Source organism: Micromonospora sp. TSRI0369, assembly GCF_001905625.1.
Lineage (GTDB): Bacteria > Actinomycetota > Actinomycetes > Mycobacteriales > Micromonosporaceae > Micromonospora > Micromonospora echinospora_A.
Window position 1 is genome coordinate 959,281 of sequence record NZ_LIVU01000001.1, and the last position, 57,671, is coordinate 1,016,951.

Annotated in this window: 45 protein-coding genes, 1 tRNA gene, 2 pseudogenes and 1 riboswitch (2 of these 49 only partly in view); of the genes and pseudogenes, 19 read left to right on the forward strand and 29 right to left on the reverse strand. The window is 72.5% G+C overall.

Features of this window, described 5'->3' with window-relative positions; genetic code table 11:
* Nucleotides 1-782: the 5' portion of a C40 family peptidase gene (locus AMK25_RS04735; RefSeq protein WP_073826901.1), read on the reverse strand. The gene continues 250 nt to the left of window position 1, outside the view; the window shows 782 of its 1,032 coding nt (coding positions 1-782); the start codon lies at nucleotides 780-782; its stop codon lies off the left edge, out of view.
* Between the two features lie 13 nt (nucleotides 783-795).
* Nucleotides 796-933: riboswitch (cyclic di-AMP (ydaO/yuaA leader) on the reverse strand.
* A 238-nt stretch (nucleotides 934-1,171) separates the two neighbouring features.
* Here AMK25_RS04735 and AMK25_RS04740 point away from each other — a divergent pair.
* A complete protein-coding gene (locus AMK25_RS04740; RefSeq protein WP_073826902.1) occupies nucleotides 1,172-3,205 on the forward strand; it encodes an N-acetylmuramoyl-L-alanine amidase in 2,034 nt (677 codons plus the stop codon).
* A gap of 63 nt (nucleotides 3,206-3,268) precedes the next feature.
* Here AMK25_RS04740 and AMK25_RS04745 read toward each other — a convergent pair whose 3' ends face one another.
* The 3 genes from AMK25_RS04745 to AMK25_RS04755 form a co-directional block, all read right to left on the reverse strand.
* Nucleotides 3,269-4,279 carry a C40 family peptidase gene (locus tag AMK25_RS04745; protein WP_073827086.1) on the reverse strand — a complete coding sequence of 337 codons (1,011 nt, stop codon included), beginning with the start codon at nucleotides 4,277-4,279 and terminating at the stop codon, nucleotides 3,269-3,271.
* Between the two features lie 171 nt (nucleotides 4,280-4,450).
* Nucleotides 4,451-5,455 carry a hemolysin family protein gene (locus AMK25_RS04750; protein WP_073826903.1) on the reverse strand — a complete coding sequence of 335 codons (1,005 nt, stop codon included), beginning with the start codon at nucleotides 5,453-5,455 and terminating at the stop codon, nucleotides 4,451-4,453.
* Nucleotides 5,448-6,755 (reverse strand): hemolysin family protein, encoded by a 1,308-nt coding sequence (locus AMK25_RS04755; RefSeq protein ID WP_073826904.1) that lies wholly within the window; start codon nucleotides 6,753-6,755, stop codon nucleotides 5,448-5,450. The genes AMK25_RS04750 and AMK25_RS04755 overlap by 8 nt, the downstream gene beginning before the upstream one ends.
* 82 nt (nucleotides 6,756-6,837) lie before the next feature.
* Between AMK25_RS04755 and AMK25_RS04760 the strand changes: the two genes are divergently transcribed.
* Nucleotides 6,838-7,515: a GOLPH3/VPS74 family protein gene (locus AMK25_RS04760; RefSeq protein ID WP_225980595.1), complete on the forward strand. Its 678-nt coding sequence runs from the start codon at nucleotides 6,838-6,840 to the stop codon at nucleotides 7,513-7,515.
* Between the two features lie 66 nt (nucleotides 7,516-7,581).
* On the opposite strand, the gene AMK25_RS04765 is transcribed toward AMK25_RS04760, so the two are convergent.
* The gene (locus AMK25_RS04765) at nucleotides 7,582-9,780 is read right to left on the reverse strand and encodes a (Fe-S)-binding protein (protein WP_073826906.1); all 2,199 of its coding nucleotides are present in this window, start codon (nucleotides 9,778-9,780) and stop codon (nucleotides 7,582-7,584) included.
* A gap of 179 nt (nucleotides 9,781-9,959) precedes the next feature.
* The gene (locus AMK25_RS04770) at nucleotides 9,960-10,223 is read right to left on the reverse strand and encodes a cell division protein CrgA (protein WP_073826907.1); all 264 of its coding nucleotides are present in this window, start codon (nucleotides 10,221-10,223) and stop codon (nucleotides 9,960-9,962) included.
* A 230-nt stretch (nucleotides 10,224-10,453) separates the two neighbouring features.
* On the opposite strand from AMK25_RS04770, the gene AMK25_RS04775 reads away from it, so the two are divergent.
* From AMK25_RS04775 to AMK25_RS04790, 4 genes and pseudogenes are all read left to right on the forward strand, one after another.
* Complete coding sequence (locus AMK25_RS04775) at nucleotides 10,454-11,260, forward strand: DUF881 domain-containing protein (protein WP_073826908.1); 807 nt, start codon at nucleotides 10,454-10,456, stop codon at nucleotides 11,258-11,260.
* A gap of 770 nt (nucleotides 11,261-12,030) precedes the next feature.
* Nucleotides 12,031-13,047 (forward strand): annotated as a pseudogene (locus tag AMK25_RS33170) (class E sortase); the annotation flags it as partial.
* A 3-nt stretch (nucleotides 13,048-13,050) separates the two neighbouring features.
* Nucleotides 13,051-13,323, forward strand: coding sequence for a hypothetical protein (locus AMK25_RS04785; protein WP_073826910.1), 273 nt, complete (start codon nucleotides 13,051-13,053; stop codon nucleotides 13,321-13,323).
* A 5-nt stretch (nucleotides 13,324-13,328) separates the two neighbouring features.
* The gene (locus AMK25_RS04790; protein ID WP_073827087.1) at nucleotides 13,329-13,979 is read left to right on the forward strand and encodes an aminodeoxychorismate/anthranilate synthase component II; all 651 of its coding nucleotides are present in this window, start codon (nucleotides 13,329-13,331) and stop codon (nucleotides 13,977-13,979) included.
* A gap of 200 nt (nucleotides 13,980-14,179) precedes the next feature.
* Here the strand turns inward: AMK25_RS04790 and pknB are convergent, their stop codons facing one another.
* Genes pknB through AMK25_RS04825 form a run of 7 tightly spaced genes read right to left on the reverse strand, consistent with a single transcriptional unit; the run spans nucleotide 14,180 to nucleotide 23,160 of the window.
* Nucleotides 14,180-16,018 carry a Stk1 family PASTA domain-containing Ser/Thr kinase gene (gene pknB, locus AMK25_RS04795; protein ID WP_073826911.1) on the reverse strand — a complete coding sequence of 613 codons (1,839 nt, stop codon included), beginning with the start codon at nucleotides 16,016-16,018 and terminating at the stop codon, nucleotides 14,180-14,182.
* A complete protein-coding gene (locus AMK25_RS04800; RefSeq protein ID WP_073826912.1) occupies nucleotides 16,015-17,409 on the reverse strand; it encodes a serine/threonine-protein kinase in 1,395 nt (464 codons plus the stop codon). Before AMK25_RS04800 ends, pknB begins: the two co-directional genes overlap by 4 nt.
* Nucleotide 17,410: 1 nt before the next feature.
* Complete coding sequence (locus AMK25_RS04805; RefSeq protein ID WP_073826913.1) at nucleotides 17,411-18,919, reverse strand: peptidoglycan D,D-transpeptidase FtsI family protein; 1,509 nt, start codon at nucleotides 18,917-18,919, stop codon at nucleotides 17,411-17,413.
* On the reverse strand, nucleotides 18,916-20,406 hold the full coding sequence (locus AMK25_RS04810; RefSeq protein ID WP_073826914.1) for an FtsW/RodA/SpoVE family cell cycle protein: 1,491 nt from the start codon (nucleotides 20,404-20,406) through the stop codon (nucleotides 18,916-18,918). Before AMK25_RS04810 ends, AMK25_RS04805 begins: the two co-directional genes overlap by 4 nt.
* 28 nt (nucleotides 20,407-20,434) lie before the next feature.
* Entirely contained in the window at nucleotides 20,435-21,883 is a 1,449-nt protein-coding gene (locus AMK25_RS04815; RefSeq protein WP_073826915.1) for a PP2C family protein-serine/threonine phosphatase, read from the reverse strand.
* Nucleotides 21,880-22,365 (reverse strand): FHA domain-containing protein FhaB/FipA, encoded by a 486-nt coding sequence (locus AMK25_RS04820; protein WP_073826916.1) that lies wholly within the window; start codon nucleotides 22,363-22,365, stop codon nucleotides 21,880-21,882. Before AMK25_RS04820 ends, AMK25_RS04815 begins: the two co-directional genes overlap by 4 nt.
* Before the next feature lie 6 nt (nucleotides 22,366-22,371).
* The gene (locus AMK25_RS04825) at nucleotides 22,372-23,160 is read right to left on the reverse strand and encodes an FhaA domain-containing protein (RefSeq protein WP_026267912.1); all 789 of its coding nucleotides are present in this window, start codon (nucleotides 23,158-23,160) and stop codon (nucleotides 22,372-22,374) included.
* Between the two features lie 209 nt (nucleotides 23,161-23,369).
* On the opposite strand from AMK25_RS04825, the gene AMK25_RS04830 reads away from it, so the two are divergent.
* The 4 genes from AMK25_RS04830 to AMK25_RS04845 all read left to right on the forward strand — a co-directional run bounded on the left by AMK25_RS04830 (nucleotide 23,370) and on the right by AMK25_RS04845 (nucleotide 26,135).
* A tRNA-Leu gene (locus AMK25_RS04830) sits at nucleotides 23,370-23,455 on the forward strand.
* A gap of 71 nt (nucleotides 23,456-23,526) precedes the next feature.
* Nucleotides 23,527-24,636 carry an NAD-dependent epimerase/dehydratase family protein gene (locus AMK25_RS04835; protein ID WP_073826917.1) on the forward strand — a complete coding sequence of 370 codons (1,110 nt, stop codon included), beginning with the start codon at nucleotides 23,527-23,529 and terminating at the stop codon, nucleotides 24,634-24,636.
* Nucleotides 24,633-25,439, forward strand: coding sequence for a WecB/TagA/CpsF family glycosyltransferase (locus AMK25_RS04840; protein WP_073827088.1), 807 nt, complete (start codon nucleotides 24,633-24,635; stop codon nucleotides 25,437-25,439). The genes AMK25_RS04835 and AMK25_RS04840 overlap by 4 nt, the downstream gene beginning before the upstream one ends.
* Before the next feature lie 93 nt (nucleotides 25,440-25,532).
* Nucleotides 25,533-26,135: a hypothetical protein gene (locus AMK25_RS04845; RefSeq protein WP_073826918.1), complete on the forward strand. Its 603-nt coding sequence runs from the start codon at nucleotides 25,533-25,535 to the stop codon at nucleotides 26,133-26,135.
* On the opposite strand, the gene AMK25_RS04850 is transcribed toward AMK25_RS04845, so the two are convergent.
* The 3 genes from AMK25_RS04850 to AMK25_RS04860 form a co-directional block, all read right to left on the reverse strand.
* Complete coding sequence (locus AMK25_RS04850; RefSeq protein WP_043327626.1) at nucleotides 26,103-26,501, reverse strand: hypothetical protein; 399 nt, start codon at nucleotides 26,499-26,501, stop codon at nucleotides 26,103-26,105. The two genes, AMK25_RS04845 and AMK25_RS04850, sit on opposite strands and share 33 nt — an antisense overlap.
* A 136-nt stretch (nucleotides 26,502-26,637) precedes the next feature.
* Nucleotides 26,638-26,859, reverse strand: a complete 222-nt coding sequence (locus AMK25_RS04855) for a DUF397 domain-containing protein (RefSeq protein WP_073826919.1) — start codon at nucleotides 26,857-26,859, stop codon at nucleotides 26,638-26,640.
* Nucleotides 26,829-27,710 (reverse strand): helix-turn-helix domain-containing protein, encoded by an 882-nt coding sequence (locus tag AMK25_RS04860; protein WP_073826920.1) that lies wholly within the window; start codon nucleotides 27,708-27,710, stop codon nucleotides 26,829-26,831. Before AMK25_RS04860 ends, AMK25_RS04855 begins: the two co-directional genes overlap by 31 nt.
* Nucleotides 27,711-28,318: 608 nt before the next feature.
* Here AMK25_RS04860 and AMK25_RS04865 point away from each other — a divergent pair.
* Both AMK25_RS04865 and AMK25_RS04870 read left to right on the forward strand, forming a co-directional pair.
* Nucleotides 28,319-28,606, forward strand: coding sequence for a hypothetical protein (locus AMK25_RS04865; protein WP_073826921.1), 288 nt, complete (start codon nucleotides 28,319-28,321; stop codon nucleotides 28,604-28,606).
* A gap of 98 nt (nucleotides 28,607-28,704) precedes the next feature.
* A complete protein-coding gene (locus tag AMK25_RS04870; RefSeq protein ID WP_073826922.1) occupies nucleotides 28,705-29,160 on the forward strand; it encodes a hypothetical protein in 456 nt (151 codons plus the stop codon).
* Nucleotides 29,161-29,184: 24 nt separating this feature from the next.
* Here AMK25_RS04870 and AMK25_RS04875 read toward each other — a convergent pair whose 3' ends face one another.
* Nucleotides 29,185-30,063, reverse strand: coding sequence for a PASTA domain-containing protein (locus tag AMK25_RS04875; protein WP_073826923.1), 879 nt, complete (start codon nucleotides 30,061-30,063; stop codon nucleotides 29,185-29,187).
* A 98-nt stretch (nucleotides 30,064-30,161) separates the two neighbouring features.
* Entirely contained in the window at nucleotides 30,162-30,833 is a 672-nt protein-coding gene (locus AMK25_RS04880) for a PASTA domain-containing protein (protein WP_073826924.1), read from the reverse strand.
* 104 nt (nucleotides 30,834-30,937) lie between these two features.
* Between AMK25_RS04880 and AMK25_RS04885 the strand changes: the two are divergent.
* A pseudogene (locus tag AMK25_RS04885) lies at nucleotides 30,938-32,107 on the forward strand (hypothetical protein); the annotation flags it as partial.
* A gap of 499 nt (nucleotides 32,108-32,606) precedes the next feature.
* Here AMK25_RS04885 and AMK25_RS04890 read toward each other — a convergent pair.
* Together AMK25_RS04890 and AMK25_RS04895 are read right to left on the reverse strand one after the other, a co-directional pair.
* The gene (locus AMK25_RS04890; protein ID WP_073826926.1) at nucleotides 32,607-34,085 is read right to left on the reverse strand and encodes a glutamate--cysteine ligase; all 1,479 of its coding nucleotides are present in this window, start codon (nucleotides 34,083-34,085) and stop codon (nucleotides 32,607-32,609) included.
* A gap of 252 nt (nucleotides 34,086-34,337) precedes the next feature.
* Nucleotides 34,338-34,919 carry a YceI family protein gene (locus tag AMK25_RS04895; RefSeq protein WP_073826927.1) on the reverse strand — a complete coding sequence of 194 codons (582 nt, stop codon included), beginning with the start codon at nucleotides 34,917-34,919 and terminating at the stop codon, nucleotides 34,338-34,340.
* A gap of 101 nt (nucleotides 34,920-35,020) precedes the next feature.
* Here AMK25_RS04895 and AMK25_RS04900 point away from each other — a divergent pair, with 101 nt between their 5' ends.
* Complete coding sequence (locus AMK25_RS04900) at nucleotides 35,021-35,512, forward strand: MarR family winged helix-turn-helix transcriptional regulator (protein ID WP_073826928.1); 492 nt, start codon at nucleotides 35,021-35,023, stop codon at nucleotides 35,510-35,512.
* Nucleotides 35,513-35,780: 268 nt separating this feature from the next.
* Here AMK25_RS04900 and AMK25_RS04905 read toward each other — a convergent pair whose 3' ends face one another.
* The 9 genes from AMK25_RS04905 to AMK25_RS04945 form a co-directional block, all read right to left on the reverse strand.
* Complete coding sequence (locus AMK25_RS04905) at nucleotides 35,781-38,318, reverse strand: ATP-binding protein (RefSeq protein WP_073826929.1); 2,538 nt, start codon at nucleotides 38,316-38,318, stop codon at nucleotides 35,781-35,783.
* Nucleotides 38,319-38,419: 101 nt separating this feature from the next.
* Nucleotides 38,420-39,568, reverse strand: a complete 1,149-nt coding sequence (locus AMK25_RS04910) for an acyl-CoA dehydrogenase family protein (protein WP_073826930.1) — start codon at nucleotides 39,566-39,568, stop codon at nucleotides 38,420-38,422.
* Nucleotides 39,569-39,658: 90 nt separating this feature from the next.
* Nucleotides 39,659-41,191: an acyl-CoA carboxylase subunit beta gene (locus tag AMK25_RS04915; protein ID WP_073827089.1), complete on the reverse strand. Its 1,533-nt coding sequence runs from the start codon at nucleotides 41,189-41,191 to the stop codon at nucleotides 39,659-39,661.
* Between the two features lie 133 nt (nucleotides 41,192-41,324).
* On the reverse strand, nucleotides 41,325-42,245 hold the full coding sequence (locus AMK25_RS04920; RefSeq protein WP_043330791.1) for a hydroxymethylglutaryl-CoA lyase: 921 nt from the start codon (nucleotides 42,243-42,245) through the stop codon (nucleotides 41,325-41,327).
* Nucleotides 42,246-42,270: 25 nt separating this feature from the next.
* The gene (locus AMK25_RS04925) at nucleotides 42,271-43,608 is read right to left on the reverse strand and encodes an acetyl-CoA carboxylase biotin carboxylase subunit (protein ID WP_073827090.1); all 1,338 of its coding nucleotides are present in this window, start codon (nucleotides 43,606-43,608) and stop codon (nucleotides 42,271-42,273) included.
* Nucleotides 43,609-43,685: 77 nt separating this feature from the next.
* On the reverse strand, nucleotides 43,686-44,300 hold the full coding sequence (locus AMK25_RS04930; protein WP_073826931.1) for a TetR/AcrR family transcriptional regulator: 615 nt from the start codon (nucleotides 44,298-44,300) through the stop codon (nucleotides 43,686-43,688).
* Between the two features lie 58 nt (nucleotides 44,301-44,358).
* Entirely contained in the window at nucleotides 44,359-47,202 is a 2,844-nt protein-coding gene (locus AMK25_RS04935; RefSeq protein ID WP_073826932.1) for a hypothetical protein, read from the reverse strand.
* On the reverse strand, nucleotides 47,195-48,988 hold the full coding sequence (locus AMK25_RS04940; RefSeq protein WP_073826933.1) for an HSP90 family protein: 1,794 nt from the start codon (nucleotides 48,986-48,988) through the stop codon (nucleotides 47,195-47,197). The genes AMK25_RS04935 and AMK25_RS04940 overlap by 8 nt, the downstream gene beginning before the upstream one ends.
* A gap of 163 nt (nucleotides 48,989-49,151) precedes the next feature.
* Nucleotides 49,152-50,291, reverse strand: a complete 1,140-nt coding sequence (locus AMK25_RS04945; RefSeq protein WP_073826934.1) for an FAD-dependent monooxygenase — start codon at nucleotides 50,289-50,291, stop codon at nucleotides 49,152-49,154.
* Nucleotides 50,292-50,382: 91 nt separating this feature from the next.
* On the opposite strand from AMK25_RS04945, the gene AMK25_RS04950 reads away from it, so the two are divergent.
* The 5 genes from AMK25_RS04950 to AMK25_RS04975 all read left to right on the forward strand — a co-directional run.
* Nucleotides 50,383-50,982, forward strand: a complete 600-nt coding sequence (locus AMK25_RS04950; protein WP_073826935.1) for a TetR/AcrR family transcriptional regulator — start codon at nucleotides 50,383-50,385, stop codon at nucleotides 50,980-50,982.
* Nucleotides 50,983-50,997: 15 nt separating this feature from the next.
* Nucleotides 50,998-51,438: a SigE family RNA polymerase sigma factor gene (locus tag AMK25_RS04955; RefSeq protein ID WP_073826936.1), complete on the forward strand. Its 441-nt coding sequence runs from the start codon at nucleotides 50,998-51,000 to the stop codon at nucleotides 51,436-51,438.
* 52 nt (nucleotides 51,439-51,490) lie between these two features.
* Complete coding sequence (locus tag AMK25_RS04960) at nucleotides 51,491-53,044, forward strand: recombinase family protein (RefSeq protein ID WP_073826937.1); 1,554 nt, start codon at nucleotides 51,491-51,493, stop codon at nucleotides 53,042-53,044.
* A gap of 1,061 nt (nucleotides 53,045-54,105) precedes the next feature.
* A complete protein-coding gene (locus AMK25_RS04970; protein WP_073826939.1) occupies nucleotides 54,106-55,164 on the forward strand; it encodes an Acg family FMN-binding oxidoreductase in 1,059 nt (352 codons plus the stop codon).
* Nucleotides 55,165-55,209: 45 nt separating this feature from the next.
* Nucleotides 55,210-57,671, forward strand: the 5' portion of a protein-coding gene (locus AMK25_RS04975) for a cation-translocating P-type ATPase (RefSeq protein ID WP_073826940.1). 274 nt of this gene lie beyond the right edge of the window; 2,462 of the gene's 2,736 nt are visible here — the first part of the coding sequence; the start codon lies at nucleotides 55,210-55,212; the stop codon falls past the right edge of the window.

Sequence of the window (57,671 nt, forward strand, 5' to 3'; positions counted from 1 at the left end):
CCCGAGCAGTCGAAGTGGTCCGGGCCGGCGGCGCCCCAGACGTAGATCTTGCCGATCTGGGCGCAGGCGAACTTCACCGCCGCTCCGGCCGGGCCGCCGGGGTAGCCGGCCGGGCAGGGTGCCGGGCGCAGCGGGCCGCCGCCACCCTTGCCGTACACCTTGAGCCGCAGCTTCTGCAGCTTGGCGATCTCGGCGTCGATCTGCTTCTTCTTCGCCGCGAGCTGGGCCTCGGTGCGCGCCAGCCCGGCGATCATCTCGTCCAGCGGCTTCTTCTTCGCCGCCAGCTCGTCGCGCAGCGCGGCGACGGAACGCACCTGCTCGTGCTGCCGGTGCGCGAAGCGGTCGAGTAGTTCCAGGCCGTTGACCAGGTCACCGGGCGAGCGGCTGCCGAGCAGCACGTTGACTGTGGAGAGGTTGTCGCCCTTGTAGGCGTCGGCGGCGAGGCCGCCGACCTGGCCGAGCGCGGCGTCCACCCGGGCCTGGAGGGGTGCGATCTGCCGGCCGAGCGCGTCGGCCTGCTTGCGCCGTGCGGCGAGCTGCTCGCGTACGGCGTTCACCTGTTCGATGACCGGTTCGAGCTTGTTCCAGTCGCGGTCGATCTGGGCCTCGATCTCGGCGACCGAGGGCTCGGCGTGTGCCGCAGTCGCGCCGCCGGTCAGAACGACGGCGGTGCCGACCAGCGCGGCGAGGGCTGTGGTGAAGCGGGACCAGCGGGAACGCGGCGCGACGCTGGACCGGTCGACCGACCGGTTCGACGACGGCCGCGGGGCATGGAGTGCCACCGGGCGTCCGTACTCCTTCTTCCGTACCGCCTACCGGGTTAGCTGACGGATTCGGGCGGGAAGGGAGCCGCCCTACCGCAGCAGCGCTGCGGATTCACCCCAGGTACCTGGTTCCCCGGCTCGCCCGGAGGCGACTCGGCGGTGTCGGACCGTCACCGACCGGGTTGGACGGTGAGACGTGCGGCCGACGATTCACCAGAGTAGGGACCACCGTTATCGATCCGCAACTTCCAGCGCCGTGACACTCCGTACGCGATGCGATGCCCCACCCCGCGCGGAGGTGAAATTTTCTTTCACCGCTGATTACTCACTGGAAAGGTATTGACCATCACGGGTGTGCGGAGTGAGGGTGGGAATGCAGTGACCCCCATCCCTGTCCAGGAGGTTCGATGCACCTCTCCGCCCTGCCGTCGGGCAGACGGATACTGCTCGCCGCCGCCGTGGCCACAGCCACCGCGCTGGCGACGACCGGCCCCGTGACCGCCGCGCCGGACACGTCCGCGCCCGCGAGCGACCGGCAACAACAATACGCCGCCGCCGCGGCAGAGTACGGCGTGCCCCAGAACGTGCTGCTCGGTGTCTCCTATCTGGAGTCCCGCTGGGACACGCACACCGGGCAGCCCAGCACCAGTGGCGGCTACGGCCCGATGCACCTGACCGATGCCGCGCACATCCTCGCCACACCGGGCAGCGCCCACGTCGACGAGGACGAGGACCCGCGCGGCGACGACTCCCGCCCGCTGAAACTCGACCCGGCCACGGCCGCCGCGCCGAAGCGGGAGACCCCGTTGCCGAGCGCCTCGCTCCAGACGCTCGACGCCGCCGCCACGCTCACCGGGCTCGACGCGGGCACGCTGCGCACCGACCCGGCCGCGAACATCCGCGGTGGCGCGGCGCTGCTGGCGTCGTACCAGAAGGCTCTGGGCGGGCCGGTCGGCGCCGGCACCGACCCGGCGGCCTGGTACGCCGCGGTGGCCCGCTACTCCGGCGCGGACACCGCCGACGCCGCGGCGGCCTTCGCCGACGAGGTCTACGACCAGCTCGGCCAGGGCGCCACCCGGACCACCGACGACGGCCAGCGGGTCACGCTCGCCGCCACCGCCGCGAAGCCGGACCGTTCCCGGCTGGCCCGGCTCGGCCTGCGCAACGCCGAGCGGCCGGACGGGCTGGAGTGCCCGGTCCGGCTGGCCTGCGAGTGGATTCCCGCGCCCTACGAGCAGCTCAGCGACGACCCGGGCGACTACGGCAACCACGACCTGGCCGACCGGCCGAAGCAGCAGAAGATCGAGTACATCGTCATCCACGACACCGAGGGCTACTTCGGCCCGAGCGTCGACCTGGTGAAGCGGGCCGACTACCTGGGCTGGCACTACACGCTGCGCTCGGTGGACGGCTACATCGCCCAGCACATCAAGACCAAGGACGTCGGCTGGCACGCCGGCAACTGGTACGTCAACGCCAAGTCCATCGGCCTGGAGCACGAAGGCTTCGCCGGCCAGGGCACCTGGTACACCGAGGCGATGTACCGCACCTCCGCCAAGCTGGTCCGCCATCTGGCGCTGAAGTTCGGCATCCCGATGGACCGGCAGCACATCATCGGCCACGACAACGTGCCCGGCATCACCGCCGCCAACGTGGGCGGCATGCACTGGGACCCGGGGCCCTACTGGGACTGGTCGCACTACTTCGACCTGATGAAGGCGCCGTTCCGCGGCACCGGCACGGCGAAGACCGGCCTGGTCACCATCGACCCGGACTTCGCCACCAACCGGCCCGCGTTCACCGGCTGCAACCAGCAGCCGCCCGGCGTCCCGACGCCCCGGCCGCCGGCCGAGCCGTGCCCGTCGCGCGGTTCTTCGGCGGTGGTCCTGCGGACCGCGCCGAGCCCGGACGCCCCGCTCGTCAACGACCTCGGGCTGCGCCCGGACGGCACGCCGGACACGATGTACATCTCCGACCACGGCGCCCGCGCCTCGGCCGGCCAGACGTACGCGCTCGCCGGCCGGCAGGGCGACTGGACGGCGATCTGGTACCTCGGCCAGAAGGCGTGGTTCCTCAACCCGGCCTCCGCGCCCACTGCCAAGTGGGCCACCGGCTTCGTGGTGACCCCGCGGCCCGGCAAGGCCACCATCCCGGTGTACGGCCGCGCCTACCCGGAGCAGGCCGCCTACCCGGACACCATCCCGTACCAGACCATCTCGCCGCTGCAGTACACGTTCGCCGCCGGCCAGCGGTACGCGGTGGGCGGGGTGCTGCCCGGCGAGTACTACCGGGCGGTCTCGTTCGACGGTTCCGCCCCGGGTGACCGGACCGTGGTACGCGGCGAGAACCGCTACGTGCAGGTCCAGTTCGGCCACCGGATCATGTTCGTGAACCTGGACGACGTGCTGATCCTGCCGTCCCCGGTCGGCGCGCCGCGCTGACCTCCACGAGAACACGAAGGCCCCCGGTCCCTGCGGACCGGGGGCCTTTCGGTGTGACCGAGGTCAGGTGACCCGGACGAAGCCGGCGAGCGGCTGGGTGTTGATGCTCGACACCTGGACCGGTTTGCCTGTCCGGGGCGCGTGCACCATCACCCCGTTGCCGAGATAGAGCCCGACGTGATGCAGATCGGAGCCGAAGAACACCAGGTCACCGGGGCGTGCCTCGGAGCGGGACACCTTGCGGCCCTCGTTCCACTGCGCGCCGGTGAAGTGGGTGAGCGAGATGCCCGCCGCCTTGTACGCGTACTGCGTGAGGCCGGAGCAGTCGAACGAGTTCGGGCCGGTGGCGCCCCACACGTACGGGTCGCCGACCTGGGCGCACGCCGTCGCGATAGCGGTCCGCGCGGCACTGCTCACCACGCCGTCGATCTTCGGGCAGCCCGCCGGGCGGATCGAGGTCACCGGCAGCATGGCGGTGAGCCGCTTGATCTCCGAGTCGATCTGCTTCTTCTTCGCCGCGAGATCGTTCTGCTGCTTGGTCTCCAGCTCGATCAGCGCGTCGAGCTTCTCCTTCTGCCTGTTGTACTCGTCCCGCACCTTGAGCACACCGGCGATCTGGCGGCGCTGGTCGTCGGCGATCCGGTCCAGCATGACCAGCTGCTCGGCCAGCGTGCCCGGCTTGGTGCTCACCAGCAGCGCGCCCAGCTCCTGCGACGGGCCCTGGATGTAGTAGCGGGCCGCGATGTCGCCGACCTTGTTCATGGCGAGCGTGGAGGCCAGCTCCAGCGGCACCATCTTGTCCTTCAGCGCCTTGGACTTCTTCTGGTTGGCGCGAAGCTGCGAGCGGACCTTGTTGAACTGCTCGATGGTGGGTTCGAGCTGCTCCCACTGCTTGTCGATCTGCGCGTCGATCTCGTCCACCGACGGCGCCGCGTGCGCCGGGGCCGTCAGCATCCCGGCGCCGACCGCGGCGGCCGCGACCAGGGTGACCAGACGGCGTGCCATCCGTTGGAACCCGGCCCGCCGGCCGGGTGGAGCGCTCGGGGCGTGACGTTGAGGGGGCGTGGTTGCCACCGGCACGGACTCCTTTGCAACCGACCGCCGGGCGCCTCGCGAGAGGGAAGATTCGAGGCAGACGACCCACAGCGGTCGGTGCCCCACATTAGGGAAGGCGCCCGGTGGAATCAAGGCGACCGTTTGTTCAATCACGTATCCGCAATCGGTTGCACACCAAGGGTATTCATTTCACCTCCCGACGATGGCTGTCAATACGTCGTCGAGCGTGACCACACCCATCGGCCGCCGTCCGTCGCTGACCAGCACCATGTGGCGGCGTTCGCGGCGCATCGCGAGCAGCAGGTCGGCGAGCGTACGGTCCGGCGGCACCACCGCCAGCGGCCGGTAGACGTCGGCCGGCACCGGCGCCCGGCGGCTCGCGCCGGCGTACCCGAGCACGTCCTTCACGTGCACGAAACCGAGCACCCGGCGGGTGGTCCGCTGCACCACCGGGAAGCGGGACCGGCCGGTTCGGGTCGCCAGCACCTCCAGCGACGCCGGTGAGACGTCCTCGGCCACCGTGGTGACAGTGGACCACTGTTGCAGCGCGTCCGCCGCCGTACGGCTGTGCAGGGCCAGCGCGCCGGTGATCCGGGCGTGCTCCTCGGCGTCCAGCAACCCCTCGGTACGCGCCTGCGAGACCAGCCCGGCCAGTTCCTCGGCAGTGAACACGGTCTTCACCGCGTCGGTCGCCTCCACCCGCCACCACCGCAGCACCTGCCGGGATGCCCACTTCATCGCCAGCAGCAGCGGCTTGGTGACCAGGCAGAACGCCAGCATGGCCGGGCCGAGCCAGAGCGCCGAGGGCTCCGGACCGGCCAGCGTGATGTTCTTCGGCACCATCTCGCCGACCACCGTGTGCAGGAACACCACCACCGCCAGCGCGATGACGAAGGTCACCGGGTGCACCGCCGAGGCGGGCAGCCCGAGCGCGGCGAACGGCCCCTCCAGCAGGTGGGCCAGCGCCGGCTCGGCGATCGCGCCGAGGCCGAGGGAGCAGACCGTGATGCCGAGCTGCGCCCCGGCGATCATCAGCGGGATCTGGTTCATCGCTGCGAGCGCCCACCGGGCCCGCTTCGACGTCGCCGCCAGCGGTTCGATCACCGTACGCCGGGAGGCGATCAGCGCGAACTCGCTGCCCACGAAGAAGGCGTTGCCGAGCAGCAGCACCACTGCCACGAGTAGCTCAGGCACCGTCGTCGGGCTCCTCGGGGCGCACCACCCGCACCTGCTCGATCCGGTGCCGGTCGACCTCCACCACCGTGAACTCGTACCCGGCCTCGTCGACCGTCTCGCCCGGCACCGGGATGTGGCCCAGCCGCGCCATCAGGAAGCCGCCCAGCGTCTCGTACGGCCCGTCGGGCAGCCGGAACCCGGTCTGCTCGACCAGTTCGTCGGCGCGCAGCACACCGTCGGCCAGGACGGTCCGCTCGCCGCCCGGCACGGTCAGCTCCACCGGCCCGGCGTCGTCGACCGCGTCCGGGTCGAACTCGTCGGCGATCTCCCCGACCAGTTCCTCGACCAGGTCCTCCACCGTCACCACGCCGTCGGTGCCGCCGTACTCGTCCACCACGATCGCCAGGTCCGCCCCGGCGGCCTTGAGCGCGGCCAGCACGCCGTTCAGGTTGAGGCTCTCCGGCACGTACACCGGTTCCCGGGCCACCGCGGCCACCGAGGTGGCGGCCCGGCGGGCCAGCGGGACGCCCAGCGCGTCGGGCACCCCGGCGACGCCGGTGACCAGGTCGAGCGTCTCCTCGTAGACCGGGAACCGGGTCCGGCCGGTCTGCCGGGAGAGGTCCAGCAGGTCGGCGACGGACGCGGTGGCCCGCAGCGCGGTGACGTCCACCCGGGGCGTCATCGCCTCGGCGGCCCGCTTGTCGCCGAAGCGGATCGTGCGCCGCAGCAGCATCGCGGTGTCCGGCGGCAGCGCGCCGGCCCGCGCCGAGATGGCCGCGAGCAGACCCAGCTCCTCCGGGGAGCGGGCGCTGGCCAGCTCCTCCTGCGGCTCCACGCCGAGGCGGCGCACCAGCCGGTTGGCGGACTCGTTCAGCAGCCGGATCAGCCAGCCGAACGTGCGGGAGAACGCGCGCATCGGCGCGGCGGTGGCGAGCGCCGCCGGCATCGGCCGGGCCAGCGCCAGGTTCTTCGGCACCAGCTCGCCGAAGAGCATCGAGATGAGCGTGGCCAGGGCCAGCGCGAGCAGGCCGGAGAAGCGTTCCGCGCCGCCGAGCGGACGCAGCAGCGGGGCGAAGATCCGGGCCAGCGCGGGCTCGGCGAGGTAGCCGGTGAGCAGCGCGGTGAGGGTGATGCCGAGTTGCGCGCCGGAGAGCTGGAAGGACAGTTCGCGCAACGCGCGGCGTACCGTGGCGGCCCGGCCGTCCCCCTCGGCGGCGCGCCTGTCGATCTCCGCCCGGTCCACAGTGACGAGGGCGAACTCGGCCGCGACGAAGAAGGCGTTGCCCGCGGTCAGCAGCACGAAACCGACCAGGGGCAACAGCGTCAGAAGGAGAAGGCCGTCGATGGGCGTGATTGTGGCACGCGAGCGCCGGTGGTGCGCCCCCCGTAGCGTGGAACGCATGGACGGTCTGCTGCTCACCGACGAACTGGTCCTGCTCGCGTACGACGACAGCGGCACGAACCGCCTCGGCAGTCCGCACCTCGGCTACGGCCTCGCCGGGGCGGTGCTGCTGGAACTGGCGCTCGCCCGGCGCGTCGAGGTGGCGGACAAGCGGCTCGTGGTGACCGATCCCGCGCCGACCGGCGTGCCGCTGCTGGACGAGGCGCTGGCGACTGTCGGCTCCGGCCGCCCACGCAAGCCGAAGGACTGGATCGGCAAGCTGGCCCGGGGCCTGCCGGAGCGGGTGCTCGACGGGCTGGTGGCCGCGGGGGTGCTGCGCCGGGAGTCCGACCGGGTGCTGCTGGTCTTCCCGCGTACCCGCTATCCCTCGCCGACCGGCGCGGAGCCGGCGGTGGAGACGGCGGCCCGGGAGCGGATGGCGGCGGCGCTCACCACCGACGGCCCGGTCGACGCCCGGACCGCCGCGCTGCTCACGCTGACCCGCGCGGTCGGCCTGGACCGCAAGGTCTTCCGCGAGCTGCCGAAGGAGCGGGTCAAGGCCCGGATGGACGAGATCGCGGCGGGTGACTGGGCGTCGGCCGCCGTCAAGAAGGCGATCGAGGAGATGCAGGCCGCGCTGCTGGTCGCGATGACGGCCGGGACGAGCGCCGCCATCATGACCACCACGACCAGCTGAACGCGACGGCGGCGGCACCGCACGGGTGCCGCCGCCGTCGTGGTCCGACTTCTGCCGGGGTACGCCTCAGCTCGCGCTCGACGCGACCTCCGGCTCACCGGCCGGGGCCTCCGGCTTGACCGAGCGCAGCAGCACGCTGGCCACGTCGACCACCTCGACCTGCTCGCCCGCGCCCTTGCCGTTCACGCCGTCGTTCAGCATCGTCGAGCAGAACGGGCAGCCGACCGCGATGGTCTTCGCCCCGGTGGACATGGCCTCCTCGGCCCGGTCCACGTTGATCCGCTTGCCGATCTTCTCCTCCATCCACATCCGGGCGCCGCCGGCGCCGCAGCAGAAGGAGCGCTCGCTGTTGCGCGGCATCTCGGTCAGCTCGCCCTGGATCGAGTCGCCGAGCACTTCACGCGGGGCGGCGAAGATCCGGTTGTGGCGGCCCAGGTAGCACGGGTCGTGGTAGGTGACGCCGCCGTCCACCGGCTGCACCGGGGTGAGCTTGCCGGCGCTGACCAGGTGGGCCAGCAACTGGGTGTGGTGCACGACCTCGAACTCGCCGCCGAGCTGGCCGTACTCGTTGCCGAGCGTGTTGAAGCAGTGCGGGCAGGTGGCGACGATCTTCCGCTTGCTCTTCTCCCGGCCCTCGAACGCCTCGTTCAGCGTCTCGACGTTCTGCTGGGCGAGCATCTGGTAGACGAACTCGTTGCCGATGCGGCGGGCCGGGTCGCCGGAGCAGGTCTCGCCCTCGCCGAGGATGGCGAAGGAGACGCCGGCCTCGTTGAGCAGGGTGGCGACCGCGCGGGTGGTCTTCTTGGCCCGGTCCTCGAACGCGCCGGCGCAGCCGACCCAGAACAGGTACTCGAAGTCGTCGACCTCGCCGACCCGCGGCACCTCGAACCCGAGGCCCTTGGTCCAGTCCTCGCGGGTGTTCTGCGGGGCGCCCCACGGGTTGCCCTTGTTCTCCAGGTTGCGGAGCATGACGCCGGCCTCGGACGGGAAGCTCGACTCGATCAGCACCTGGTAGCGGCGCATGTCGACGATGTGGTCCACGTGCTCGATGTCCACCGGGCACTGCTCGACGCACGCGCCGCAGGTGGTGCAGGACCAGAGCACGTCCGGGTCGATGACGCCGCCGGACTCGGCGGTGCCGATCAGCGGCCGGTCGGCCTCGGCCATGGCGAGCACGTCGACGCCGGCCAGCTGCTCCTGCGTCGCCTTCTCCTCACCGGTGAGGTCCTTGCCGCCACCGGCCAGCAGGTACGGCGCCTTGGCGTACGCGTGGTCGCGCAGGCTCAGCACCAGCAGCTTCGGCGACAGCGGCTTGCCGGTGTTCCAGGCGGGGCACTGTGACTGGCACCGGCCGCACTCGGTGCAGGTGCTGAAGTCGAGCAGGCCCTTCCAGCTGAACTGCTCGACCTGGGCGACACCGAACTGGTCCTTCTCCGGGTCGGCCTCCTCGAAGTCGAGCGGCTTGCCCTCGCTGGTCATCGGGCGCAGCGGGCCGAGACCGGAGCCGGCCGGCTTCTCCGGGTCGCGCTTGAAGAAGATGTTCGGGAAGGCCAGGAAGCGGTGCCAGGCCACGCCCATGGTGACGTTCAGCGAGATCACGATGAGCCAGGTCATCGAGATGCAGATCTTGATGAGGGCGGCCACGCTGACGCCGGCCTCCCAGTTCGGGAGCACCGAGCCGATCGCGTGGCTGAGCGGGGCGGCCCAGACCGGGTACTCGAAGTGGTCGGTGGCGACCTTGAAGCCCCGGATCACGAACCCGAAGATCAGGACCAGCAGGACGACCCACTCGACGAAGTAGCCCTGCCACATGCTCGAACCGGTGAACCGGGACCGGTTCTCCGCGCGACCGGGACGGTTGCGCAGGCGGATCGCCATCAGCACCAGGATGCCGGCCAGGCCGAGGATGCCGATCCACTCGGTGACCAGACCGAAGATCGTCCAGTGCCCGATGATCGGCAGCCCGCCACCGGTCGAGACCACCTCGAAGTAGGCCTCCAGCACCAGCAGCGACAGCACGATGAAGCCGACCATCACGAACCAGTGGGCGGCGCCGACCACGCTCCACTTCAGCATGCGGGTGTGCCCTGCGGTCTCCACCAGCATCTTCTTCGTACGCGCGCCCTTGTCGCCGAAGCGCTCCGGCGCGGGCTGGCCGAGCCGGATTACGGCGGTCATCTTCATGACCGCGCGCACCGCAAGCCACACCGCGACAGCGGTGATGGCGGCCGCGAGGATCGTGGTGACGATCTGGACGCTGCCCATCGAGTTGGCCTCCCGGTCTGCTGCTTGTCCGTGCAGCCTACGCGCAAGGTTACCCAGCAGTAACGTGAGTCTTCTCGCACCAGGCCACGCCGCCCTGCGCACACCTTAGGTGCAGCGGCGACGAAGCGCCTGGCAGGGGCGGCGTGGCGTGACCTACGCCGGGTCGACGGGCGGCTAGCTCACCGCCAGCGGGAGAGCAGGATCAGCGAGGAGACCATCGCGCCGAAGCCGACAGCGAGGTTCCAGTAACCCCAGGTGGCGACCGGGTAGGCCTGCTCGGACAGGTAGTAAAGCACCAGCCAGCCGATGCCCACCACGATCAGCGCGACCGCCGTGGCCGGCAGCCAGACCGGGCTAGGCTTGCGCGTCGACGCCGTCGCCGTCGGACGAACGTCCGTGGGCGGGGTGTACACCTTCTTCTTGCGGACCTGAGACTTGGGCACGACGCTCTCCAGAGGGGGGTACGACCTCGTCCGGCCTGACAACCGGGCGCGAGGGCGACGGTCCATGGCCAATAATGTTCGACAGCTAGCGTAGTCCCGACGGACCGTCCAGGCCACGAATGGGGCCAGGCCGGTGCACTCAGTAACCGGAAAGAGCGGACTTTCCGGGTCGATCAGGTCGGTTCGCATCGGCGCGAGCCGGAACGAGACGACGGGAAAGGGAACGCCCGGTGGAGTACACGTCCGGCGCCGCCTCCTGGCAGAAGGTCCTCCGCCGCGCGGCAGCCGCCCTGCTGCCCCGGCGCGCCCGCCAGCGCCGTCCGGGCTGGTCGATCGGCGTACCCCTGATCGCCGCCGCGGCCGGGCTGCTCTTCACCACCACCGCCACCACCGCGGGCGGCACGTCGCTGCGCGAGGACCGTCGTCCCCAGCTCACCCAGCTGATCGAGGACCGCCGGGAGGAGGTCGCGGCGAGCGAGGCGAAGGCCGCCCGGCTCCGCAGCGAGGTGGAGGAACAGACCGCCGCGCTGGCCGGCGCCGACGGGCCGATCAAGACCGAGCGGGACCGGGCCGCCGCGAGCCGGCAGGCCGCCGGGTTCACCGCGCTCACCGGCAGCGGCGTGACGGTCGAGCTGAACGACGCCGACCGCCGGCCCGACCAGCCGCTGCCCAAGGGCGCCAGCAACGACGACCTGGTCGTGCACCAGGGCGACGTCCAGGCGGTGGTCAACGCGCTCTGGGCCGGCGGCGCGGAGGCCATGTCAATCATGAACGTGCGCGTGCTCAGCACCAGCGCGGTACGCTGCGTCGGTAACACCCTGCTGCTGCACGGCCGGGTGTACTCCCCTCCTTTCAAGATCGTGGCAATCGGCGACCCCGCGGAACTCCAGCGGGCGCTCGCCGCCTCTGAGGGAGTGCGGGTGTTCAAGGAAGTGGCCGACCACTACCAACTCGGCTACGTCGAGCGCGTCTCCACAGTCACCGTGCCGGCGTTCGAGGACTCCACCGCGTTGCAGTCGGCGACGGTGCCCCGGTGAGCGGCGGCGACCCCCGGGACCGCCGCGGCCACGACCGCCAGGAGGAGCCGACCGCGTTCCTCCCCAAGGTCGAGCGCCCTGCCCCGGCGTCGCCGCCCCCGCTCGACCTGCCCTGGCCCGACGCCGGACCGTCGCACACCTCCCCGGCGCGACGGGGCCCGTTCCCACCGACGCCCGCCCCGCCACGGAGCGCCCCACCGCCGCCCGGCCCGCCACGGTCCGCTCCGCCGCCGCCCTGGCCGGGCAACCAGGCCCATCCGACGGCCGGCCCGCACCACGTCGAGGCCGACCCAAGGTTCCGCCCCGCCGGTGGCGGGGTTCCCGAGTCCGGGTTCCGCCCCACCGGTGACGGGATTCCCGAGTCGGCGCACCGGTCGCCCGGCCGTCCGGGCGCGGGCGGGTCGGACCCGGCGCGTTTCGCCGGACCGGCCGGACCTGGCACCGGCCGGCCGGGCGGCCCACCGCAGCACGCGGCGGCGCCCCAGCGCGGGCCCGGGATGCGTCCCGCCACGCCGGTCGACGTGCCGCCCCGGACCGGTGAACGCACGGCGCGACCGGGCGACGTCCCGCCTCCGGCGGGTGAGCACCGGGCGCGACCCGGCGATGCCCCACCCGTGCGGGACGAGCGCCAGATGCGGCCGGGCGCCTACGGACCGGCGGCGCATCAGCATCCCGCCCGCCCGGCCGGCGGCGCGCTCCCGCCCGAACGCGGTATGCGCGGGGCCCAGCCGCCGCAGACCGGCCCGCAGCCGTGGGAGAACGACGGACGTACGCCGGAGGCCACCGGCCGGCCACCGGGGGGCGAGGGACGGCAGGCGGCCGGCCCGCCCGGCGTACCCCGGTTCGGCGGCCCGGCCGACGCGGACCGGACACCGCCGGTCGACCCGGGAGCGACGGCGGTGCTGCCCCCCGTCACCCGCCCGCCCGCGGACCCCCGGATGGACGCCACCGGGCTGATGGGGGCGGTGCCTCCTGCGCCGGACGCGGCAGACGGCGGCGACGAGTCCACGGGCGAGCCGCCCCGCCCCCGGCGCGGTGAGCGGGTGGTGCAGTTGCGGCCCGAGCAGACCGGCGAGGGCTACCGGAGCGTCTACTCCGAGCTGACCCGCCCCACCGCCGGCTCCCGGCTGCGCACCGTCGTACGCGGCACCGGCGAACTGCTGATCACCTTCGGCCTCGTGGTGCTCCTCTTCGCCGGCTACGAGATCTGGGGCAAGGCGGTCATCGTCGAGGCCCACCAGAGCGATCTGAACAGCCAGCTCGCCCAGGAGTGGGGCGCGGACCCGACTGTCGCCCCGACCACCGGGCCGACCGTGAAACCGAAGCCGCCGGCCAACGGAAAGCCGGTCGCCGGCCTCTACATCCCCAAGTTCGACAAGCACTGGGTGGTGGTCGAGGGGGTCACCCCGAACGACATCCGGTACGCCCCGGGCCGCTACCCGGACAGCGCGATGCCCGGCGAGGTGGGCAACTTCTCCGTGGCTGGCCACCGGATCCGCTCCACGTTCTGGCGGCTGGACGAGCTGAAGACCGGCGACGCCATAGTGGTCGAGACCCGCACCGACTGGCTCGTCTACCGCGTCTATCAGCAGCGCATCGTCAAGCCGTCCCAGGTCGAGGTGGTCGCGCCGGTGCCGGGCAAGCCTGGCCAGAAGCCCACCGAGAAGCTGCTCACGCTCACCACTTGCAACCCGAAGTTCGACAACTACCAGCGGCTGATCATTCACGCCCGGCTGGACACCGTCCAGGCCAAGTCGGCGGGCCGCCCGGCCGAACTGGAGACGTGAGCCGTGTACACCTGGATCTGGCGGAAACTTCCCTTCGGGCTGCCCGGGAAGCTGATCGGCTCGCTGCTGCTGGCCACCGCCACCGTCGTGCTGCTCTGGTTCGTGGTCTTCCCGTGGGCCGAGCCGCTGCTGCCCTTCGACGACGTGCAGGTCACCCAGGACTCCGGCGTACCGGGCGACGGCGGGCTCACCGAGCCGACCGGGCTGCCCGGCGACGAGGAACTGCCGTACAGCACCGAGACGAACAACGCCCCGCCCCCCACCCCGAACAGGTGACCCCGATGCGTGTCCTGGTGATCGACAACTACGACTCGTTCGTCTTCAACCTCGTCCAGTACCTCGGCCAGCTCGGGGCCGACTGCGACGTACGGCGCAACGACGAGATCGACGTCGCCGAGGTGGGGCGCGCCGGCGCCGGTGGCATCCTGCTGTCGCCCGGTCCGGGCAGCCCGGACCGCGCCGGCATCTGCCTGGACGTCATCCGCGAGTACGCCGGCAAGCTCCCGATCTTCGGCGTCTGCCTCGGTCACCAGGCGATCGGCGAGGCGTTCGGCGCGACTGTGGCGCGTGCGCCGGAACTGCTGCACGGCAAGACCTCCGAGGTACGCCACGACGGCGTGGGCGTGCTCGCCGGCCTGCCCGACCCGTTCACCGCCACCCGCTACCACTCGCTCGCCGTACTGCCCGAGACGCTGCCGGACGAACTGGAGGTCACCGGCCGGACCGGCTCCGGCGTGGTGATGGCGATGCGGCACCGCACGCTGCCCATCGAGGGCGTGCAGTTCCACCCGGAGTCGGTGCTGACCGAGGGCGGTCACCTGATGCTGGCGAACTGGCTGGCCGCCTGCGGCTTCCCGGCGGCGCTGGAGCGCGCCCCGGAGCTGGCCGCCGAGGTCGACGCCCGCCGCCGAGCCGCCTTCGCCGCAGCCTGACCCCACCCACTCACCCGCCACCCGGCCCGGCCCCACCCGGCCCGGCCCGCCCGGCGATCATGAAGTTAGCGGTACGAGCGCGCCCGATTTGTCGCCGCCAACCTCATGATCGACGGGGAGGGTGGGGCGGTGAGGGCGGGTGCGACAACGGCGGCGGCCCCGGGATCGGGGACGCCGCCGCGTCGTCGGTCAGGTGATGCTCAGCGTTCGGTACGGCTGGGCCCGATGGTCGGGAACGGGAAGCCACTGCCGCCGCCGTTGCCGCCGCCACCGCCCGGCGTGGTCGGCGTCGTGCTGGGGCTGCCGCTCGGCGTCGGGGAAGTCGGCTCCTCGTCCTCGCGCGGCACGTCGACCTTGATGGTCACCCGCTCACCCTTGGCCAGTTTGGTTCCATCGCGCGGCGACTGGCTGCTGACCCTGCCTGCCTCGGAGGGGTCGACCTCGTTGCCGTCCTCGACGCGAACCTTGTAGCCGGCTTGCGTCAGCTGTTGCCGCGCCTGCTCCTCGGTGTAGCCGATGACCCTCGGCACCTCGCCGACGTTGCCCTTGGAGACCTTGAGCGTCACCTTGCTGCCCTCGGCGACCGTACTGCCCTCGGCGGGCGAGACGGAGATGACCTGGCCCTCCGGCGCGCTGTTGCTGACGTCCTCGCGAACGGCGACCAGATTCCGTTCGTCCAGGCGAGCCTTCGCGGCGTCGTAGAGGCCGCCCGTCAGGTTTCCGGGAATGGTGACCTGGCCGGGGCCGGTGCAGACCTTGACGGTGACCTCGGTGTCCTTGTCCACCCGCTGGCCGAACGTCGGGCTCTGCTCGACCACCGAGCCCCTCTCGCAGGTGGTGTTCTGCACCGGATCGCCGGGGACGAACCGCAGCCCGGCCTGGGTGAGCGCCGCCTTCGCGTCGTCCGGCGACCGGCCCACCAGCTGGGGCACCGACACCTTCTCGTTGCCGGCCTGGTTGAGCCAGAGCGCTGTCCCCAGCGCGATCACCGCGAGCACGCCGAGCGCGGCGAACGCCGCGATGACCCAGGACGAGCTCTTGCGCTTGCCCGGGTCGCCGACCCGCGCCACCGGCTGCGAGCGGGTCTGCGGGCCCATCATCTGGGTCTGCTGCGCCTGCTGGTAACCGCCGCCCGCGGCGGCGCCCATCGGCATGGTCTCCTCGGCCGGCATCACCGGGGTGGCGAGCACCGGCCGGCCGGCGGCGGCGCGGAGCAGGTCCGCCCGCATCTCACCGGCGCTCTGGTAGCGGTTGAGCGGGTTCTTCGACAGCGCCTTGAGCACGATGGCGTCGACTGCCGGGTTGACGTCCGGGTTGATCGTGCTCGGCGTCGGCGGCTGCTCCCGCACGTGCTGGTACGCCACGCTGACCGGGCTGTCGCCGACGAACGGCGGGTGGCCGCAGAGCAGCTCGAACAGCACGCAGCCGGCCGCGTAGACGTCGGAGCGGGCGTCGACCGCCTCGCCGCGCGCCTGCTCCGGGGAGAGGTACTGCGCGGTGCCGATGACCGCGCTGGTCTGCGTCATCGTGGTGGCGCCGCTGGCCAGCGCCCGGGCGATGCCGAAGTCCATCACCTTGACCTGGCCGGTCTGGGTGAGCATCACGTTGCCGGGCTTGATGTCCCGGTGGATGATCCCGTGCCGGTGGCTGAACTCCAGCGCCGCGCACATGTCGGCGCAGATCTCCAGCGCCCGGCGCGGCTGGAGCCGCCCCTCGACGCCGAGGACCTCCTTGAGCGTGCGGCCGTTGACGAACTCCATCACGATGAACGGCAGGGTCTCGCCCGTCGGGCCGGTTTCCTCACCGGTGTCGTAGACGGCGACGATGGCCGGGTGGTTCAGCGAGGCGGCGTTCTGTGCCTCGCGGCGGAACCGCATCTGGAAGGTCGCATCCCGGGCCAGATCGGCACGGAGCATCTTGATCGCGACATCCCGCCCGAGCCGGAGGTCGCGGCCGCGGTGCACCTCGGCCATGCCGCCGTAGCCCAGCAGCTCGCCGACCTGATACCTGCCACCGAGCAGGCGGGCCTGCGCTGTCATCGCGTGTCTCGTCCTTCGCTCGTCGTCGTACCGCCGCCGGCCGGCAGGAGGCGTACCTCACGACGGTACGACGTGCGGACCGGATAGTCGCCTCCGTGCGGCCGCACCGCGCCGGAGGTCACGCTCACACTCGCCGGAGCGGATGCGGTAGCACCGTATTTCCGGTACAGGAACGAAATCACGCCCGAGCAGAGGATGACCAGTACGGCCACCACGATCGCCGTCGTCCAGAGCCCGGATCGGGAGCGCCGGGGCGGCGGCGGGGCGGCCGGGCGGGCGTACGGCATGGGGTTGTGCTGGGGCACTGGCCTCGGCGGTACGGGGGCCGCGCCACGCGGCGCCACCGGCGGACGGGGCATCGGGGCCGGGTGGGCGATCACGGCCGGGCGCGGCGTCACCGGCGGGCGGGCCGGCGAGACGGGCGGGCGGGCCGGGGAGACCGGCGGCCGGGGCTGCGGATGCGCGGCGGCTGGTGGCTGCGGCCGGGGAGCGGCCGGCACCTGCGCGCGTGCGACGGGCGCGGCCGGTGAGGCGGGTGCGGCCGAGATGGGCCGCCCGGCACGGGCCGCCTGGGAGAGCGCGAGCTTGGCCTGCCGGGCGATGCTCGCCAGCGCGGCGGCGCTGGGCCAGCGGGCGGCCGGGTCCTTCGCCATGGCCCGCTCCACGATGGCCCGGACCTGCGGCGGGATGTCGGCCGGAAGCGCCCGGGGGGTATCCCGTACGTGCTTCATGGCGATTTCGAGCGGGTTGTCCCCCTCGAAGGGACGCCGGCCCGCGAGGCACTGGTACGCGACCACGCCGAGCGCGTAGACGTCCGAGGCGGGCGTGGCCACCGCGCCGGTGGCCTGCTCCGGCGAGATGTACGAGGCGGTGCCGAGCACCGAGCCGGCGGCGGTGAGCTGACCGACCAGCTCGGAGCGGGCGATGCCGAAGTCGGTGAGCACGAGCGTGCCGTTCGGCCGGACCAGCAGGTTGCCGGGCTTCACGTCGCGGTGCACGATGCCCTTCTCGTGCGCCGCGTGCAACGCGTCGGCGGCCTGGGCCAGCAGCGCCATGGTCCGCGCCGGGGTCAGCCGTCCGACCCGGCTGAGCGTGGCCGAGAGCGCGTCGCCCTCGACGTACTCCATCACCAGGAACGCGATGTGCTGGTCGCTGCCGAAGTCGTAGACGTCGACCACGCCCGGGTGGTTGATGGTCGCCATGGTCCGCGCCTCGCCCCGGAACCGCTCGGCGAAGCCCGGCTCGTCGAGCAGCGCGGGGAGGAGGCTCTTGACCGCGACGGTACGGCCCAGCACCTGGTCGGTGCCGCGCCACACGTCGCCCATGCCACCGCTGGCGATCCGCTCGTCGAGGCGGTAGCGGTTGCCGAGCTTCACCCCCGGGCTCAGCACGTCAGCGCCTCCCGGAGTCCGCGATGGCCGCCGCCATGATCCGGCCGGCGATGCGGGCCGCCTCGGCGCTGCCGCCGTTACCAGCCTGCTCCAGCTCGACGCAGACGGCGGACAGTGGCGTGCCGTCCTTGTCCAGGGCGAAGCCGATGAACCAGCCGTGGTCCGGGGTGTTCGGGCCGGACTGCGCGGTACCGGTCTTGCCGCCGACCAGGTAGCCGTCGATGGCGGCCCGGCGGCCGGTGCCCTCCTTCACCACGTTCTGCATCATGTCGCGCAGGTCGGCGGCGACCTGGCCGCTGATCGGGCGGCGCAGCTCGCGCGGCTGGGCGGGGTCGTAGACGGTGGTGCGGTCCGGCCCGAGCAACTGCTTGACCAGGTACGGACGCATCTGCTTGCCGTCCTTGTTCGCCACCGCGGCGGCGATCAGCGCGCCCTGCAGCGGCGTCATCCGCACGTTGTTCTGGCCGATCGACGACTGGGCGAGCGCCGCCGGGTCGGTGCTGCCGTCCGGGTTCTGCATGTCGCCGGTGCGGCTGGCCGCCACCGTGAGACCACCCTCGCCGAGCTGGCCGACTGTGAGGTCGTCCTGCTCGAAGCCGAACTGCTTGGCCTTCTCCTTCACCTTGTCCGCGCCGAGCCGCACGCCGAGCTGGGCGAAGCCGGTGTTGCAGGACTCGGTCACCGCCTCGCGCAGCGTCACCTGCGACTCCGGGCAGATCGACGGCGCGGCGTTGCGGATCGGCTGTCCGGCGCCGGGCGCGGTGTAGCTGGAACCGGCCGGGATGCGGGTCTGCTGGCCGACGCCGTTCTCCAGCGCGGCCGCCGCCATGATGATCTTGAAGGTGGAGCCGGGCGGCAGCGTCTCGGACAGCGCCCGGTTCGCCAGCGGCCGGTCCTTGTCCTTCTCCAGCGCGTTGTACGCCCGGTCCGCCTCGGTGCTGTTGTGGCTGGCCAGCGGGTTCGGGTCGAAGCTCGGCATGGAGACCAGCGCCTGCACCGCGCCGGTACGCGGGTCGATAGCGATCGCCGCGCCCTTCGTCGCGCCGACCTGGTTGTCGTTCAACTGCTTGTACGCCGTCTCCTGGGCCCGCTTCGACAGCGTCAGCACCACGTTCCCGCCACCGGTCTCGTCACCGGTGAACATGTCCTTGATCCGGTTGGCGATGAGCGCGTCGCTGGTGCCGGCGAGGAAGTCGTTCTCCACCCGCTCGATACCGCTCGCGCTGCCGTTTACCGGCTTCCAGCCGAGCACGTGCGCGTACGTCTCGCCGCCCGGGTAGGTGCGCTGGTACTTCAGCTCACCGCCGGTCTCCTTGCTGAGCGCGTACGCGGTGCCGCCGACCTCGATGTTGCCGCGCTTGCGGTCGTACTCGGCGACCTGGACCCGGCCGTTGTAGTCGCTGTTGCGGTACTCGTCGGCCTTGTATGCCTGGATCCAGTTCAGGTTCGCGAAGAGGAGCCCGAACAGGACCATCACGACCACGCCGACGCGGCGCAGAGGGGCGTTCACGGTCGGATCACCTCCGTCGGGGCGCCGTGCAACTGCTCGGGCGGACCACCGGACGGCCGGGCCGCCGGGCCGCCACCACCGGTCACCGGGCGGCGGGCGCCGTCGGAGACCCGCAGCAGCACGGCGATCAGCAGCCAGTTCGCCATCAGCGAGGAGCCACCGGCGGACAGGAACGGGGTGGTCTGACCGGTCAGCGGGATGAGCTTGCTGATGCCGCCGACGATGACGAACACCTGGAGGCCCAGCGTGAACGCCAGGCCACCGGCGAGCAGCTTGCCGAACGAGTCCCGCACCGCCAGCGCGGCACGCAGGCCCCGCTCCACGATCAGCAGGTAGATCACCAGCAGCGCGGAGAGACCGAACAGGCCGATCTCCTCACCGATGCCGGCGAAGATGAAGTCGGTCTGCACCTCGGGCAGCAGCGTCGGCTGGCCGCCACCCGGACCGGCCCCGAACAGGCCGCCGGTGCCGAGCGTGAGCAGGCCCTGCACCAACTGGTAGCCCCGGTCGTACGGCTCGGCGAACGGGTCGAGCCAGATCTCCGCCCGGTCGTAGAAGTTGGCGAACGGGCCGCCCACGGTGCTGCCCAGCAGGTACGCCAGGTAGGCGCCGCCGAAGAACAGGATCAGACCGATGAGCAGCCAGCTGACCCGCTCGGTGGCGATGTAGAGCGTCACCACGAACATGCCGAAGTAGAGCAGCGAGGTGCCCAGGTCCTTCTCGAAGATCAGGACCAGGAGGCTGACCAGCCAGACCACCAGCACCGGGCCGAGGTCACGCCCGCGCGGGAAGTCGATGCCGAGCACGCGCCGGCTGGCGAGCGACAGCACCTCGCGCTTGCGCACCAGGTAGTAGGCGAAGAACGTGAGCAGGGCCAGCTTGGCGAACTCACCCGGCTGGATGGAGAACCCGCCGAACTTGATCCACAGCTTGGCGCCGTTGATCTCGGAGAAACGGCTGGGCAGCACCGCCGGGATCATCACCAGCACGATGCCGGCCAGGCCCAGCGTGTACGCGTACCGGGACAGCGAGCGGTGGTCGCGCAGGATCGCCAGCAGCCCGGCGGCCAGCACCACGGCGGCCAGCGTCCAGGCGAGCTGCCGGCCACCGGTGCCCGCGAAGATGGCCAGGTCCTCCCGCTCCGCGGGAGCGGCCTTGGCCAGGTCGTACCGGCGCAGGAAGCCCACACCGATGCCGTTGAGCAGGGCCACCGCCGGCAGCAGCGCCGGGTCGGCGTACGGCGCCAGCCAGCGGATCACCAGGTGCAGGCCGAGGAAGACCAGCCCCAGCGCGGCGGCCGGGATCCAGAAGTCGTTCGTGATCGTGTCCAGCGCCTTCGCCTCGACCATCGCCGCGTACGCCGCCACGAGCACCATGGCGAGCAGGAGCAGGGACAGCTCGGCGTTACGCCGGGACCGGGCCAGGCGTACGCCGGACTGCTCGCCCGTCGAAGCGGGCGAGGCGGCCGGTACGGCGGCTGCGGTCACGGATACGTCCTCGGGATCGAGCCGACACTCACTGCGGCGACCGGCAACCCGCCGGGTCGGCCGGCGGAACGGTGTCGGAGGGAACGGCGTCGGGCGTGGTGGTGAACGTCGGCGTCGACGCGCCGGGGGTGGGCGTCGACGCGCCCGCGGGCGGCGTGGACGGGAGCGGGCTGCCGCCGGGAGGCGGGGACAGCGGGTCGGTCGTGGCCACCGGGGTCGGGCTGGTCACGCCGGGCGACGGGTCGGGCGGGCAGAGCGGCTTGAGGTTGGGGTTGCCCGGGTCGTCGCTGGTCAGCTCCGCCAGCCGGCGCTCGGCGTCCGGCTCGTTGCGGGCCTGGATGCCCTGCTTCACCCGCTCCTGGGCGGCCAGCGTCAGGTCGTCGAGCCGGGCGCCGCTGCGCTCGTGCACGTTCGACAGGTCCAGCCCGGCGACCTGGCCGGGCACCCCGCGGAAGACCGCGAGCTGGCCGTCGTCGGTGGCGCCGACGTAGTACTGCCGCTGGGTGTACGTCCAGCCGCCGAACATGCCGCCGCCGACGATGACCGCGAGCGCCACCACCATCGCGACGGTGCGCAGCGGCCGGCGGCGACGGCCCTCGGGCTCGTCGTCGCGGTTGTCCGCCGGCTCCTCGGGCACGGGTGGCCGGGGCGCGGACAACGCCGAGGCGCGGGCCGCCGGAGTGGAGTCGTCGGCCGAGGTCGCCATGCCGCGGTCCCGGGCGGCGGCGCCGCCCACGATCGGGGACGCCTCGACGATGTCCTGGTCGGTGGCGTCGGCGATGATCACGGTGATGTTGTCCGGGCCGCCGCCGCGCAGCGCGAGCTGCACCAGGCGCTCCACACACCGCTGCGGGTCGGGGTACTCCCGCATGGTGTCGGCGATGGTGTCCGCGCTGACCACGCCGGAGAGCCCGTCGGAGCAGATCAGGTAGCGGTCGCCGGGCAGCACCTGCCGGACGCTGTACTCCGGGTCGATGTCGCGGCCGTCGAGCGCCCGGGTGAGCAGCGAGCGCTGGGGGTGGCTGCTCGCCTCCTCCGCGCTGATCCGGCCCTCGTCGACGAGCATCTGGACGTACGTGTCGTCCTTGGTGATCTGCGCGAACTCGCCGTTGCGCAGGAGATAGGCCCGCGAGTCACCGATGTGGACCATCCCGAGCTTGCTGCCGGAGAAGAGGGTCGCGGTGAGCGTGGTGCCCATCCCCTCCAGCTGCGGGTTGGCGTCCACGGTGTCGCGGAGCTGCTGGTTGGCGGTGCCCACGGCGGAGCGGAGCGCGTCGACCAGGGCGTCACCAGGGACGTCCTCGTCGAGGGGCGCCATGGCACCGATGACGATGTTGCTGGCGACGTCACCGGCGGCCATGCCGCCCATGCCGTCGGCCACGGCGAGCAGCCGCGGTCCGGCGTAGACGGAATCCTGATTACCGTCTCGGATCAGACCGCGGTCGCTGTGGGCCGCGTAGCGCAGGGTCAGAGTCATGGCCGTAATTCGAGGGAAGTGCGGCCGATCCGGATCGGCACGCCGAGGGGGACGGGGGTTGGTCCGGTGACCTTAGCGCGATCGAGATAGGTGCCGTTAGTCGATCCGAGGTCCTCGACGTACCACTGCCCGTCGCGGGGCACCAGCCGGGCGTGTCGCGCCGAGGCGTAGTCGTCGGTGATCACCAGCGTCGAGTCCTCCGCCCGGCCGATGGTGATCTGGGCCTCCCCGAGCGTGATCCGGGTGCCGGCCAGCTGACCGGCGGTGACCACGAGCTGGCGGGCGGCCCGGCCGCGCTTGGCCTTCGCCGGCTTCCCCGGCTGCCCGGTCGACGCGCCGATCCCCCGCGGCGCGGCCACCAGGCGGCCCGACCGGGCGCCCGCGAAGAGGTCCCGGCGGATCACACCGACGACCGTGAACACGAAGATCCACAGCAGGATGAGGAACCCGAACCGGGCGACGGTGATGACGAGCTCCGGCAACGGGGATCAGCCGTCCACGCGGAAGGTCAGCGTCGTGGTGCCGAGCTGGATCATGTCGCCGGGGTTGAGGGCGACCGCCGAGACGCGCTGGCCGTTGACCATCGTGCCGTTCGTGGAACCCAGGTCGGTCAGCACGACCTGCCCGCCGTCGAAGTCCAGCCGGGCGTGGCGCCGCGAGATGCCGACGTCGGGCAGGCGCAGGTTGGCCTGGTCGCCGCGGCCGATCACGGTCGAGCCCATCTGGAGGGGGTAGGTGCGGCCGTCGCCGGAGACCAGGCGGACGTTGCGGCCCCCACCGTGACCGGGCGGAGGACCGTAGCCGCCACCCTGGTCGTACGCCGGGTACGCCGGGCCGGCGTCGTAGCCGCCGGGCGCGGAGACCGGGGCGACGTCCCCGCCGGTGTAGACCTCGGCGGTGACCCGGAACATGCCGGTGTCCAGGCCCTCACCGCGCTCGACCTCGACGATCACGTCGCCGTAGACCGTCCAGGCCTGCTCGCCGATGAACTCGGCCTGCGACTGCGCCAGCTCCTGGGCCAGCGCGGCCGCGTAGGGCGCCAGCCGACTGTGGTCGTAGGGCGAGAGATCGATCACGTAGCGGTTGGGCACAAGGGTGCGCCCACCGGCCAGGATCGCCTTGTGCGCCTCGGCCTCCCGCTGCATGGCGTTGAGGATCTCCACGGGGTGGACCACCCCTTTGAAGACCTTGGCGAAGGCCCCCTCGACCAGGCCTTCCAGACGCTTCTCGAAGCGTTGCAGCACGCTCACCGGCTCCTCCTCGGGTCCCGAGGCAATGATGGTATCCGGACACCGCCTCCGCAGCTCACACGCCGCTCGGCCGGCTGCCGTCGGCCCGTTCGTGACCAGGCCCGCGGACGTGCTAAAGTTTCGCCCGCCACGAGCGGTGATCGTTCGTGGCGTGGCCAGTGGACAGCGTAGTATGTCCCGGCACCCGCCGCAGATGGCGGGTGCGGGATGCGATATGGTGTTCCGGGTCGTGCCACGGGGATGTGGCGGAATGGCAGACGCGCACGGTTCAGGTCCGTGTGTCCGAAAGGACGTGGGGGTTCAACTCCCCCCATCCCCACCAGAACAAGGGCTCCGCATATCGCGGGGCCCTTGCTTCGTATCGGGGCGTTCCGGACGTCACGCTATGCTCCGATGGTTTCCCTGCCTCCCATGGACCAGGAGTGGCGTGTGACTGTCGCGTTGGTGACCGGTTCCGGCGGTCTGATCGGCTCCGAGGCGGCCCGGCACTTCGCCGGACTCGGTCTCGACGTGGTCGGCATCGACAACGACATGCGGCGGTACTTCTTCGGCGAGGACGGCTCGACCGCCTGGAGCCTCGACCGGCTCGCCGCCGACCTCGGCTCCGCGTACACCCACCACGCCGTCGACATCCGTGACCGGGACGGCCTGGAGCAGGTCTTCAAGCGCTACGGCAGGGACATCGCCGTGGTGATCCACAGCGCCGCCCAGCCGAGCCACGACTGGGCCGCCAAGGAGCCGTTCACCGACTTCGACGTGAACGCGGGCGGCACGCTCAACGTGCTGGAGAACACCCGGCGGCACGCGATCGACGCGCCGTTCATCCACTGTTCCACGAACAAGGTGTACGGCGACCGGCCGAACTCGCTCCCGCTGATCGAGCTGGAGACCCGCTACGAGCTGCCCGAGGACCACCGCTGGTACGACGGCATCACCGAGGACATGTCGATCGACGAGTCGCTGCACTCGATCTTCGGCGCCTCGAAGGTCGCCTCGGACGTGATGGTCCAGGAGTACGGCCGCTACTTCGACATGAAGACCGCCTGCTTCCGGGGCGGCACGCTGACCGGCCCGGCGCACTCCGCCGCCGAGCTGCACGGCTTCCTGGCGTACCTGATGCGCTGCGTGATGGAGGGCCGGACGTACAACCTCTTCGGCTACAAGGGGAAGATGGTCCGGGACGCGATCCACTCGCACGACGTGCTCACCGCGTTCGAGGCGTTCTTCCGCGAGCCGCGCTCCGCCCAGGTCTACAACCTCGGCGGCGGCCGGCACTCGAACACCTCGCACATCGAGGCGTTCCGGATCGCCCAGGAGATCACCGGTCGCGAGGCCCGCATCAACTACGTCGAGCAGGCCCGCACCGGCGACCACCAGTGGTACGTCAGCAGCATGGCCCGGTTCGAGGAGCACTACCCCTCCTGGAAGATCACGTACGACGTGCCGATGATCCTCCGCGAGATCCACGAGGCCAACGTCGACAAGTGGGTGCCGAAGGCATGAGCGCCGGGACCAAGCGCAACGTGCTGGGCGTCGGGGTCGACGCGACCGACTACGCGCGGGCCACCGAGGCCGTGGTGGCGGCCGCGCACGAGCGCCGCCCGCTGGCGCTCACCGCGCTCGCCGTGCACGGCGTGATGACCGGCGTGCTCGACCCGGCGCACAACGCCCGGCTCAACTCGTTCGACGTGGTCACTCCCGACGGGCAGCCGGTGCGCTGGGCGCTCAACCTGCTGCACGGCGCCGGGCTCACCGACCGCGTCTACGGCCCGGAGCTGACCCTGCGGGTGCTCGCCCGGTTCGCCGAGGAGGGACTGCCGGTCTACCTCTACGGCTCCACCGAGGAGACGCTGTCCCGGCTGGTCCCGGCGCTGGAGCGCAAGTTCCCCGCGCTGAAGATCGCCGGAGTCGAGCCGTCCAAGTTCCGCGCCGCCACGCCGGGCGAGGACGCCGAGATCGCCGACCGGATCCGGGCCAGCGGCGCCCGCCTCGTCCTGGTCGGGCTGGGCTGCCCGCGCCAGGAGGTCTTCGCGTACGCCATGCGCCCGCTGCTGGACATGCCGCTGATGGCGGTCGGCGCGGCGTTCGACTACCACGCCGGGCTGCTGCGCAACCCGCCACCGTGGATGCAGCGCGCCGGGCTGGAGTGGTTCTGGCGGCTCGGCCTGGAGCCCAAGCGCCTGTGGCGCCGGTACGTCATCCTCAACCCGGCCTACCTGGCCCGGCTCGCGGCCCAGAAGACCGGGCTGTGGAAGGCCACCCCGCCGACGCCGGCCACCACCCGACCGGCCACTTTCGACGTCTGACCCGCCCCGACGACCCCTACGGGCCCGGATACGGGACGAACCGGGGTGCCGTCCCGGATTCGGCGAACGTCGAAACGGGCAAGGCTAGGGGGCATGGATGACCGTCTCGCCGTGCTGCTTCCCGTCGCCGCCGTCTGGCTGGCCGCCGGCCTGGTCGCGGAGGGCCTGCCCGGGCTGGACCGCGCCCGGGCGCTGCGCCGGCGTACCGGATGGTTGTCCGCCCTGGTGCTGACCGGCCTCGCGCTCACCGCGGCGGTCCTCGCCGCGGGCCTGCAGAGCGCCGGTGACACCACTGTGGACCGGGCCGCCGCCGCGCTCGGCGTCGCGGCGGTGCCGGCGGCCGTGGTGGCGGTCTGCACGGTACGGCGGGTCCGGCGGCTGCGGTCCGGCGCGGGCGCGTTCGCGGCAGCGCCGGGAACACCCGCCCCGCACGGGCTGCGTGCGGCCGCGGCGCACCCGCTGATCGCGCTGCCGCTCCAGGCGACGGCGCTCGCGGTGCTGGTGGCGGTGCTGCCGGCGGTCGGCGTCGACCTGTTCGCCGCGCCGGGAGTGGCCGGCCCGGTGATCACCGTCGCGGTGCTCGGTGTGTGCGCGATCGGGGTGCGCCACGCGCTGCGGCACAACCGGCTCGCCGAACGGGCGATGCCGGCCGCCGAGGTGGTGTCAGCGCGACCGGCTCGCGCCCTGCACGTATAGCAGCTCCAGGATCGCTCGGGTCGCCTCGAACCAGCGGTCCAGCCAGCCGGGCGGAGGGACGCTGCCCTTCGGCGGCAGCTCCATCAGCAGGCCGCGCAGCAGCGGGTGGTCCACCAGGGACTCCTGCTGCTCGATCGGCCAGCCGCTCGGTGGGAAGGACGGCTCGGTGAGCGGGTTGGGGTCCAGCGACGGCAGGGACAGCGGCGTCGCCGCCTGCTCGGGCACACCACCCTCGCGGGCCTCCTCGCCGTCACCGGAGACCACCTCGGTGAGGACGGTGTCCCGGCGGGCACCCCGGTACTTGCCACCGAACCGCTCGGGCTTGCCCGGGCCGCTGGTGAGGTTCTCTGAACCGATCGTCGTCATCCGTCTCGCCTGCCTCGTTCGGTTGCCGATCCGTGCGGTTCAACGAGGCGGATCGAAACTGGCGACGGGTGCGGAGCCCGGACGCGAATGGTCCCGCCCGGCGGCGTTGCCGGGCGGGACCACGCTGCGGTGCCGGTCAGCTCCGGCCGAACGCGCCGCCCCGGGCGCGGGCGACGAAGGCCTGCCAGTCGTCCGGAGCGAAGACCAGGGCCGGGCCTGTCTTGTCCTTCGAGTCCCGGACCCCGACCGCCCCGGTCACGTACGCGACCTCCACGCAGTTGTCGCAGTTCGGCCCGCTCTTCGAGCTCTTGAACCACGTCGCCTGTGTCAGGTCCACGGGGAACTCCTTGGTCGCCATTTCCACAGTGGCTCCTCTGCCAGTTTCGCGATGTGTGCGATGGATTCCTCCGGGCGTATGGCCGCTGCTCGAATGTGATCGAAGATGAAGCTGTACTTCTGCAGTTCGTCGCTCTTCTCCAGGAAGAGCCCACCCGTGGCGTTCTCCGCGTACACGACATCGGGATCGCTCGGCTCGGGGAAGCTGAGGATCGTGAAGGTGCCGTCCATGCCCGCGTGCGCACCCACCTCGAAGGGCAGGACCTGCACTGTCACGTTCGGCAGTTCAGCCACCTCCACCAGCCGCTTGAGCTGACCACGCATCACCGCGTCGCCGCCAACCGGCCTGCTCAGCACCGCCTCATCGAGCACCACCCACAGATCGACCGGATCGTCCTGCGTCAACAACGACTGACGGCCCAATCGGACACGCACTCGTTGGTCGACCTGCTCGGCGGTGAAGTCCGGCCGCGCCGCCCGGATCATCGCACCGGCGTACTCCTCGGTCTCCAGCAGCCCCGGCACGACCTGCTGCTCGTATGCCCGGATGTTGCTGGCCGCGGCCTCCAGGCCGACGTACGCCCCGACCAGCACCGTGCTGTACGGATGCCACCAGCCCTTCTGCCGGGCCTCCCGGGCGATCTGCACCAGCTCGTCGCTCTCCGCGCCGACGACTCCGTAGATGCGGAGCATGTCGCGTACGTCGCGCGGCGTGGCGGTGGTGTGCCCGGTCTCGATCCGGGAGACCTTCGACGCCGAGCACTCCAGCTGCTCGGCGACCGCTTCTATGGTGATGCCCGCGGCCTCGCGCTGCCGGCGGAGTTCCGCCCCCAGCCGGCGCCGCCGGATGGTGGGGCTGCGCCGTTCGGTCACGGCGCCTCCTCGGCTCGCGACTGCGTCACAGTCACCCGGCTACCTCCGGTCGGTCGCGCCCCGGTTGGGCACCCACCGCGGGCGCGACCGGCGGGCGGTGGGCGAGCGTTCGCGGCAGGGGTGGTGCCGGTCATCGACCGGCCGCGACGGGCGAAACCGGCGTCCAGTGTGACGCCCCGATACCTGACGCTTCAAGTTTCCTGTTCACGTGTCCTCCTCACCTATCCGCAAAACACGACGTGCAACTTGCATGTCGCACGTCGCTGTAGCACTCTGTCCGTATGGCACGGGTTACTCACCGTCTTCGAACGATCTCCGGGCGTGGTGGTACCACGGTCCGTGGGACGGCCGGAGGGGAGCCGTCCCGCGCCGTGCGACCTGCCCCGGAATGAAGACCCCGTCGCTGCACGCCAGCTCGGCTGCGGCGGCGGGAGCGGTAACCGGGAGCAGCCGGGTGATGGTCGGGTGGCGGTCCGCCACCGCGGGTACGGCCCGACCAGCACCGACCCAACGACCGCCGGTCCACGAGGCAGACCCCCGTCATCGGACCGCACCGACCCCGTTCCGCCTCGCCGGTCCCGACCGGCCGACCCTCCCCAGGAGCCCATGTGCTTCCCCGCTCCGGTGACGTACTGCACGTGACGCGCGCGGCGAGTGTCCAGTTCTTCCGACCGATCATGTTCCGGGTGATCCGGGTGCTCGACTGGCCGACCTACGACGGTTGGCTCTGGCTCGACGGCTACGAGTTGAACGCGGCGGGGGACGCGGTCAACCGGAGGTCGATCTTCGTACTCGAAGAGGGGTTGCAGCAGGTCCACGCCGCGCCGGTGCCCCGGCAACACACCGTCCGGACGGCCCGCCGCCCGGTGGTCCGGACTCCGGTCCGGGTGGGCTGACCTCACGATTCCCGGTCGGGAGGGCGTGCCGTCGCCATAGAATCGGTACGCCCACCCCGGCACGTTCCACCCCGCGCGCCATGGACCCTGAACCTGGGATGGTCATGGTCAATCTGCCCGCCGCGCGGCGGCACCACCGGTCCCGTGTCGGCTATGCCCTCGGGCTGTTCGTCTTCCTCGTCGTCGCCACCGCGCTCGCGCTCGTGGTGCGGCACCCCGCCTTCTCCGCCACCCAGCAGCTCGCCGAGCCCGTACCGGCCCCGGAGATCACCGTGGCCGGTGAGGACGGCCGCGCCCCAGCCGGCGAGGACGCCCGGGCGGCGGCCGGCGAGGAAGAGGAGGACGGCTGGTCTCCCACCGACCCGTCGCAGGACGAGGACGATCCGGACGCCGACACGCCGCCCGCAGGCGCCGGGGGCGGCGAGGCGCTCGCCGAGCGGCCCGTCGACGACACGAGCGACCTCAGCCGGTCACTGTTCTACTCCGGCCTGCTCGGGCTCGCCATCTCACTCGCCGGCCTCGGCCTGGTCGGCACCCGCCGACGTCAGTGGTGAGCGTCCCGACGCCAGTGGCGGGCGTCAGGGCGTGGTGGTGGTCGCCGGGGCGGAATCCGGCGTGCTCGGGCCGGCGGTCGGCGGCGCGGGTACGGCAACCACGATGGTGACCCGGTCGCCCTCGCCCACCGGGTAGCCGGCCTCCGGATCCGTCGAGATCACCGTGCCGGCCGGCCGGTCCGACGCCCGCCGCTGCACCCGGTAGTCCACGTCCAGTCGGTCGAGCGCCGCCCGGGCGGCAGCCTCCGGCAGCCCCACCAACGGTGGCATCGGCACCTCGACCGCCTCGGTGGTCGGTGGCGTGCTCGGCGGGGAACTGCTCGGTGCGGCGCTCGTCGGGGCGGCACTGGTCTGCGCCGAGGTGCTCGGCACCGCCGACGGCACCGTCCCCGGATCGGAGTCCTGGTCGGCGGCGCGCAGCGCCAACCACACCCCCACCCCGATCAACCCCAGCAGGAGCAGCGCCAGGATGCCCAGCAGGATCGGCATCCACCAGCGGCGTCCGGCCTGCTCGTCGCCGTACCACTCGCCCCCCGGCTCGGAATAGCCGGCCGGTCGCGGCGGGGGCACCCCGGCCCGGCCGGACCAGGCGCCCACCGGCTCCTGCGGGGTGGTGGCGTCGAGCGGACGCCGCGACGGTCCGCCGGGCCCGCCGGGCAGCGGACGGGTGGCGTCCCCCGCGTCCGGCCGCAGCGCGCGGGTCGCGTCGCCCTCGGCGGCATTGCGCGGCAGGGCGCGGGTCGCGTCGACATCATCCCCGCCCACGTCGCGCGGCATCGCCGAAGTGGCGTCGTCCCGGGGAAGCGCGCGGGTGGCGTCGGCGTCCTCCCCGGCCGGATCCCGGGGCATGGCGCGGGTCTCGTCCGCGTCACCGGCGGGAGGATCCTGACGGTCGTCGCTCATGGCACGTCCTTTCCCCACCGGGACGGGGCGCACGGCCCTCGGTCGTCCACCGTAACGGGCCACGGCCACGTCGGCCGGGATCAGCGCGCCCGCGCCGGTCAGCCAGTCGGCGACGGGGTGGCGCCCGGCGACACGGACCGGGTGTCGCCGCAGGTCAGCACCACCTGGTCGTTCCACCGCGCCGGGCTGCCCGCGACCGGCTCCTGCGCGGTGACCGGACCTTGGCGGCCGGTGCCGTACCGGGGATAGAGACCGGCGTCCACCAGGTCGTCGGCCGCGTCTGAGCAGGACAGCGTGCCCACGTCGGGCACGGTGACCGCCGGGGCCGGTCCGGTCACGAACAGGGAGACGGTGACACCGCGCTTCACCGGCGTGCCCGGCGCCGGCGAGGCGCGCTCCACCGAGCGTCCGCTGCCGGTGCCGAAGACCAGTCGCCAGCCGAGCCGGCGGTCCCGCAACTCCCGGCGGGCCTGTTCGAAGTCGACGCCCACCACCGCCGGCACGGTGAGCCCGGCGGACGCGCTCGTCCGCGTACCGGTCGGGGCGGCGGCCGTGGTCGCGGGTGGCGTGGTGGCCGGCGCGGGCGTCGAGGCGGTGACAACCGGCGTGGCCTCGCCGGAGGCGGCCGGACGGTCCGGGTCGCCGGCCAGGATCCAGCCGGCGCTGCCCCCGATCACCGCCAGCAGAACCACTGCCAGGCCACCACCGAGGAGCAGCCTGGCCCGTCCCGGGCCGGTGCCGTCGCCGTCCGGTTGCCGCTCGTCCGTCATGTCCCCCGCCCTCGCTCATCGACGACCGTATCCACAGCTGCCAAACGGTCACGGCCCGTCGTCACGACTCGCCGCGCCGACCTCGGGACGTTACGCTCCCCGGCATGGTCAGTCGGGGCTGGGGAGGATCGACCGCCGCCGCGCTCGGCGTCGCTGCCGGCGCGGGCGCCGCGCAGCTCGGTTTCGGGTACGGGCTGGGCATCATCAACTGGGCGCCGACCGGCGCGGTACGCGTGGAGGCGGCCTGGGTGGCGAGCCTCGCCTGGGCGACCTGGATCGCGGCCACCTCGGTCATCGCCGGCGCGGTCTGCGCCCAGCGCCTGCGGGGCCGGGACGACGAGTCGCAGGGCCGGCCGCCCCGGCTCGCGCTGGTGCTCGCCGCAGCTGTCGGCGCGCTCGTCACAGTGCTGCTGGTGGCGGTGCCGGCGCGGGCGGCCCAGGTGCCGGACGTGTCCGAGCCGCAGACCGTCGCCGCCGCCTACGCCGCAGCGGGGCTGCTGCTCGGGATGCTGCTGGCCACCTGGGCGCTGCACACCCGCGCCGCCGCCACCAACCTCATCGCCACCTCGGGCTGGCTCTGGCTGCTCGCCGTCGTGTCGGTGGTCGACGGAGTGGTCGCCGGCCGCGGCCTGACCACCGCCCAGCTCGGCATCTGGCAGATCAGCGCGGACCGTGGCGCGTTCTGGATCCGCGACTACTTCTACTGGCCCGGCGCGCTGCTGTCGGTGCTCTCCGCGCTGGTGATCGGCGTGCTGGCGGCCCGGCGTGCGGCCCGCGCTCCGGAGGTACGGGTCGGCGCGGCGGCCTCCGGGGCGGCCGGACCGCTGCTCGTGGCGCTGGCGTACCTGCTCGCCGTACCGCGGCTCGCCGGGATCGCCGCCGAGCAGTTGTCGGCCCACCTGATCGCCCCGTACGCGGTGATCGCCGGTGTCGGCGGCTCGATGCTGATGGCGGCGCTCGCCCAGCGCGCCGAGCGCCGCGGCGCCGAGCGGGTGAGCGTCCCCCGCCAGCGCAGCGGCGAGCCGGACGCGATCGGCGGCGAGGCCGACCCGGCCACCGGCGACCCGGCCTCGAAGGACGGGCCCTCGGAGCCGGCCGGATCCGTGTCGGACCCGTCCGGCACGTCGTCGTCGGGCAGCTCCGGGGAGCGCCCGTCGGGCGTGTCACGCAGGCGCTCGGCCGGCTTGTTCGGGGCGCGGAAGGCCCGCCCCTCAGCGGCAGATCCGTCGAGCCCGTCGGCGGTCGGCCCATCAGACCCGTCAGCGGCAGATCCGTCGGGCCCGTCGGCGTTCGGCCGGTCGGCGTCGGAGCGGTCGGCGGCGGGCCGGTCGGCGGCGGATCCGTCGGCTTCGGAGCGGTCAGTGGATCGGGCGGCCGGGACGGACAAGGCACCGGACACCTCGGCCGACGCGCGTGAGGCGACGCCCGAGGCGGAGGACGGGCCTGGCGCAGCCGTCGGCCGGACCGGAACGGAGAAGGGTCGTGCCACCCGGTCGGCTACCGGCCGGCGGGGTCGAGCCGTCCCGCCGCAGCGGCAGCCCGACACCCTCGACCAGTCGAACCCGCAGACCAGCCAGGACGACTCCTCGTCGCGGTCAGGCAAGCCCTCGTCGTAGACCGACGCGGCTCGGCGGCTCGGCCGAATCTCGCCACTCCCGTCGATCTTGGAGTTGTGGCACCTCACAAGCCGCCCAAGAAGGGCATCCGAGGCGCCACAACTCCAAGATCGGCGGGGCGGAGGCGGGGGCGGGGAAGGCGAGGGCGGGGGCGGGGTCAGTCGACGGGCCAGGTGTGTACCGGCTCGTTGCTGCGCTGGAGTTCGGCGTACCGCTTGACCATGTGGTGCAGGGCGGCCTCCCGGTCCATGCCCTGGCGCCGCTCGGCCGCCCACACCGTCTCGGTCTGCCAGACCGCGCCGTTGCGGCCGGTACGGCAGCGGCCCTCGATCACGCCCAGCAGGCGATCGCGCTCGGCCGGGGCGACGCCGAACCGGTCCAGCCCCTGCTCGGCCACCGGGAGCAACGTCTCGAGGACGAGCTTGGTCACCGGTACGTCGCCGAGGCGCGGCCAGTGCAGGACCGCCTCGATGCCGCGCCGGGCGGCGGCGTGGAAGTTCTCCTCCGCCGAGCTGAACGTCAACTGGCTCCAGATGGGACGGTCCGCCTCGGCGAGGCCGCGGGCCAGCCCGAAGTAGAACGCCGCGTTGGCGAGCATGTCCACCACTGTCGGGCCGGCGGGCAGCACCCGGTTCTCCACCCGCAGGTGCGGACGGTCGTTCATGATGTCGTAGACCGGCCGGTTCCAGCGGTAGACGGTGCCGTTGTGCAGCCGCAGCTCGCCGAGCTGGGGTACGCCCCCGGCGTGCAGCACCTCGACCGGGTCCTCGTCCTCGCAGATCGGCAGCAGCGGCGGGAAGTAGCGGACGTTCTCCTCGAACAGGTCGAAGATCGAGGTGATCCAGCGTTCCCCGAACCACACCCGGGGGCGTACGCCCTGGGCCTTCAGCTCGTCGGGACGGGTGTCGGTGGCCTGCTGGAACAGCGCGATCCGGGTCTCCGCCCAGAGCTGCCGACCGTAGAGGAACGGCGAGTTGGCTCCTACGGCGACCTGAACGCCGGCGATCGCCTGGGAGGCGTTCCAGTAGTCGGCGAAGCTGTCCGGCGCGACCTGGAGGTGGAACTGGAGGCTGGTGCAGGCGGCCTCCGGCGCGATCGAGTCGGTGTGCGTACGCAGCCGCTCGACGCCGTTGATGTCCAGCTCGATGTCCTCGCCCCGGGCGCCGACGATCTGGTCGTTGAGGACGCGGTACCGCTCGTTCGTGGAGAGGTTGTCCGCGACCAGGTGGCGTTCGGTGAGCGTGGGCAGGATGCCGACCATCATGATCGTCGCGTCGGACTTGGCGGCCCGCTCGTCGGCGCGGCTGAGGCTGCTGCGCAGGTCCTGCTCGTAGTCGGCGAAGCCGCTGCCCTCGATCAGTCGGGGCGAGGCGTTCAGTTCGAGGTTGAACTGCCCCAGCTCGGTCTGGAACAGCGGGTCGGCGATGTCGGCCAGGATCTGGTCGTTGCGCATGGCCGGTTCCGCGGCGGCGTCGATCAGGTTCAGCTCGATCTCCAGCCCGGTCATCGGCCGGTCGGCGTCGAAGCCGAAGTCGTCGAGCATCAGTGCGAAGACGTCCAGGCAGCGCCGGACCTTCTGCCGGTAGCGGACCCGATCCTCGCGGGAGAAGGCGCCCTGGTCGACGTCTCTGCCCATGTGTCCTCCCGACGCCGGTGCGACGGAACCGTACCGTTCCGCAACGCATTGTGAACCATTCGCGTGGTGCGCGTAAGTGCGCCCCGTCCGCCGCCCGCTGGACGGGCGACAGATCTGCACCTGTACCCCGTCGGGGCCCTCACCAGCGCCGTCGGCCGGAGAACATCGCGTGACGATTCGCACCGCCGCGCGTACACGGGAAGGGCCCGCACCGTCGGCGGGACGGTGCGGGCCCTGCGGACCTGGCCGGGCTCAGCCCTGGCGGATGGCCTCGCCCTCGATCTCGATCTTGATCTTGCGGCCGACCAGGACGCCGCCGGTCTCCAGCGCCACGTTCCAGGTCAGGCCGAAGTCCTCGCGGTCGATCTCGGTGGAGGCGGAGAAGCCGAAGATGTCCTGCCCGAAGGGGCTGCGGCCGACGCCCTCGAACTCGACCTCCAGCTCGACCTGACGGGTCACGCCCTTGATGGTCAGCTCGCCGACGAGCACGAACTCGTTGCCGTCGCGGGACTTCACCTCGGTGCTGCGGAACTCCAGCGTCGGGTACTGCTCGACGTCGAGGAACTCCGGGCTGCGCAGGTGCGCGTCCCGGTCCGCCTGGGCGGTGTTGATGCTGGCGGCCTGGATGCTGGCGGTGACCGTGGACTGCATCGGGTCGTCGGCGACGGTGATGGTGGCGGTTGCGTCGGCGAACTCACCGCGTACCTTGCTGACCATCATGTGCCGGGCGACGAATCCGACACGCTTGTGCGCGGCGTCGAGAAGATAGGTACCGGGGGTGGGGATGGTGAGACCCTCCCAGTCGCGGGTAGTCGCCTCGGTGCTGCTGGTCATGGTGCTCTCCTCCGGGGAAAACGGTTTAGTATCCCAACGACTGACTGAGCAACTATAGCTACAGCAATATTCCCTGTGTCAAGTGTTGCTAGGATGGTGGCGTGGACCAGAACGTGTTCGACGATCCCCGGATCACCGCCGTCGGCCTCCTCGTCGAGGCGCACGCCGGGCTCTCCGCCCGGTTCGCCGCCCAGTTCGACGAGCACGGCCTCTCCCCGGTCGAGTTCGAGGTGCTCACCCGACTCGCCCGCTCACCCAACAACCAGCTGCGGATGACCGACCTGGCGGCGCAGACCTCGCTCTCCACCAGCGGCGTGACCCGCGTGGTGGACCGGATGGAGCGGGACGGGCTGATCCGTCGGCGCGCCTGCCCGTCCGACCGCCGCAGCTCCTTCGCGGTGGTCACCGCCGCGGGCCTGAGCCGGCTGGACGCCATCCTTCCCGGCCACCTGCGGATCATCGAGCAGTGGTTCACCGGCCAGCTCGATCCGGACCAGCTCGACGGGCTGCTGGACGGGCTACGCCGGGTCCGGGACGCGGTCCACCCCGGCGCCACGGCCGGCAGCACCGAATTGGCCGAGGACGCCGCCTGACGGTCCACTGCCGACGGTTCACCGCCCGGCGGCCCGCTGGTCGATACCAGCGGGTCACCGGCAGAACAACCGGCAGAACCACTCAGGCAGCCGGACAACCGGTGCATAACCCCCCATATCTCTCACAGTACCTCGGTAGTCTTCCCGCAGCGGGGGGCACCGGGGGGTGCTGGCGCGAGCGTCGAGCGAGGGGCAGCACCAGGGGGCTACTTCGTTCGCGCCACCCCCGCGCCCTCCGTCCTCCCCGGCCCGCCGGACGCGCCACCGGTCAGCGCGCCTTCTGACGCCGCGCCGCCAGGGAGAAGAGCAGCTCCTCCTCCCGCGGCAGCAGGCTGACCCCGGTGACCCGCCGCGCGTCGTCCAAGCGGTCCAGCACTGCCGGATCTCCGGTGCTGACCGCCAGCCCCACAAGCGCCTCGACCAGGTCGCGCCGCCCCGCGCCACCCTCCGCCGCGTCGGCCGCCGTGGCGAACCACTCCACCGCCAGTTCCCGATCCCCCCGGTGCAGCGCCACGTGGCCCTCGATCAGCCCGCGCAGCGCGTCCTCGGCGCGGGCGTCCGCGACCACACCGGGCGGATTCAAGCTCTCCACGACAGGCGGCCGGCGCTGACCCGGCACCGCACCCGAGGGCCACAGCTCGGCGGCCGCTGCCAGCGCCTCGTCGCCCCGGCCCTGACCGGCGAGCGCCAACGCGACCTTGCCGACCATCCGCCGCCGCCGACCGGGATCGCCCAGCTCCGCGAGCGCCGTCGCCACCCGGCGCCCCTGCTCGACCGCCTCCGCGTACCGGCCCTCCAGGCGGGTCAGCTCGGCCTGGTCGGCCCGCGCCAGCAGACGCAGGCGCCGGTCGCCGCACTGCGCCGCCAGCCGGTCCACGGTGGCCAGCCGCCGCCGGGCGTCGGCCAGCCGCGCCGCGCGTACGTCGTGCCAGGTGAGGTGCGCCTGGGCGACGGCCATCTCGCGTATCCGGCCGTGCCGGGTGGCCGTCGCCAGCGCGGCCTCGGCCTGCTCGCGGGCCTCGTCGTGCGCGCCGAGCCCGCGCAGCAGCACGCAGAGCACGGACCGGGCCGACAGCTCCCCGATCACGTCGCCCGCCTCGGCGAAGATGACGAGCGCGGCCCGGGCGGCCGGCAACTCCTCCGCGCCCGCGCCGTGCTCGACGGCCAGCCGTGCCGCGCCGAGCATCGCCCAGGCCCGCAGCGTGGACCGGGTGCCGGCGGTTCGCGGATCGGCCAGCAGGCGCCGCAGCCAGCGCCGACCGGAGACGTCCCGCCCGCGCAGCCGCCACCAGCGGGGCAGCGAGGCGGCCAGCAGCAGCGCCGTCTCCGGCGCGTGCTCGGCGGCGTACGCGAGGGCGGCGGTGATGTCGCCGGTCGCCTCGTCGAGCAGGCGTGCCACGCCGGGCAACTGTGCGCCCACCAGCCCGGGTGCGGTGCGGTGGACGAGCCCGGCGATCACCGAGGCGTGCCGGAGCCGGATCCCGGCGGTCTCGCCCTCGACGTCGGCCTGCTCGGCCGCGAAGTCCCGGACCGCGTCCAGCAGCCGGAACCGGAACGGACCGGCGCCCCGGACACTGAGCAGGCCCAGCTCGCGCAGCCGGTCCAGCATCGGTGCCGCGTCCCACCGCCTGCCGCCACCGGAGAGCAGGTCCTCGGCCAGCTCGACCGACCAGCGGTTGCGGAACGCGGAGAGCCGTCGCAGCGCGGCCCGGTCGGCCGGCGCGAGCAGGCGGTAGCTGCTCGCCACCGCCTCGCGCAGCGTCACCGTGCCGGCCGAGCGGTCGTCGGACTCCCAGCCGGGATGCGCGCCGGTCAGGTCCAGGACACGGTCGCCGTAGCGGTCGAGCAGTTCGGTGACGTCGAGGATGCGTCCCCGCGCCGCCATCAGCTCGATCGCCAGCGGCAGCCCGCCGAGGCGGCGTACCAGCGCGGCGAGCGCCGGCAGCTCGGCCGCCGTGGGCGGTTCGCGGCGGGCCTGGGCGAGGCGGGCGGCGAACAGTGCCGCCGCCGGCCACCGATCCAGGTCGGAGCGGTCGGCGGGCGCGGCGTCCGCGGGTGGCACGTCGAGCGGCGCGACCGGGCGGACCAGCTCACCGGGCAGCCCGACCGGGCGGCGGCCGGTCACCAGCACCCGAAGGTCCGGCGCGGCGGCGGTCAGGGCGCGAAGCGCCCCGGCCACCGGCTCGGGCGCCCGGTCGACCGCGTCGACGAGCAGCAACGCCGGCCGTCCGTCGAGCCGGCAGGCGAGGTCGGCCAGCCGGTTCACGCCGAACACCGACGCCGACGCGGCGAGCACGTCGGCGACGTCCGAGCCCTCTCCGACCAGCACCCCGGTCACCCCGCCCGGGTGCCGGGCCGCCACCGCGTGCGCGACAGCGATGGCGAGCGCGGTCTTGCCGACACCGGTGAGCCCGACCAGGCTCACCACCGGGTACGCGTCGAGCAGGCCGGCCACCTCGGCCACGTCCCGGTCGCGACCCAGCAGCGGCACGGGCTGGGGCAACGCGACCAGCGGTCCGGTGTCGGTGTCGGTGTCGGCGAGGCGCGGTCCGGGCCGGGCGGTGGCGACGAACTCCCGTCGGTCGTCACCGGCCAGGCCGAGCGCGTCGGCCAGCAGGTCCACCGTGGTGCGCTGAGGGCGGGTGGCCCGGCCTCGCTCCAGATCGCGGACCGTCCGCACGCCCACGCCGGCCCGGCCCGCCAGCTCGGCCTGGGTCAGGCCGGCGGCGAGCCGGTGCCCGCGCAACAGATCGGACAGACCGGTGCGACCACCTGGGCCCCGCGCACCGTCATGATCCGGAGTCATGGGCACGAAGAGTACGGATGGACTCCGACGCTCCACAGCCCATCGTCACCCACCCGACCGTCCCTCGCCGTTATCCGACAGGGCGCGGACGAGGGGGCCTCTCACATACCGAGGTCGCGGGCGATGATCATGCGTTGCACCTCGCTGGTGCCCTCGCCGATCTCCAGGATCTTCGAGTCCCGCCAGAAGCGGGCCACCGGGTACTCGTTCATGAAGCCGTACCCGCCGTGGATCTGCGTCGCCTCGCGGGCGTTGTCCACCGCCACGGTGCTCGCGTGCAGCTTGGCGATCGCCGCCTGGCGCTTGAACGGCTCACCGGCGAGCATCCGCGCGGCCGCGTCGTAGTAGGCCAGCCGGGCGGTGTGCGCCTTCATCTCCATGTCCGCGATCTTGAACTGGATGGCCTGGTAGTTGCCGATCGGCTGGCCGAACGCCTGGCGCTCCTTCGCGTACTTGATCGATTCGTCCACGCAGCCCTGGGCCAGGCCGACGGCGAGCGCCGCGATGGCGATCCGGCCCTCGTCCAGGATGCGCAGGAACTGCGCGAAGCCACGGCCGCGCTCGCCGAGCAGGTTGGCCGCCGGCACCCGGCAGTCGTCGAACGTCAGCTCGTGCGTGTCCGACGCGGTCCAGCCGACCTTCGAGTAGCCGGGCGCGACTGTGAAGCCGGGCGTACCCGACGGCACGATGATCGTGGACAGCTCCTTGCCGCCGTCCGGCCGCGTACCGGTGACGGCGGTGACGGTGACCAGCGCGGTGATGTCGGTGCCGGAGTTCGTGATGAACGCCTTCGAGCCGTTGATCACCCACTCGTCGCCGTCCAGCACCGCGCGCGTCCGGGTGCCGCCCGCGTCCGACCCGGTGCCCGGCTCGGTCAGCCCGAACCCGGCCAGCGCCTCACCGCTGAGCAGCCTCGGCAGCCACTGCGCCTTCTGCTCCTCGGTGCCGAACCGGTAGATCGGCATCGCGCCGAGCGACACCGCCGCCTCCAGCGTGATGGCCACGCTGGAGTCGACCCGGGCCAGCTCCTCCAGGGCCAGGCAGAGCGCGAAGTAGTCGCCGCCCATGCCGCCGTGCTCCTCCGCGAAGGGCAGCCCGAACAGGCCCATCTTGCCCATCTGACGGACGATCTCGTACGGGAACGTGTGCTGCTCGTAGTGCTCGGCGATGGTGGGCGCGACCACCTCGCGGGCGAACTCCCGCACGCTTGAGCGCAGCGCCTCCTGGTCGTCGCTGAGCCGGAAGTCCATCTGATCCTCCTGGTGGGACGGCGGTACGGACGGGCCGGGCGCTCGTGACGCCGGGGCGTGTGTCGGTCAGACCGGGGTGGGCGTGGGCGGTCAGACCGGGGTGACACCGTGGCGGCGCCGGGAGAAGTGCCGCTCCTTGCCGCGCGCGGCGGCGAACCGGCGTACCAGCTCGGCGCGCAGCTCGTGCGGCTCGACGATCGCGTCCACCACCAGCTCGCTGGCAAGGCGGACCACGTCGATGTCGCGCTCGTACTCCTCGCGCTTCGCGGCCACGAACGCGGCCCGCTCGGCCTCGTCCTCGATGGCGGCGATCTTGTTGGCGTAGACCGCGTTCACAGCTGCCTCCGCGCCCATCACCGCGATCTTCGCGGTGGGCAGCGCGATGGTGGCGTCAGGCTCGAAGCCGGGGCCGGCCATCGCGTAGAGACCCGCGCCGTACGCCTTGCGGACCACCACGCAGATCTTGGGTACTGTCGCCTCGGAGATCGCCGTGATCATTTTCGCACCGTGCCTAATGATCCCCTGCCTTTCCACAGCGCTGCCGACCATGAAGCCGGGCACGTCGCTGAGGAACAGCAGCGGCACGTTGAACGCGTCGCAGAGCTGCACGAACCGGGTCGCCTTGTCGGCCGAGTCGACGAAGAGCACGCCGCCCTTGAACATCGAGTTGTTGCCGACCACGCCGACGACCTCGCCGTTGAGCCGGCCGAACCCGACGGTCAGCTCCTTGGCCCACAGCGCCTGGATCTCGAAGAAGCTGCCCTCGTCGAGCAGACCCTTCACGTACCGGCGCATGTCGAACGCCTGCCGCTCGCTGGCCGGGACCAGCGCGGCCAGGTCGGCCTTCTCCGGCGCGGCCACGGCTTCGGCGACCGGCGGGTCCTGCTTCCAGTTCGACGGCAGGTAGGACAGGTAGGTCCGCACCACGTCCAGCGCGTCGTTCTCGGTCTTGCAGAGGAAGTGACCGACGCCGGACTCGGCGCAGTGCACCTTCGCGCCGCCCATCGCCTCCAGCGTGGTCTTCTCGCCGGTGACCATCTCGACCATGCGGTCCGAGCCGAGGTACATGCTGGCGTTGCCGTCCACCATGGCGACCACGTCGCAGAACGCCGGGATGTACGCCCCGCCCGCCGCGCTCGGCCCGAACAGCGCGCAGACCTGCGGGATCGAGCCGGAGGCGCGGACCTGGTTCCAGAAGATCTTGCCGGCGCCGCGCCGCCCCGGGAACAGGTCGACCTGGTCGGTGATCCGGGCGCCGGCCGAGTCGACCAGGTAGACCATCGGGACGCCGGTCGCGTACGCCCGCTCGATGGTCCGGATGATCTTCTCGACGGTGCGCGCGCCCCAGCTGCCGGCCTTGACAGTGGAGTCGTTCGCCATCAGGCAGACCTGGCGGCCGTCGATGGTCGCGGTGCCGGTGACCACGCCGTCGGCGGGCAGCCCGTCGGCCATGGCGTTGGCGTAGAGCCCGTCCTCGACGAAGGAGCCCTCGTCGACCAGGTACGCCACCCGCTCGCGGGCGAACAGCTTCCCCTTGGCGGCGTTCGCCGCGTGGTACTTGTCCGCACCACCGGCGCGGGCGCGCTTGCGCAGCTGCTCCAGTGCCTCACCGTCGAGCGTCACGCCGACTCCCGTTGCCACCGCCCGCACAGGGCGCCACCGACCTGAACGATCGTTAGGCTACCCCACCCGCACCCCTCCCGGCACCCCGCCACACCCCCGTACCCCATCCACCCCCGTGATCAAGGGACGGAGGTCAGGACGGGAGGGGAGTCAGGCGGGTGCGAGGGCCGGCTCGGAGGACTCCGGAGGGGAGCTTCTTGCCCACCAGGGTCTCGGCCAGCTCGGCGGCAGCGATCAGGGCGTCCAGGTCGATGCCGGTGTCGATGCCCATGTCGTGCAGCATGTGCACCGCCTCCTCGGTGGCCAGGTTCCCGCTGGCGCCCGGCGCGTACGGGCAGCCGCCGAGGCCACCGACGCTCGCGTCGAACTCGGTGACGCCCAACTCCATCGCGGTGAGCATGTTCGCCAGGGCGGTACCCCGGGTGTTGTGGAAGTGCAGCAGCACCGGCAGGTGGGCGTTACGGTCCCGCACCGCGGTCACCAGCTCGCGGACGCGCCGGGGCGTACCCATGCCGGTGGTGTCGCCGAAGGCGACGCGGTCCGCGCCGTCGCGGGCGACGCGGTCCACGATCGCGGCGACCCGCCGGGGGTCCACGTCGCCCTCGTAGGGGCAGCCGAAGCTGGTCGCCACGATCACCTCGGCGGTGGCGCCCGCGCCGTGCAGCAGGTCGATCAGCTCGGCAATGTCGTCCAGCGACTCGTCGGTGGAACGGTTGACGTTGCGGCGGTTGTGCGTGTCGCTCGCCGAGACCACCACCTCGATCTCGGTGAAGCCCGCCGCCAGCGCCCGCTGCGCGCCGCGGGTGTTCGGCACCAGCGCGGAGTAGCGCACCCCGTCGGCCTTCTCCGCCCGCTGCCACACCTCGTCGGCGTCGGCCATCTGCGGGATCGCCCGGGGGTGCACGAAGGAGACGGCCTCGATGCGCCGCACCCCGGTGCGGGACAGCGCGTCGAGCAGCCGCACCTTGGCGTCGGTGGGGATGGGCTCCTCGTTCTGGAGCCCGTCCCGGGGACCGACCTCACGGATGCTCACGGAGTCTGGGAGTTCCGCCATCAGGTTCACCTCACTGGGTCGAAGATCAGCGCATCCGGGAGACGATGCCGGTGTCGTAGTCGCCGGAGAGGAACTCGGGGTTCTCCAGCAGCTCGGCGAAGAACGGCAGGTTGCACTTCGGGCCGACGATCTCGAACTGGGCGACCGCCGCCCGGGCCCGCTCGACCGCCTCCTCGCGGGTGTCCCCGCTGACGATCAGCTTGGCCATCAGGCTGTCGTAGAACGGCGTGACGGTGTTGCCGGCGACATAGCCGGAGTCCACCCGTACACCCGTGCCGGACGGCTCGTTCCAGGTGCTGATCGCGCCCGGGCCGGGCAGGAAGCGCTTCGGGTCCTCGGCGTTGATCCGCAGCTCGATGGCGTGGCCGCGCGGCGTGAGCGCGTCCGGGTCGAACGTCGGCGCCAGCCCGGCCGCCACCCGCAGCTGCTCCTCGACCAGGTCGACGCCGTACACGTACTCGGTGACCGGGTGCTCGACCTGCAGCCGCGTGTTCATCTCCAGGAAGAAGAACTCCTGCGTCGAGGGGTCGAGCAGACACTCGACCGTCCCGGCGTTGCGGTAGTTCACCGCCTCGCCCGCCCGCACCGCCGCGGCCAGGAAGCGCTCGCGCAGCTCCGCCGAGACCGCCGGGGACGGCGACTCCTCGACCAGCTTCTGGTTGCGCCGCTGCACCGAGCACTCCCGCTCGCCGAGCGCCACCACCCGGCCGTCGGCCAGGCCGAGGATCTGCACCTCGACGTGGCGCACCCGGGGGAAGTACCGCTCGATCAGCACCGAGCCGTCGCCGAACATCCGCTCCGCGAACGCGCGGACCTTGTCGTACTCGGTGCGCAGCGCCGCCTCGTCGGCGGCCACGCCCATGCCCATGCCACCGCCACCGGCGGCGGCCTTGACCATCACCGGGTAGCCGATCTCCGCGGCGGCCGCGACCGCCGCGTCCAGGTCGGCCGCCGGCTCGGTGGTGCCGGGCGCGACCGGCACCCCGGCCGCCGCCATCAGGTTCCGGGCGTTGATCTTGTCGCCCATCGCGGTGATCGCGTCCGCGCCGGGTCCGACCCAGATCAGGCCCGACCCCTCGACGGTACGGGCGAAGTCCGCGTTCTCCGACAGGAAGCCGTAGCCGGGGTGGATCGCCTGCGCGCCGGTGCTGCGGGCGGCGTCGAGGATCGCGTCGGCGTTCCGGTAGCTCTGCGCCGGGTTCGCCGGGCCGACGCAGACCGCCTCATCGGCCTCGGTCACGAACGGCAGCGCGCCGTCGGCCTCCGAGTGCACAGCGATCGTCCGGATCCCGAGTCGCCTGCCGGTACGGATGATCCGCCGCGCGATCTCCCCCCGATTCGCGACCAACAACGATTCGATCATCTTCTGCACGGACGTGACCCCTTCTCGACGCAAAGCCGGGGTCCCTTCTTAACATGCGTTAAGGTCCGGGCGGCGTGTCAGGTCGGATCGGTGGGCGCGAGCAGGGCCGCGAGCGTCGCGCCGCGCAGCAGCTCGGCCCGGCGCCGGCGATCGACCTCGCCACCGAGGAAGGGCGTCGAGTTCATCAGGCCGAACGCCGCGTGGGCGAGCACCCGCGCCGCGCCGTCCGGCAGGCCGGGGTGCAGCGCCGTCAGCACCGTCACCCACTCCTCGACGTACATCCGCTGGAGCCGGCGGATCCGCCGGCGCGGCTCGTCCGGCATGCGGTCCAGCTCGTGCAGGTGCAGGGCGATCACCGCCGGGTTGGCCAGCGCGAACTCGACGTGGAAGTCGATCAGCGACTCCAGCGCGCCACGCGGGTCGTCCGGGTGACCGGCGGCCCGCTCCCGCCCGCCCGCGAGCAGCCCCTCGCTGACCGGCACCAGCGCGGCGACGAGCATCGCCTCCTTGCCGGCGAAGTGGTGGTAGAGCGCCGGCCCGGTGACTCCGGCCGCCGCGCCGATGTCGTCCATCGACACGCCGTGGTAGCCGCGCGCCGCGAAGAGACCGACAGCGATCTCCAGGATCTCGTCCCGCCGGGACCGGCGCCGGGCCGCGCCCGCCGTCCCCCGTGCCTGCTGTTCCACCGCCACCGGGCCAGCCTAGACCTCGGGGTCGATCTAGAGCAGCCGCGGTTACCCGACGGTCGCCTCAGTCCTCCTCGATGCCGTGCTCGGCGCGGACCGACGCCGCCTCGGCGGGCCGGCCCTGGTCGTCGAGCGCGCGGGCCAGCAGCCAGGCGGCCTGCGCGGCGGGCCGGGAGCCGGTGGGCAGCCCGCCGAGGACCGGGCGCAGCAGCCCTTCGGCCTGCTCGGGCCGGCCGTCACGCAGCAGCAGCTCGCCGGTCAGCACCTCGACCTGCGCCGCCTCGCCGAATGCCTCGATCGACCGGAGCCGCCCCGGCACACCCTCCAGCCGGTCCAGCGCGGCGGTGAGCCGGTCCTCGCCGATCAGCACCCGGGCCACCGCGTCCGCGGCCATCGCCCGCTCGTACGTGACCACGGGCGGCTCGTCGGGCTGACCGGCGAGCGCGTTCGCGGCCTGGTCCACCCGCTCGATCGCGGCCACCGCCGCCGGCAGGTCACCTGACCAGTGCAGGGCGAGCAGCTCCCGCCGCCGGGCCCGCAGCTCGTCCACCGGATACCCGGCCAGCCGCCAGGCGGAGGCCGCCGACGCGAACCGCTGCGCGGCCAGGGCGTCCCGGTCGGCGTCGTAGAGCAGGCCGCCGGACTCCTCCAGCACCTGCGCCCGGCGGGGGAGATTGTCCGGCCCGTCCAGGTTCTCGACCAGCTGGTCGAGCACCGTGAGCGCCAGATCCGTCTCGCCGAGACCCGCGTAGATCCCGGACAGCATGTGCCGGCACCGGTCCGCCTCGGCCTGCGCGCCGGAGCGGTCCAGCCCGAGCACCGCTTCCTCGGCCACCTCGGCGGCCTCGGCCAGCCGGCCGGCCATCCGGTACGCCTCGGCCAGTTCCCAGCGCAGCAGCGCGTCACCCGGCAGCCCCTGCTCGACGCAGAGCGTGACCGCCTCGGCCAGGTCCTCCACCGCTTCGCCGGCCCGGTCGGCTGCGAGCAGCGCCCGCCCGCGCGTCACCCGCAGCGGCAGGTGGGCGCCGGCCGGGGCGACCGACAGGGCCTCGTCACAGACCGCCACCGCCTCGGCCGCGTCGTCCGCGGCACGCGCGCACGCCAGGCAGGCGCCGGTCAGCATCTCCGCGTCGCCCAGCTCGCCGGCCAGCCGGCGGGCCTGCGCCGCCGCGTCCTGGAACTCCTCGGCCCGCTCCAACTGCTCCAGCACGTGCGCCCGGTGCAGCGCGACCCGCCCGGCCAGCCACGCGTCGGCGTCGGCGTCCGCCCCGGCCCGGTCGAGCGCGTCCAGCGCGTCCGCCCACCGCTCCCGGTGCACGTGGGCAAGCGCGAGCCGATCCCAGCCGGCGGCACGATCCCGCGGTTCGCCGTGCGCGGCCAGATACGCGGCCGACTCCTGCGCCAGCGTCAGCCCCTCGTCCGCGCTCTCCTCAGCCATACTCAGCAGCACACCGAGCCGCCCGGCCACCACCTGCGCCCGCAGCTGGTCCGGCACCTCCCGCCACGCGGCGAGCGCCTCCCGGTTGACAGCGGTCGCCACCGCCACGCCGTCGTCGTCCTGGGACAGCTCGCCCGCCCGCAGCTCCAGCCGCCACGCCCGGGTGGCCGCCGGCAGGTCGGCGTCGCCGTACCGCTCGTCGTACGCCCGCAGCACGGTGCCCAGGCCGTCCCGGCGGTTGGTGCGCCAGCACTCCTCGGCCAGCGCCAGCAGCTCGTCGGCGCCGGCCTCGTCAGGCACTGTCACCGGCGGCGCGCTCGTCACCTGAGCGTCCGGTGCGGTACGCGGCGCGGGCACCACCGGGCGGCGCACGCTGGCGGAGAGCGGAAGGTGCTCACCCTCCGGCCCGGCCACCAGCTTCCGGGCGATCATCGCGGACTGGTGCGTGGTGCCGTTACGCGCGTCGAAGCGCCCGGCCAGCCCGGTGGCCGTACCGGCCAGCTCGTCGGCGAGCGCGCCCACCGGCACGTCGGCGGCCGGCCGGTCACCGGAGGCGCGGCGGTGCACTGTCAGCTCGGCCGGCACCTGACGCAGCGCCGCCGACGCGGCGGCCGCGAAGTGCATCGCGGCGGCCGGGGTGGGTGCCCGGTCCAGCCAGTCCAGGTGCCGCTCGACCAGCTCCAGCGCGCGGGCCTCGTTGCCGGTCGCGGTGCAGAACTCGATGTGCTCGGCGACGTCCCACAGGTTGGCCAGGTGCCCGCGCAGCCGCCGGTACGCCTCCCGGTGCGCGTCCCGCGCGGCGTCGCCCCGGCCGGTCTCGCGGTAGGGGGTGAGCAGCGCGGTGAGGATCCCCTGCGGCTGCTCGCTGCAGGTCAGCCGGCCGGCGAGCACCGGCTCGGCGAGCGCCACCGCCTCCTCGTGCCGGCCCAGCCGGACCAGGTGCGCGACCTGCGTGGTCGGGTCGCAGCCGGCGCAGTCGGAGAGCGCGTCGCGGGGCGTGGTCATCCACTTGCGGTACCACTGCTCCGCCGCGTCCTCCTCGCCCAGGTGCGCGGCCACCAGGTAACGGTGCTTGTGGACCGCCTGCAACGAGTGCCCGGCGTCGCGGTAGCGCCGCTCCATGTCGTCGAGCACCGCGTACGTGCGGTCCAGCGGCAGCTCCGGGAACTTCACCATGGCGTTGACCATGTACTTGAAGGCCCAGAGCAGCTGGTGCGTGTAGCCCTGGTGGTAGGGCTGCGGATCCTTGTCGTACTCCGACAGGCACCAGGAGAACGTGACGAACGACTTCGCCGGTTCGCCGCCGTAGACGTACGCGGTGGTGCCGGTGACCCGGGCCGCGAAGGCGAGGTGCCTGTCGTCGCCCGCGTCGGCGCGGCGCAGCAGCTGCTCCAGCGCGGCGATCTGCCCCGGGCCGTACGGCATGGTTTCGATCTCGTGGTGCATGCGCCAGAGGTCGTCGTCAGTCACGGGTCACTCCCGGTACGGCCCGGCCGAGCAGGCCGAGGAAGGAACTGTTCAGCAGCGCGGCGTCGGCCGCCCGGATCGGGTGGTGCCCGAGCAGCAGGGCCTGCCCGTAGAGCGCCTCGACGGCCAGCCCGACCAGCTCCGGGTCGGCGAGCGTGGTCACCCGGCGGACCAGCGGGTTGCGGTGGTTGAGCACGAGTTGCGGGCGGTCCGGCGGGGCGGAGGCGGCGAGCGCGTCGAGCACCCCGCCCCACAGCTCGTCGGCCTTGTCGCGGCTGGCGGCGAGCTGGTCGTGGAACGCGGCCGAGCGGGACACCAGGTAGAGCGCCGGCAGCGAGACCGGGTCGTACGCCCGGATCACGACCTCGCAGCCGAGCCGTTCCAGCGCCCGCTGCGCCCCGGTCAGGAACGGCCGCAGGGCCAGCTCCGTCGCCGGGTCGAGGATCTCGAACCGGGTGGTGAGGTCGCTCGGCTCCAGCCGTTCGATGAGCACCGAGCGATCCACTGTGGGCAGTCGCTCGATCAGCTCGGTGTCGTACGTGTAGCCGCCGTTCACGACTGCCACGTCCTGTGCGGCGGCCACGGCGGCGAGCTGGCGGAACTCGTCCAGGCTGGCGGCGTACCGGAGCACGCCGTGCCGCTGCCGGAACTCGGCGAGCGTCATCGTGCCGACGTTGGTGTCCATCGGCCACCACTGGTCGACAAGCCGCAGCATCTCGTCGTCGTGCATCGCGAGCGCCTTGACGCCCAGGTGGTGCACCTGGAGGAACTCGCCGAGCCGGCGCGGGTCGTGCTTGGCCAGCCGCACCAGCCAGCCCCGGATCTGGTCGCCGAGCGCGTCCCGGACCGTGGTGAGCAGCGCGTCCTCGTAGAGCGCCTCGCGGCTGGCGGTGGGGCGCAGCTCGCTCGCGTCGACCACGCAGTGGGCGAAGAAGGCCCACTCGGGCAGCAGCCCGTCGGCGTGCTCGCTGAGCAGCATCCGCTTGAGGTAGACCCGGTGCCCGGCGCGGGCGGCCGGGTTCACCGCGGTGGGCAGGATGAAGGCCACGCCGGTGAGGCCGGCCTCGGGCACCGACAGCGGCACCACGTCGAACGGGACGAACCCGAGCAGCTCCTGGGCGTACCGCTGGAGCGCGGCGCGGTCGACAGGTGCTCCGGGCGTGGTCGGCCACGGCGGCGGCCCGGCGGTGGTCGGCGTGTCACCGACCCGGACGTCGACCGGCAGCAGGCTGCCGTAGAGGCGGGCCAGCTCGGTGACTGTGGGTACGCCGAGCCACTGGTCGGCGTCGCGCCGGGGCACCAGCGTCACTGTGGTGCCGGGCTCGTCCCGGGCCTGCTCGGGCTCGGCGAGCCGCACCGCGTACCGGCCGTCGGACCAGCCCGTCCAGAGCACTGTGGGCTCGTCGGCGTGCCGGGTGACCACCCGGATCTCGTCCGCGACCAGGAAGCAGGAGAGCAGCCCGATGCCGAACTGGCCGAGGAACTCGTGCCGGGAGAAGCCCAGCTCGTCGCGCTTGGAGCTGCGGCCGATGGTGGCGAGCAGCTCGTGCACCTGCGCCTCGGTGAGGCCGATGCCGGTGTCGTGCACGCGCAGCGTGCCGTCGCCGGTCAGCTCCGGGGGCTCGATGCGTACCCGGGCCGGTGCGTTCGGCTCGGTGGACCGGCGCGCGGTGATCGCGTCGACGGCGTTCTGGAGCAGCTCGCGCACGTAGACGCGCGGGCTGCCGTACAGGTGGTGACTGAGCAGGTCGACCACGCCACGGAGGTCCACCTGGAAGGTGCGGTCCAATCGCGCTCCCGGTTCGGATTTCGGCGCTCACCGTACCGGTCAGCGCCGACAGTGTCCGTCCCGTTTCATCCCTCCCCCTCCCGCCCACCTCCTCGCCGATCTTGCACTTTCCGCCCGGGCGAAAACGCACAAAACAGACCCACCAAGGGCCACAACTGCAAGATCAGCGGGGTGGTGGTTCGAAGCCTGCGAGGCGAGTGGCGATGCGGTGACGGGCCGGGGGGAGGGTGGAGACGAGGCGGAGCAGCAGGTTGCGCAGGGGGCGCGCGAAAGGTGGGGCGGCGGCCAGGCGGGTCAGGTTGGCGGCGAAGCCGAGCACCTCCTCGGCGCGGGGGCGGCGGTCGGCCGCGTACCGGTCGAGGGCCTGCGGACCGGCGGCGAGCGCGTCACCGAGGGCGACCGCGTCCCGCAGGCCGAGATTCATCCCCTGCCCGCCGGCCGGGCTGTGCACGTGCGCCGCGTCCCCGGCGAGCAGCACCGGCCCGCAGCGGTAGGCGCTCGCGATCCGGTGGTGGATCCGGAACCGGGACGACCACGCCATCCCGGTGACCCGGTCCGGCCGCCGCGCCGGACCGCGCTCGTCGAGCAGCGCCTGGAAGTGGTGCGCCTGCGGCTCGCGCGGCGCGTCGGCCACCGTGGCGACCAGCCGGACCGTGCCGTCGGGCAGCGGCGCCCAGACCAGCGGGCCCCGCCGGGACAGGAAGAGGCTCACCTGGTCGCGCGGGAGCGCGCTGTCCACGCGCACGTCGGCGAGCAGGAACGACTCCCCGGGGTCGGCCGGGCCGCCGAAGCCGATGCCGGCGAGTTCGCGGACCCGGCTGTGCATCCCGTCCGCGCCGACGACCCAGCGCGCCCGGACCGCGCGGCCGCCGTCGAAGCGCGCGACGGCGCCGTCGCCGTCGAGGTCCAGGCCGGTCATCTCGTACGGCCGCAGCACGCGTCCGCCGAGCGCGGTGAGCCGGTCGGCGAGCACCGCCTCGGTCTCGGCCTGCGAGATCAGCAGCGCGTACGGGTAGCGCGACGGCAACCGGTCGAAGGGGACGGTGAGCAGCACCCGGTCCCGGTCGCGGACGCTGAACCGGGCCGAGCGCAGCCCTCGGGCGGCCAGCGGCGCGGCGACCCCGATCCGGTCCAGCACTTCGAGGGTGCCGGCGTGCACGACGGCGGCGCGCGACGTGACGGGCGGCTCGGCGAGCCGGTCGACGACAGTCGCGGCAACCCCGTGCCCGGCCAGCGTCACGGCCACCGCCAGGCCGGTCGGCCCGCCGCCCACCACGAGGACGTCGGTGCGTTCGGGGAGCATCGCTTCCACCTCCGGACTCGGTCAACAACTGTTTGCCAACACCTGTTGACTTCACTGTAGAACCGATGTCAACACGTGTTGGCCTACAGTCGTGGACGTGACCGAACCCGCCACCCGCACCCGCCGCTCGGACGCCACCCGGGCGGCCATCCTGCGCGCCGCCCGGGAACGCTTCGCCGCCGACGGCTACGACCGGGCCACCATCCGGGCCATCGCCGCCGACGCCCGCATCGACCCGTCGATGGTGATGCGCTACTACGGCAGCAAGGAGGGACTCTTCGCCGCGGCGGCCGAGTTCGACCTGCGCATGCCCGACCTGGCCGAGGTGCCGCCGGACCGGCTCGGCGAGACACTGATCCGGCACTTCGTACGCCGCTGGGAGGCGGACGGGACACTCGTCGCCCTGCTCCGGGCCGCCGCCACCAACCCCGGCGCGGCCGACCGGATGCGCGGCATCTTCGCCGGCCAGCTCGCCACCGCGGTGGCCCGGTCGAGCGCCGACCCGGCGACCGCCGAGCGACGGGCCGGGCTGGTGGCCAGCCAGATCCTCGGACTCGCGCTCACCCGGTACGTCGTCCGGCTGCCACCCGTGGTGGACCTCGACCCGGAGGAGCTGACCGCCTGGGTCGGCCCGACGATTCAGCGCTACCTGACCCAACCTTTACCCCCGTCCCGCGCGTCTGGCCGGTGACGGAGGAGGAGCCGGATGGGGCGTGACGCGGACGACGGGCGGGCGGACTACCTCGCCTTCGTCGAGTCGCACCAGCACCGGCTGCTGCGCGCCGCGTACCTGATCTGCGGCAACCGGCACCAGGCCGAGGACCTGCTCCAGGACGCGCTGCTCAAGCTGGCGCTGCGCTGGCCGTCGGTGCGCGACGGCGACCCGGCCGCGTACGTGCGCGCCATCCTCTACCGCGACGCCGTCTCCTGGTGGCGACGCCGGCGGCGGGAGTGGCTCAGCGCGTACCCGCCGGACCGGCCGGACGCGGACGGCGACCCCGCGTTGCGGCTCACCGTGCGCGCCGCGCTGGACCGGCTGCCGCCACGCCAGCGGGCCGTCGTGGTGCTGCGCTACTTCGAGGACCTGACCGAGGTCGCCACCGCCGAGGCGCTCGGCGTCACCGTCGGAACTGTCAAGGATCGTTAGAAGCTATGGTCGATGTTGCCGACACGAACGTCGATCTAGGGGGACGGTTCTGATGGTACGGCGGAAGGCCCGGTCGGGGAACCGGGGCCGGTTCGACAGCAAGGACGCGTTGCTGGCCGGTGGCGTAGAGGTGCGGGCGTTGCGGTATCAGCGCGCGAGTCAGGACAAGAAGGAGCAGGGCAAGAGCGTCCACGACCAGGGCGTGCTCAATCTGGCGGAGATCACGAAGCGGTCGTGGACGGACGCGGGGTCGTTTACTGACAACCACCGCTCGGCCAGCCGCCGCGCTACCAAGGAGCGCGAGCAGTTCGAGTTGCTGATCGAGCAGATCCGCGCGGGCAAGGGTGACGTGCTGGTGGTCTGGGAGATCTCCCGCAAGGAACGTGACCTCGCGGTGTTCGTGAAGATCCGCGACATGTGCCACGAGGTCGGTCTCAACTTCTGGCTGGTCGGCGGCGTTTTGTATGACCTGCGGGACAAGAACGACCGGATGATGCTCGGCTTCCAGGCGGTGCAGGCGGAGTGGATGGCCGACTCGATTCGCGACAACGTGCTGCGCGGCATCGTCGGCGCGGCCGAAGCGGGCCGCCCGCACGGGAAGATCACCTACGGGTACCGGCGAATCTACGACCAGCGCACCAAGGCCCTGCTGCGCCAGGAGCCGGACACCGAGATCCGCACCGCGGTCGCCGCGGACGGGACCGTCACGCAGTACTCGCACGCTCAGGTGGTGCGGGACAACTTCCGCAAAATCTCCGAAGGCATGCCCCTCACCGTCCGGGAGGCCGAACTCAACCGCCTCGGGATTCCTGCCTCGCAGGGCGGGATCTGGCGGCGGGGCATCTTGCGGAAGCAGTTGATGAACCCGGCGTACATCGGCAAGCGGGTGCTGCGCGGGGAGATCGTCGGCGACGGGATCTGGCCGCCGCTGGTGTCGGAGGAGACGTACTGGTCGGTGGTGCGGATGCTGGGCGACCCGTCCCGCACGACGACCCGTCCCGCCCGTGCGGTGCATCTGCTGTCGTACATCGTGCGCTGCGGGGTGTGCGACGGACCGTTGTCGTCGCAGCGGCTCAACCGACACGGCTGGACCGGGCAGGTGTACTCCTGCCTGCACAAGCGGTGCACGGCGGTGAAGGCCGAGTTCCTCGACGAGTACGTGCAGCGCACCGTGGTGGCGTGGCTGTCCCGCCCCGACGTGCACGACATCCTCACCGCCGCCAGCGCCACCGACGAGGAAGTCGCGCACGCCCGCGCCGAAGCACAACGGCTGCGCGGGGAGCTGGAGGACTGGCGCAAGCTCGGCGAGGAGGGCGAGGTCACCGCGATCGCCTACGCCCGCGCCGAGAAGGGCCTGATGGCGCAGATCGCCGAGTACGAGCAACGCGCCGCCGACGCCGGTATCCCCGCCGTGCTGCGCGGACGCATCGGCGACCAGGCCGTGGAGGCCTGGCGGGACCTCGGTGACGACATCGCGGTCAAGCGGGAGATCATCCGCCTCGTCGCCGACATCAAACTCCTGCGCGCCGGGTTCAAGGGCGAACGCCGCACCTTCGGCCGCCACCGCCTCGACTGGACCTGGAAGTTCGGCCCGCAAGACCAGTAAGCGACCTGATCCTGCGCGGCAGCCGCGAGGCGAGTCGCTGGACGACTTGACCTTTCGGCCGGGGGTGAGTGTCGGTCGTGTCCGCCGCCTGTCTCCTACCGGGCCGGCGGGTGCTGCGGCGGTTCGCCTTCGACGTCACCGCTGCTGACCAGCCGAAACGAGCAACTGCCGCAACCCGCAGGCGGCGTAGGTCTTTCCTACCCGTGCAGGCCCTCGACGCCCCGTCCAGCCTGCGGCGTATGCTTTTGCTTCCGGTCGCCAGAGGTCCGGCGACTTGCCGGCGATTTGCTCGCACAGCAGGTCAACAGGGGTCACACTCTCGGATCCGAGCCATCGGGTCGGGTCGAGGGATAGTAGCTGTCGCGACATCGCGACGTATGCCGCTGAATCACTCTGCTTCACCGGACTTTAGCCGTCTCGAAGGATCGCGTGGTGGCTGTTTCCTACGCTCATAAGGGCAAGGTCGTACTCCTCTTTCCTGGGCTGGCCTGGTCTGGCCGGAGAACCGCAGGACCGCTGCGCCTGCCGTCGGCCAACCGGATCCAGCTGCGCAACGTCTTCGGGTTCATGCCGAGGTCGTTCGCGATCGGAGCGACCGCGTCGGCCTTGGACTCGGGCGGGTAGTGTTTCGTCACCATCTGTCACAGACTCATGTCCACCTGGACCTAAAGATCACAAGTCTCAGTGTCCGAAGATCATGGGCAGGCTTCCGATGCGGCCTCCGCTCGACAGCGGTTTCTGGAACGGCCCGCTTTGGCACCGCGCCACCTTTTTCCGAAGGTCCCGCCGAGTAGGCATTGGACGCGCTCGGGGCTGGCTGGGCGGCTTCCTCACCGACGTGAGCGCCCAGCACGGAGTCACCAACGCTCGGTGCTGCTCACCGTCACGCGTTCCTTCAGATCGGCCGACGCGGGCTGAAGGGCTCTGCGGTAGGGATTCTGCGCACCGGGTGACCGTGCATGTATCCCGGGTGGTGGAGTGGCAACACTGCGCGGGATGCGGCCGGGGTGGGGCACGATGAGGAACGGGGGTTCGATGAGGGAAGCGGGAAGGTCGTGACGATGGGCCACAAGACGGCGGCTACCGGCCGCCCCCTGATCACCGCGCTGACCGAAGCCGCCGCCACCTCCGGTCGCGCCCCTTCGGTGCACAACAGCCAGCCGTGGCGCTGGAAGGTTCTGCCGACCGCGCTGGAGCTACGGGTGGTGCGGGACACGCGGCTCGCCGCCATCGACCCGCAGGGCCGGCTGGTGACGCTGAGCTGCGGCGCGGCGCTGCATCACGCCCGCGTGGCGTTAGCCGCTGAGGGCTGGACCGCGCTGGTGGAGCGGCTGCCCTACCCGAACGAACCGGAGCTGCTTGCCAGGCTCGCCGGGTTGCGGCACACCGGGGCGGACCCGGACGCGATGCGCCTCGTGCAGTGCATGCAGGTCCGGCGCACCGACCGCCGGCCAGTGAGCGAGGAGCCGGTGCCGGGCCCGGCCCTCGACGAGATCGTGCAGGCGGCCACCGCGGAGGGGGTGTGGCTGGAGGTGCTGGACTCCGAGCAGGTGATGGAACTGGCCGCCGCGGCGGGACGGGCCGCCGCCGCGGAGGCGGGGGACCCGGAGCTGCGGGGGGAGCTGGAGTACTGGACCAGCCGGGCCGGCACCGGCACCGGGCTGCCGCCCGAGGTGCTGCCCGAGCATGCCCCGCAGACCACCGTGCCGGCCCGGGACTTCGGCCGCCCCGGCACCCTGCCAGTCGGCCCCGGCCACGACCAGGCCGCCCGGTACGCCATCCTCTACGGCGACGAGGACGAGCAGGACAACTGGCTGCGGGCCGGCGAGGGGCTCTCCGCCGCCTGGCTGACCGCCACCCGCCTCGGGGTCTCCGTGGTGCCGCTCAGCGGCGTGGTGGAGGTGGACGGCACCCGGCAGACCCTACGCCGGCTGCTGGCCGGGCTCGGCTTTGCGTACCTCGCGCTGCGGCTGGGCATCGCGGACCCGGCGCACGCCGGGCCACCGCGCACCCCGCGGCTTCCCACCGAGCGGATCGTCGACACCTGCGCGGTGCGCGGCGGGAGCGCTCAGGGGGCTAATCCCGCCGCTTACCGGGCGGGAGGGCAAGGCAAGCGATAGACGAAACGCGCGCCTTCGTGCCGTGCCGTACGGCAGCCTGGGAGCATGGCACGGCAGTCACCACAGGATGCGCGTGACGGACCCCTGCCGGCGGGGCACGACCCCCATCAGCCGATCGGCCAACTTCTCGAAGATCTGGGGACGAGCCTGGATGGGCTGTCGAGCGCGCAGGCGGGGCAGCGCCTGGCCGACTGGGGGCCGAACGAGCTGCGTCGGCTGGGCGGGACTCGGTGGTGGCGGGATCTGGTTCGGCAGCTGGTCCACCCGCTCGCGCTGGTGTTGTGGGTGGCGGCTGGCTTGGCCTGGGTCGCCGGGACACCGGTGCTGGCGGCGGCGATCGTGGCTGTCATCCTGATCAACGCTGGGTTCGCGTTCGCTCAGGAGCGTCACGCCGAACACGCCGTTGAGGCGCTGAGCCGGTACCTGCCTCAGCGGGTCAGCGTGCTGCGGGATCAGCGGCGGCAGCGGGTCGACGCACGGCGGTTGGTGCCCGGTGACGTGATATTCATCGCCGAGGGTGAGCGGATCTCCGCTGACGCCCGGCTTGTGGACGGGTCGGTCGAGGCGGATTTGTCGGCCCTGACCGGCGAGTCGCAACCCGTATACCGCGCTGCCGGCGACTCCGGCACGCAGGAGCGGTTGGTCCAGGCGTCCAACCTCGTGTTCAGCGGGACGGTCTGTCTGGGTGGGCAGGCCCGGGCCCTGGTCTACGCCACGGGCATGCGCACCGAGTTGGGGCGCATCGCCGCGCTGTCCCAGCGCGTGGGGCGTGAGGAGAGCCCGCTGGAGAGGCAGGTCAAGCGGGTGGCATGGCTCATCGCGGTGGTCGCCTGCATCGCCGGGGCGGTCTTCTTTCCGATCGGAGTGTGGGCGGCCGGAATGCCGATCTCCGACGCGGTCGCCTTCGCGATCGGGCTCCTCGTCGCCAATGTCCCCGAAGGTTTGCTGCCCACGATCACCCTCGCCCTCGCCGTCGGCGTACGGGGACTCGCCCGGCGCGGGGCCGTTGTCAAGCGGCTCAGCGCGGTGGAGACTCTCGGGTCCACCGCGGTGATCTGTACCGACAAGACGGGGACGATAACCGAGAACAGGATGCGGGTGGTGGCGGCCTGGTCGGCCGGGGGCCTCATCGAGGAGGCCGACCTGACGCGTAGGGACCAGCCCGCGGGGGTCCGGGACCTCGCGCGGACCGGCGTGCTCTGCAGCAACGCGCAACTCGGATCCGGGCCGGGCGCGGAAGCGACCGGGGATCCCACGGAGATCGCTCTGCTGCGGTTCGCCGAGGGGCTCGGCGTCGACACGTCACCGGAGCAGCGCCCGCGGTGCCGGCGGGGGGAGTTTCACTTCGACCCCAAACTGCGGCTGATGTCCACCGTCGATGTCGACGAGCACGGTATGTGGCTACACACCAAGGGCGCCCCCGAAGCGATCATCGCCCGCTCCACCACGATCATCGAAGCAGACGGACGAGAGCAGCCTCTGGACGACACAACCCGACAGCATCTGACGGAGGCCGTGACAGCGCAGGCCGCCAAGGGTATGCGGCTCATCGCCGCGGCCCGCCGCCCCGTGTCGGAAGTCCCCGCCAGCCGTGACGAAGCCGAACGCGGCCTGTGTTTCCTCGGCTGGGTCGCCATGCTCGATCCCGCCCGCCCCGAGGTCGCGGATGCGGTGGCCTGCTGCCACACCGCCGGCATCCGCATCATTATGATCACCGGCGATCACGGGCGGACCGCTGCGGCCATAGCCACTCAGGTCGGCATCACGCAGCCCGACCCGACCGTCGTCAACGGCGACCGCGTCGACGCCATGCCCGACGGCGAACTCACCGATCTTCTCGCCCGCACCCCGAATCTCGTCTTCGCCCGATCCTCACCCGAGGCCAAACTCCGCATCGCCAAAGCGCTGCAGCACACCGGTCACGTCGTGGCCATGACCGGCGACGGCGTCAACGACGCCCCCGCCCTACGCCGCGCCGACATCGGCGTGGCCATGGGCCGCACCGGCACGGACGTCACCCGCGAAGCAGCCACCCTGGTCCTCACCGACGACAACTTCGCCACCATCGTCGCCGCCGTTCAATCCGGCCGACAGGTCTACGACAACGTCCGCAAGTTCATCCTCTACATCTTCGCCCACGCCACACCCGAGGTCGTGCCGTTCCTCGTCTTCGCCCTCTCCGGCGGGGCGGTCCCGCTACCGCTGACGGTCATGCAGATCCTCGCCATCGATCTTGGCACCGAAACCCTCCCCGCGCTGGCCCTCGGCCGCGAACCCGCCGAGCCGGGACTCATGAACCGGCCACCACGCAGGCGCGGCAGCACCATCATCGACCGGCACATGCTCATCCGAGCCTGGGGTTACCTCGGGGCCATCTCCGCCACCCTTGTTATGGCCGGCTTCTTCCTCACCCTCTACCGGGCCGGCTGGCGACCAGGCGACCCCACCGGCCCCGGAAGCCCCCTACACCACGCCTACCAGCAGGCGACCACCATGACCTTCCTCGG

Coding starts and splice junctions, on each gene's coding strand:
- AMK25_RS04740 (WP_073826902.1), top strand. CDS start 1,172: ATGCACCTCTCCGCCCTGCCGTCGGGCAGACGGATACTGCTCGCCGCC.
- AMK25_RS04760 (WP_225980595.1), top strand. CDS start 6,838: ATGGACGGTCTGCTGCTCACCGACGAACTGGTCCTGCTCGCGTACGAC.
- AMK25_RS04765 (WP_073826906.1), bottom strand. CDS start 9,780: ATGGGCAGCGTCCAGATCGTCACCACGATCCTCGCGGCCGCCATCACC.
- AMK25_RS04790 (WP_073827087.1), top strand. CDS start 13,329: ATGCGTGTCCTGGTGATCGACAACTACGACTCGTTCGTCTTCAACCTC.
- pknB (WP_073826911.1), bottom strand. CDS start 16,018: ATGACAGCGCAGGCCCGCCTGCTCGGTGGCAGGTATCAGGTCGGCGAG.
- AMK25_RS04815 (WP_073826915.1), bottom strand. CDS start 21,883: ATGACTCTGACCCTGCGCTACGCGGCCCACAGCGACCGCGGTCTGATC.
- AMK25_RS04835 (WP_073826917.1), top strand. CDS start 23,527: ATGGTTTCCCTGCCTCCCATGGACCAGGAGTGGCGTGTGACTGTCGCG.
- AMK25_RS04840 (WP_073827088.1), top strand. CDS start 24,633: ATGAGCGCCGGGACCAAGCGCAACGTGCTGGGCGTCGGGGTCGACGCG.
- AMK25_RS04845 (WP_073826918.1), top strand. CDS start 25,533: ATGGATGACCGTCTCGCCGTGCTGCTTCCCGTCGCCGCCGTCTGGCTG.
- AMK25_RS04850 (WP_043327626.1), bottom strand. CDS start 26,501: ATGACGACGATCGGTTCAGAGAACCTCACCAGCGGCCCGGGCAAGCCC.
- AMK25_RS04855 (WP_073826919.1), bottom strand. CDS start 26,859: ATGGCGACCAAGGAGTTCCCCGTGGACCTGACACAGGCGACGTGGTTC.
- AMK25_RS04870 (WP_073826922.1), top strand. CDS start 28,705: ATGGTCATGGTCAATCTGCCCGCCGCGCGGCGGCACCACCGGTCCCGT.
- AMK25_RS04875 (WP_073826923.1), bottom strand. CDS start 30,063: ATGAGCGACGACCGTCAGGATCCTCCCGCCGGTGACGCGGACGAGACC.
- AMK25_RS04880 (WP_073826924.1), bottom strand. CDS start 30,833: ATGACGGACGAGCGGCAACCGGACGGCGACGGCACCGGCCCGGGACGG.
- AMK25_RS04890 (WP_073826926.1), bottom strand. CDS start 34,085: ATGGGCAGAGACGTCGACCAGGGCGCCTTCTCCCGCGAGGATCGGGTC.
- AMK25_RS04895 (WP_073826927.1), bottom strand. CDS start 34,919: ATGACCAGCAGCACCGAGGCGACTACCCGCGACTGGGAGGGTCTCACC.
- AMK25_RS04905 (WP_073826929.1), bottom strand. CDS start 38,318: ATGACTCCGGATCATGACGGTGCGCGGGGCCCAGGTGGTCGCACCGGT.
- AMK25_RS04910 (WP_073826930.1), bottom strand. CDS start 39,568: ATGGACTTCCGGCTCAGCGACGACCAGGAGGCGCTGCGCTCAAGCGTG.
- AMK25_RS04920 (WP_043330791.1), bottom strand. CDS start 42,245: ATGGCGGAACTCCCAGACTCCGTGAGCATCCGTGAGGTCGGTCCCCGG.
- AMK25_RS04925 (WP_073827090.1), bottom strand. CDS start 43,608: ATGATCGAATCGTTGTTGGTCGCGAATCGGGGGGAGATCGCGCGGCGG.
- AMK25_RS04945 (WP_073826934.1), bottom strand. CDS start 50,291: ATGCTCCCCGAACGCACCGACGTCCTCGTGGTGGGCGGCGGGCCGACC.
- AMK25_RS04955 (WP_073826936.1), top strand. CDS start 50,998: ATGGGGCGTGACGCGGACGACGGGCGGGCGGACTACCTCGCCTTCGTC.
- AMK25_RS04960 (WP_073826937.1), top strand. CDS start 51,491: ATGGTACGGCGGAAGGCCCGGTCGGGGAACCGGGGCCGGTTCGACAGC.
- AMK25_RS04970 (WP_073826939.1), top strand. CDS start 54,106: ATGGGCCACAAGACGGCGGCTACCGGCCGCCCCCTGATCACCGCGCTG.